This is a genomic window from Luteimonas terrae (assembly GCF_004358165.1).
Classification (GTDB): domain Bacteria; phylum Pseudomonadota; class Gammaproteobacteria; order Xanthomonadales; family Xanthomonadaceae; genus Luteimonas; species Luteimonas terrae.
Map to the genome: position 1 here is coordinate 1 of NZ_SMTG01000007.1, position 56,246 is coordinate 56,246.

Annotated in this window: 50 protein-coding genes (1 of these 50 running past the window's edge); 23 read left to right on the top strand and 27 right to left on the bottom strand. The window is 69.5% G+C overall.

Annotated features, from left to right (window positions below):
- Positions 1-432: 432 nt before the first annotated feature.
- Positions 433-1,230: a rhomboid family intramembrane serine protease gene (locus E2F49_RS14530; RefSeq protein WP_133394556.1), complete on the bottom strand. Its 798-nt coding sequence runs from the start codon at positions 1,228-1,230 to the stop codon at positions 433-435.
- 101 nt (positions 1,231-1,331) lie between these two features.
- On the opposite strand from E2F49_RS14530, the gene E2F49_RS14535 reads away from it, so the two are divergent.
- Positions 1,332-2,534, top strand: coding sequence for a GGDEF domain-containing protein (locus E2F49_RS14535; RefSeq protein ID WP_133394557.1), 1,203 nt, complete (start codon positions 1,332-1,334; stop codon positions 2,532-2,534).
- Positions 2,535-2,578: 44 nt separating this feature from the next.
- On the opposite strand, the gene E2F49_RS14540 is transcribed toward E2F49_RS14535, so the two are convergent.
- Positions 2,579-3,544 carry a TerC family protein gene (locus E2F49_RS14540; RefSeq protein WP_133394558.1) on the bottom strand — a complete coding sequence of 322 codons (966 nt, stop codon included), beginning with the start codon at positions 3,542-3,544 and terminating at the stop codon, positions 2,579-2,581.
- 246 nt (positions 3,545-3,790) lie between these two features.
- Between E2F49_RS14540 and E2F49_RS14545 the strand changes: the two genes are divergently transcribed.
- The 3 genes from E2F49_RS14545 (at position 3,791) to E2F49_RS14555 (ending at position 8,489) form a co-directional block, all read left to right on the top strand.
- Positions 3,791-4,960 carry a class I SAM-dependent rRNA methyltransferase gene (locus E2F49_RS14545; protein WP_133394559.1) on the top strand — a complete coding sequence of 390 codons (1,170 nt, stop codon included), beginning with the start codon at positions 3,791-3,793 and terminating at the stop codon, positions 4,958-4,960.
- A 160-nt stretch (positions 4,961-5,120) separates the two neighbouring features.
- A complete protein-coding gene (locus E2F49_RS14550; protein WP_133394659.1) occupies positions 5,121-7,214 on the top strand; it encodes an SMP-30/gluconolactonase/LRE family protein in 2,094 nt (697 codons plus the stop codon).
- A 126-nt stretch (positions 7,215-7,340) separates the two neighbouring features.
- On the top strand, positions 7,341-8,489 hold the full coding sequence (locus E2F49_RS14555) for an aldo/keto reductase (RefSeq protein ID WP_133394560.1): 1,149 nt from the start codon (positions 7,341-7,343) through the stop codon (positions 8,487-8,489).
- A gap of 240 nt (positions 8,490-8,729) precedes the next feature.
- Here E2F49_RS14555 and E2F49_RS14560 read toward each other — a convergent pair whose 3' ends face one another.
- From E2F49_RS14560 to E2F49_RS14575, 4 genes are read right to left on the bottom strand one after another with little or no spacing between them, the layout of a single operon-like run.
- Positions 8,730-9,869, bottom strand: a complete 1,140-nt coding sequence (locus E2F49_RS14560) for an alpha/beta fold hydrolase (protein WP_133394561.1) — start codon at positions 9,867-9,869, stop codon at positions 8,730-8,732.
- Positions 9,870-9,922: 53 nt separating this feature from the next.
- On the bottom strand, positions 9,923-10,321 hold the full coding sequence (locus E2F49_RS14565) for a VOC family protein (protein WP_133394562.1): 399 nt from the start codon (positions 10,319-10,321) through the stop codon (positions 9,923-9,925).
- Complete coding sequence (locus E2F49_RS14570) at positions 10,318-10,560, bottom strand: DUF1653 domain-containing protein (protein WP_133394563.1); 243 nt, start codon at positions 10,558-10,560, stop codon at positions 10,318-10,320. The genes E2F49_RS14565 and E2F49_RS14570 overlap by 4 nt, the downstream gene beginning before the upstream one ends.
- A 22-nt stretch (positions 10,561-10,582) precedes the next feature.
- Complete coding sequence (locus E2F49_RS14575) at positions 10,583-10,831, bottom strand: hypothetical protein (RefSeq protein ID WP_133394564.1); 249 nt, start codon at positions 10,829-10,831, stop codon at positions 10,583-10,585.
- Between the two features lie 82 nt (positions 10,832-10,913).
- Between E2F49_RS14575 and E2F49_RS14580 the strand changes: the two genes are divergently transcribed.
- Both E2F49_RS14580 and E2F49_RS14585 read left to right on the top strand, forming a co-directional pair.
- Complete coding sequence (locus tag E2F49_RS14580; RefSeq protein WP_133394565.1) at positions 10,914-12,356, top strand: DNA recombination protein RmuC; 1,443 nt, start codon at positions 10,914-10,916, stop codon at positions 12,354-12,356.
- 9 nt (positions 12,357-12,365) lie between these two features.
- Positions 12,366-12,908 (top strand): glutathione peroxidase, encoded by a 543-nt coding sequence (locus E2F49_RS14585; protein WP_133394566.1) that lies wholly within the window; start codon positions 12,366-12,368, stop codon positions 12,906-12,908.
- A gap of 199 nt (positions 12,909-13,107) precedes the next feature.
- Here the strand turns inward: E2F49_RS14585 and E2F49_RS14590 are convergent, their stop codons facing one another.
- From E2F49_RS14590 to E2F49_RS14615, 6 genes are all read right to left on the bottom strand, one after another.
- A complete protein-coding gene (locus tag E2F49_RS14590; RefSeq protein WP_133394567.1) occupies positions 13,108-14,190 on the bottom strand; it encodes an MlaA family lipoprotein in 1,083 nt (360 codons plus the stop codon).
- 41 nt (positions 14,191-14,231) lie between these two features.
- Entirely contained in the window at positions 14,232-14,519 is a 288-nt protein-coding gene (locus E2F49_RS14595) for an STAS domain-containing protein (protein ID WP_133394568.1), read from the bottom strand.
- Positions 14,519-15,181: an MlaC/ttg2D family ABC transporter substrate-binding protein gene (locus tag E2F49_RS14600; protein ID WP_484496909.1), complete on the bottom strand. Its 663-nt coding sequence runs from the start codon at positions 15,179-15,181 to the stop codon at positions 14,519-14,521. The genes E2F49_RS14595 and E2F49_RS14600 overlap by 1 nt, the downstream gene beginning before the upstream one ends.
- A 5-nt stretch (positions 15,182-15,186) precedes the next feature.
- The gene (gene mlaD, locus E2F49_RS14605) at positions 15,187-15,741 is read right to left on the bottom strand and encodes an outer membrane lipid asymmetry maintenance protein MlaD (protein WP_133394569.1); all 555 of its coding nucleotides are present in this window, start codon (positions 15,739-15,741) and stop codon (positions 15,187-15,189) included.
- Between the two features lie 69 nt (positions 15,742-15,810).
- Positions 15,811-16,554, bottom strand: coding sequence for an MlaE family lipid ABC transporter permease subunit (locus tag E2F49_RS14610; RefSeq protein WP_055250457.1), 744 nt, complete (start codon positions 16,552-16,554; stop codon positions 15,811-15,813).
- Positions 16,554-17,348 carry an ABC transporter ATP-binding protein gene (locus tag E2F49_RS14615; RefSeq protein ID WP_133394570.1) on the bottom strand — a complete coding sequence of 265 codons (795 nt, stop codon included), beginning with the start codon at positions 17,346-17,348 and terminating at the stop codon, positions 16,554-16,556. The genes E2F49_RS14610 and E2F49_RS14615 overlap by 1 nt, the downstream gene beginning before the upstream one ends.
- A gap of 268 nt (positions 17,349-17,616) precedes the next feature.
- Here E2F49_RS14615 and E2F49_RS14620 point away from each other — a divergent pair, with 268 nt between their 5' ends.
- The 9 genes from E2F49_RS14620 to E2F49_RS14660 all read left to right on the top strand — a co-directional run bounded on the left by E2F49_RS14620 (position 17,617) and on the right by E2F49_RS14660 (position 32,695).
- Complete coding sequence (locus E2F49_RS14620; RefSeq protein ID WP_133394571.1) at positions 17,617-20,205, top strand: hypothetical protein; 2,589 nt, start codon at positions 17,617-17,619, stop codon at positions 20,203-20,205.
- Between the two features lie 97 nt (positions 20,206-20,302).
- Positions 20,303-23,695: an exodeoxyribonuclease V subunit gamma gene (gene recC / locus E2F49_RS14625; protein WP_133394572.1), complete on the top strand. Its 3,393-nt coding sequence runs from the start codon at positions 20,303-20,305 to the stop codon at positions 23,693-23,695.
- On the top strand, positions 23,692-27,306 hold the full coding sequence (locus E2F49_RS14630) for a UvrD-helicase domain-containing protein (RefSeq protein WP_133394573.1): 3,615 nt from the start codon (positions 23,692-23,694) through the stop codon (positions 27,304-27,306). The genes recC and E2F49_RS14630 overlap by 4 nt, the downstream gene beginning before the upstream one ends.
- Before the next feature lie 289 nt (positions 27,307-27,595).
- On the top strand, positions 27,596-29,542 hold the full coding sequence (gene recD, locus E2F49_RS14635) for an exodeoxyribonuclease V subunit alpha (protein ID WP_133394574.1): 1,947 nt from the start codon (positions 27,596-27,598) through the stop codon (positions 29,540-29,542).
- A 164-nt stretch (positions 29,543-29,706) separates the two neighbouring features.
- On the top strand, positions 29,707-30,426 hold the full coding sequence (locus E2F49_RS14640) for a DUF4329 domain-containing protein (protein ID WP_133394575.1): 720 nt from the start codon (positions 29,707-29,709) through the stop codon (positions 30,424-30,426).
- A gap of 73 nt (positions 30,427-30,499) precedes the next feature.
- Entirely contained in the window at positions 30,500-30,823 is a 324-nt protein-coding gene (locus E2F49_RS14645) for a hypothetical protein (protein WP_133394576.1), read from the top strand.
- A gap of 202 nt (positions 30,824-31,025) precedes the next feature.
- Positions 31,026-31,862 carry a restriction endonuclease gene (locus E2F49_RS14650; protein WP_133394577.1) on the top strand — a complete coding sequence of 279 codons (837 nt, stop codon included), beginning with the start codon at positions 31,026-31,028 and terminating at the stop codon, positions 31,860-31,862.
- A gap of 55 nt (positions 31,863-31,917) precedes the next feature.
- On the top strand, positions 31,918-32,211 hold the full coding sequence (locus E2F49_RS14655; protein ID WP_133394578.1) for an excalibur calcium-binding domain-containing protein: 294 nt from the start codon (positions 31,918-31,920) through the stop codon (positions 32,209-32,211).
- Positions 32,212-32,269: 58 nt separating this feature from the next.
- Positions 32,270-32,695 (top strand): hypothetical protein, encoded by a 426-nt coding sequence (locus E2F49_RS14660; protein ID WP_133394579.1) that lies wholly within the window; start codon positions 32,270-32,272, stop codon positions 32,693-32,695.
- Between the two features lie 45 nt (positions 32,696-32,740).
- Here E2F49_RS14660 and E2F49_RS14665 read toward each other — a convergent pair whose 3' ends face one another.
- The 7 genes from E2F49_RS14665 to tam form a co-directional block, all read right to left on the bottom strand.
- Positions 32,741-35,419, bottom strand: a complete 2,679-nt coding sequence (locus tag E2F49_RS14665; protein WP_165971248.1) for an HsdM family class I SAM-dependent methyltransferase — start codon at positions 35,417-35,419, stop codon at positions 32,741-32,743.
- 140 nt (positions 35,420-35,559) lie between these two features.
- A complete protein-coding gene (locus E2F49_RS14670) occupies positions 35,560-36,285 on the bottom strand; it encodes an ankyrin repeat domain-containing protein (protein ID WP_165971249.1) in 726 nt (241 codons plus the stop codon).
- Positions 36,286-36,381: 96 nt separating this feature from the next.
- A complete protein-coding gene (locus E2F49_RS14675; protein WP_165971250.1) occupies positions 36,382-38,097 on the bottom strand; it encodes a Tle-like phospholipase domain-containing protein in 1,716 nt (571 codons plus the stop codon).
- 530 nt (positions 38,098-38,627) lie between these two features.
- Complete coding sequence (locus tag E2F49_RS14680; protein ID WP_133394583.1) at positions 38,628-39,017, bottom strand: OsmC family protein; 390 nt, start codon at positions 39,015-39,017, stop codon at positions 38,628-38,630.
- Positions 39,018-39,145: 128 nt separating this feature from the next.
- Positions 39,146-40,021, bottom strand: a complete 876-nt coding sequence (locus E2F49_RS14685; protein WP_133394584.1) for a type II toxin-antitoxin system RelE/ParE family toxin — start codon at positions 40,019-40,021, stop codon at positions 39,146-39,148.
- Between the two features lie 214 nt (positions 40,022-40,235).
- A complete protein-coding gene (locus E2F49_RS14690; RefSeq protein ID WP_133394585.1) occupies positions 40,236-40,682 on the bottom strand; it encodes a DUF3597 family protein in 447 nt (148 codons plus the stop codon).
- Positions 40,683-40,773: 91 nt separating this feature from the next.
- Positions 40,774-41,535, bottom strand: a complete 762-nt coding sequence (gene tam, locus E2F49_RS14695) for a trans-aconitate 2-methyltransferase (protein ID WP_133394586.1) — start codon at positions 41,533-41,535, stop codon at positions 40,774-40,776.
- An 81-nt stretch (positions 41,536-41,616) separates the two neighbouring features.
- On the opposite strand from tam, the gene E2F49_RS14700 reads away from it, so the two are divergent.
- Together E2F49_RS14700 and E2F49_RS14705 are read left to right on the top strand one after the other, a co-directional pair.
- Positions 41,617-42,168 carry a YdeI/OmpD-associated family protein gene (locus E2F49_RS14700; RefSeq protein WP_133394587.1) on the top strand — a complete coding sequence of 184 codons (552 nt, stop codon included), beginning with the start codon at positions 41,617-41,619 and terminating at the stop codon, positions 42,166-42,168.
- 204 nt (positions 42,169-42,372) lie between these two features.
- Positions 42,373-42,759 carry a barstar family protein gene (locus tag E2F49_RS14705; protein WP_133394588.1) on the top strand — a complete coding sequence of 129 codons (387 nt, stop codon included), beginning with the start codon at positions 42,373-42,375 and terminating at the stop codon, positions 42,757-42,759.
- Here E2F49_RS14705 and E2F49_RS14710 read toward each other — a convergent pair whose 3' ends face one another.
- From E2F49_RS14710 to E2F49_RS14720, 3 genes are read right to left on the bottom strand one after another with little or no spacing between them, the layout of a single operon-like run.
- Entirely contained in the window at positions 42,760-44,163 is a 1,404-nt protein-coding gene (locus E2F49_RS14710) for a hypothetical protein (protein ID WP_133394589.1), read from the bottom strand.
- Positions 44,164-44,215: 52 nt separating this feature from the next.
- Complete coding sequence (locus E2F49_RS14715; RefSeq protein ID WP_133394590.1) at positions 44,216-44,680, bottom strand: nuclear transport factor 2 family protein; 465 nt, start codon at positions 44,678-44,680, stop codon at positions 44,216-44,218.
- Positions 44,680-45,414, bottom strand: a complete 735-nt coding sequence (locus E2F49_RS14720; protein WP_133394591.1) for an SDR family oxidoreductase — start codon at positions 45,412-45,414, stop codon at positions 44,680-44,682. The genes E2F49_RS14715 and E2F49_RS14720 overlap by 1 nt, the downstream gene beginning before the upstream one ends.
- A gap of 101 nt (positions 45,415-45,515) precedes the next feature.
- On the opposite strand from E2F49_RS14720, the gene E2F49_RS14725 reads away from it, so the two are divergent.
- The gene (locus E2F49_RS14725; protein ID WP_133394592.1) at positions 45,516-46,412 is read left to right on the top strand and encodes a LysR family transcriptional regulator; all 897 of its coding nucleotides are present in this window, start codon (positions 45,516-45,518) and stop codon (positions 46,410-46,412) included.
- A gap of 262 nt (positions 46,413-46,674) precedes the next feature.
- On the opposite strand, the gene E2F49_RS14730 is transcribed toward E2F49_RS14725, so the two are convergent.
- Both E2F49_RS14730 and dbpA read right to left on the bottom strand, forming a co-directional pair.
- Positions 46,675-47,871 (bottom strand): glycosyltransferase, encoded by a 1,197-nt coding sequence (locus E2F49_RS14730; protein ID WP_133394593.1) that lies wholly within the window; start codon positions 47,869-47,871, stop codon positions 46,675-46,677.
- Between the two features lie 30 nt (positions 47,872-47,901).
- Positions 47,902-49,293: an ATP-dependent RNA helicase DbpA gene (gene dbpA / locus E2F49_RS14735; protein WP_133394594.1), complete on the bottom strand. Its 1,392-nt coding sequence runs from the start codon at positions 49,291-49,293 to the stop codon at positions 47,902-47,904.
- A 270-nt stretch (positions 49,294-49,563) separates the two neighbouring features.
- Between dbpA and E2F49_RS16840 the strand changes: the two genes are divergently transcribed.
- Positions 49,564-50,010, top strand: a complete 447-nt coding sequence (locus tag E2F49_RS16840; RefSeq protein ID WP_208004922.1) for an endonuclease domain-containing protein — start codon at positions 49,564-49,566, stop codon at positions 50,008-50,010.
- On the opposite strand, the gene E2F49_RS14745 is transcribed toward E2F49_RS16840, so the two are convergent.
- Together E2F49_RS14745 and E2F49_RS14750 are read right to left on the bottom strand one after the other, a co-directional pair.
- On the bottom strand, positions 50,001-51,182 hold the full coding sequence (locus tag E2F49_RS14745; RefSeq protein ID WP_133394595.1) for a glutathionylspermidine synthase family protein: 1,182 nt from the start codon (positions 51,180-51,182) through the stop codon (positions 50,001-50,003). The genes E2F49_RS16840 and E2F49_RS14745 overlap by 10 nt on opposite strands.
- 1 nt (position 51,183) lies before the next feature.
- Complete coding sequence (locus E2F49_RS14750; RefSeq protein WP_055250515.1) at positions 51,184-51,744, bottom strand: DUF1190 domain-containing protein; 561 nt, start codon at positions 51,742-51,744, stop codon at positions 51,184-51,186.
- Positions 51,745-51,852: 108 nt separating this feature from the next.
- On the opposite strand from E2F49_RS14750, the gene E2F49_RS14755 reads away from it, so the two are divergent.
- The 3 genes from E2F49_RS14755 to folE all read left to right on the top strand — a co-directional run bounded on the left by E2F49_RS14755 (position 51,853) and on the right by folE (position 54,435).
- On the top strand, positions 51,853-53,250 hold the full coding sequence (locus tag E2F49_RS14755; protein ID WP_133394596.1) for a serine hydrolase domain-containing protein: 1,398 nt from the start codon (positions 51,853-51,855) through the stop codon (positions 53,248-53,250).
- A gap of 128 nt (positions 53,251-53,378) precedes the next feature.
- On the top strand, positions 53,379-53,762 hold the full coding sequence (locus tag E2F49_RS14760) for a hypothetical protein (RefSeq protein WP_133394597.1): 384 nt from the start codon (positions 53,379-53,381) through the stop codon (positions 53,760-53,762).
- 61 nt (positions 53,763-53,823) lie between these two features.
- Entirely contained in the window at positions 53,824-54,435 is a 612-nt protein-coding gene (folE, locus tag E2F49_RS14765; protein WP_133394598.1) for a GTP cyclohydrolase I FolE, read from the top strand.
- Positions 54,436-54,453: 18 nt separating this feature from the next.
- On the opposite strand, the gene E2F49_RS14770 is transcribed toward folE, so the two are convergent.
- The gene (locus E2F49_RS14770; RefSeq protein ID WP_279487359.1) at positions 54,454-55,230 is read right to left on the bottom strand and encodes a sulfite exporter TauE/SafE family protein; all 777 of its coding nucleotides are present in this window, start codon (positions 55,228-55,230) and stop codon (positions 54,454-54,456) included.
- Positions 55,231-55,535: 305 nt separating this feature from the next.
- Here E2F49_RS14770 and argS point away from each other — a divergent pair, with 305 nt between their 5' ends.
- Positions 55,536-56,246, top strand: partial view of an arginine--tRNA ligase gene (gene argS, locus E2F49_RS14775; protein WP_243713620.1) — the 5' end (the start) only. The gene runs 990 nt beyond the window's last position; the window shows 711 of its 1,701 coding nt (coding positions 1-711); the start codon lies at positions 55,536-55,538; the stop codon falls past the right edge of the window.

A 56,246-nucleotide genomic window follows, 5' to 3' on the forward strand; every position in this document is an offset into this window, starting at 1 on the left:
GGGCTCAAGGATGCACGGTGCCTGCATACGAGCCCTCCCCCGTTTACGGGGGAGGGTTGGGTGGGGGCGAAGCGTCCGGTGACGGGATGACGACCCCAAGCGAACTGCTTTGCATTTGAAGCCCCCCGCCTTGGAGAACTTGTCCGCCTCCGATCGTTTGCCCCCTCCCAACCCTCCCCCGCGCGCGGGAGAGGGCCCAAGGATGCACGGTGCCTGCTTACGAGCCCTCCCCCGTTTACGGGGGAGGGTTGGGTGGGGGCGAAGCGTCCGGTGACGGGATGACGACCCCAAGCGAACTGCTTTGCATTTGAGGCCCCCCGCCTTGGAGAACTTGTCCGCCTCCGACCGTTTGCCCCGCTCCCGACCCTCCCCCGCGCGCGGGAGAGGGCTCGAAAGCAGGACGGTCGCGGCGCCACGGGTCGGCCGCGGAACTCAACTCTCTTCGCGACTGCCGCCGCGCCGATCCGGAAACCGCAGCACCACGCCGCGGGTGTCGTCGGGCGCGGGCCGTTCCCACAGCACCGGCACGTCGTGCGGTGCGGGCGGCTCGAAGGTCTCGCGCTGTTCGAGGGCGGCGCGGGCGGCCTCCTCTTCCTCGATCTCCCAGCTGTAGCGCTTGCGCGGCGGCATCGGGTCGGCGCGGCGGAACCAGAACGCGGCCAGCACGCCGCCGATCGCGCCACCCATGTGCGACTGCCAGGACACGCCGGGTTCCTGCGGCAGGATCGTCAGCAGCATGCCGCCGTAGAACAGGAAGGCGATCATGCCGGCGGCGATCGACGGCCGGTCGCGGCGCAGCAGGCCCAGCACGAACACCAGGAACATCAGGCCGTGGGTCACGCCGCTGGCGCCGAGATGATGCGAACCGGCATCACCCAGCAGCCATGCGCCCAGGCCCGAGCCCAGCCACATCAGCGGCAGACCGCGCAGCGTGGCGCGCGGATACACCGCCAGCGCCAGCGAGCCGAGCAGCAGCAGCGCACTCGCGTTCGCGATCAGATGGCCCGGCGAGCCGTGCAGCAGCGGCGCGGTCAGCAGGCCGAGCAGCCCGGCGGCGTCCCAGGGCTGCACCGCGAACGGGCGCCAGTCGAGGGCGCCCTGCAGCCCGAACACGATGACCAGCAGCAGCACGAACGCGACGCTGCCCTTGAGCGCGTTCGACAGCCGACGGCGATCGTGCGCGGCCTGGGCGACGGGGTCGGTCGGGGTATCGGGGCTGTCGAGATGCATCCGCTCTGGATGGCGCCGAACATCCGCGATGCAAGTCCCGGTTCGGTCGACGGGACCGGTGCTACGGTGCGCGGCCCCGGTCGCACAGGACCCGCGCTGCCATGGACGCCTGGCAGGTCACATTCGTCACGTTGTTCGTCGGACTGGCGGCCACGCTGGCCGCGATGACGTGGCTGGTGCAGCGCCAGCGCAGCGGCCGGTCGCGCGACGGCCTGCGCGAATGGTGTCTAGGCCTGGGGCTGCAGGTGCTGGCCTGGCCGCTGTTCGCGGTGCCGGTGACCGTTGCGGGCGGCGCGGCGCAGGCGCTCGCATCGGGCCTGCTGCTCGCCGGTCTGGCCGCGATGCTGCGTGCCCTGCTGCGCAGCCTGCAGGCGCGTCCCGCACCGGGCGGTCCGCCGACCGCTGTCGTCTACCTGCCGCCGTTCGCGCTGACCCTTGCGCTGTCGTGGCCGGGCCAGGCGCCCGAGCAGCGCATCGCGCTGTTCTGGGGCGCGGCGCTGCTGACCCTTCTGCTGGGCATGCGCGGTCCCCTGCGCGGCATCGGACGGGGCCGGCCGTGGCCGGAGCGCGCGGTGATCCTGATCTTCGGCGGCGCGGCCGTGGTCTGCCTGCTCCGCCTGTTCGAGCAGCTGGTCGCGCCGCGCAGCGGGCCGGCGTTCGACGCGTCGATCACGGTCGGCCAGCAGCTTGCGCTGGCGTACTTCCTGGTGGCCCCGCTGTTCGCGACCTTCGCCTTCGTGCTGATGCAGTTCGAGCGCCAGCAGCGCTGGCTGGAGGGCCTGGCCGCCGAGGATGCGCTGACCGGCATCCACAACCGGCGCGCCTTCGTCGAACGTGCGCAGCGGCGCCTGTCGCGACCCGACGGCGATGGTCTGGTGGCGCTGCTGATGATCGATGCCGACGGCTTCAAGACCGTCAACGACCGCCACGGCCATGCGGTCGGCGACCGCGTACTGGCCGCCGTCGCGGATGCGATGCGGGCGTCGTTGCGGACCTACGACATCGCCGGCCGTCTGGGCGGCGACGAGTTCTGCATGCTGCTGATGGGCGTGTCGCCCGGCGAGGCGCTGCAGCGCGCCGAAGCGCTGCGACGGGCGGTGGCGACCCATCCGGTGCGGGTCGACGGCGACGTGGTCGCGGTCACGCTGTCGATCGGCATCGCCCACGTGCGCGCAGGCCGCGAGACCGAACTCGATCGCCTGCTCGCGATCGCCGACCGCCGCCTCTACCTGGCCAAGCGCGCGGGCCGCAACCGGGTGATCGACCGCGACGTCGAAGTCGCCATGCCGCCCACGCCGGCCTGAGCGCACCGCGGCCGGTCATCCGGCCACGGTGCGCGCCGGACACGTCAGCCGCCGGTCATCGGCGTCGACTTCGGCGGCCTGGCCAGGCTCAGCGCCACGGTGACGCCCAGGATCACCGCGACCACGCCCAGCGACCACAGCACCGGGATCTTGTAGATGTCGATCATCAGCATCTTCGCGCCGATGAAGGCCAGCACCACCGCCAGACCGTAGGGCAGCAGGTGGAAGCGGTCGGCCATGCCGGCGAGCATGAAGAACATCGCGCGCAGACCCAGCACCGCGAACACGTTGGAGGTCAGCACGATGAAGGGATCGGTGGTGATCGCGAAGATCGCCGGGATGCTGTCGACCGCGAAGATCACGTCGATCACGCCGATCAGCACCAGCACCACGAACAGCGGCGTGTAGGCCCAAGCGCCGCCCTCGCGCACGCGCAGGGCCGAACCGCGGTAGCCGTCGGTGAGCCGCAGGTGCCCGCGCATCCAGCGCAGCACGACGTTGTTCTCCAGATCCGGTTCCTTGCCGGCGGCGAACCACATCTTCACGCCGGTCAGCAGCAGGAACGCACCGAACACGTAGAGCAGCCAGTGGAACTTCGCCAGCAGCGCGGCGCCGACGAAGATCAGCACCGCGCGCAGCACCAGCGCCAGCAGGATGCCGATGATCAGCACGCGCTGGCGCTGCTCCTCGGGCACGCCGAAGAAGGTGAAGAGCAGCAGGAAGACGAAGATGTTGTCGACCGCGAGCGACTTCTCGACCAGATAGCCGGTCAGGAATTCCAGACCCACGCGATTGGCGATCGCGGCGCCCGCGGTCTCGTGCAGGTACCACCACAGGCCGGCGTTGAACAGCAGCGCCAGGGCCACCCAGCCCAGGCTCCACCACAACGCCTCCTTGAACGTCACCTTGTGCGCGCCGCCATGGCGCATCAGCACCAGGTCGACGAGCAATGCGACCACCACCAGACCGCCGAAGCCGGCCCATAACCAGACGTTGCCAATCGTGTCCATCGAAATTCCCGAACATGTGGAGGAGGTCCGCATGGCGCGGGCATCGTCGGGAACCGGGGTTTCGGAACCGGGGACATGCCTTCGCCATTGCGGCGAAGGTCTTGCTCACAGTCCGGGTGGACTGCCGTGGGACCGGAGCATCGCTGCTCGAAATGACGGCCTGCACGCTGGGAGCTACTCCCCTTCGGGGGCGGATTCTGCGGGGCCACCGCGTGACGGGCAAGTGCACGCGGTAAAATCTCAGGGATGAACACACCCAACCCGACCGTACGCCTGAAGAACGCCTGGCGTTCCAGCCATCCGTGGATCTTCCAGCGCCTGGTCGACAAGCCCGCGCAGCGCCCCAAGCCGGGCAGCATCGTCGAGGTCGTCGGGGTCGACGGCGACTGGATCGGCCGCGGCTTCTACAACGGCCATTCGCGCATCGCGGTGCGCATCCTCGAAACGAACCCGGACGTGCCGGTCGATGCCGGCTGGTTCTCGCGCAAGATCGCCGAGGCGGTCTCGCTGCGTCGCGACGTGCTCAAGCTCGATGACGTGTCCGACGCCTGGCGCGTGGTGCACAGCGAGGGCGACGGCATCAGCGGTCTGGTCGTCGACCGCTACGGCGACCTGCTGGTCGTTGAATTCTTCAGCGCCGGCGCGTTCCGTCACCGCGAGTGGATCTACGAAGCGCTGAGCGAGCAGTTCCCCGGTTGCCGCTTCCACAGCTTCGCCGACGAACACGTGCAGAAGCAGGAGAGCTTCGACTACCGCGGCAGCGTGCCCGCCGACCCGGCGATCATCACCGAGTACGGCGTGCGCTTCCGCGCCGACCCGGCCGGCGCGCACAAGACCGGTTTCTTCGCCGACCAGCGCGAGAACCGCGAGTGGCTGAGCCGCCAGGTCGCGGGCAAGCGCATGCTCGACCTGTGCTGCAACACCGGCGGCTTCGGCGTCTACGCCGCCGCGCGCGGTGCCAGCGAAGTCGTCGGCGTGGACATCGACGAGGACGTGATCGAGATCGCCAAGGGCAATGCCAGGCTCAACGATGCGCGCATCCGGTTCGTGCAGGCCGACATCTTTCCGTGGCTGCGCGATGCGGCGAACGCGGGCGATACCTACGATGTCGTCGTGCTCGACCCGGCCAAGATGACCCGCGACCGCGACCAGGTCATCCCGGCGCTGAAGAAGTATCTCGACATGAACAAGCTGGCGCTGGGCGTGGTCAAGCCGGGCGGCCTGTTCGCGACGTTCTCGTGCACGGGCCTGGTCAGCGAGGAGCAGTTCCTCGACATGCTGCGCCGCGCGGCGTTCTACGCGAACCGCACGATCCAGGTGCTGAAGGTCGCCGGCGCGGGCGCGGATCATCCGTTCCTCGCGCATGTGCAGGAATCGCGTTATCTGAAGGCGGTCTTCTGCCGCGTGATCGACTGAGCACCTGTCCAATGTCCTGCTGCGCTTGCCAGCTGGCGCGCGTGCGGTGCTCGGAATGCTCACGTACCGCTCGTGCGCTGCGCTTCCTGCGCTCCGCCACGCGCCACCCGGCTGCGCTCGCGACGGACCTTGAACAGGTTCTACCCGCGTGACGCGCACGATGCGGCCCGGTTTCCGGCGGGCGTTGTGGATCGTCGCGACACTCACGCTCGCGGCACTGGCCGTAAGTGTCTGGTGGGAGTGGCGCACCGTCGAACGGCCGCCGCTCGCGCTGCCGCCAGCGGGACTGCCGGCACGCATCGAGCAGGTGGCCGGCGATGGTCACCGCGGTGTCCGCGACGGCACGCGTGAAACCGCACGTTTCGACGATCCTTTCGGCATCGTCGTCGCAGCCGACGGCACCGCCTTCGTCGCCGAAGGTGCGGCCTCCAACCGCATCCGTCGCCTGCATTCCGACGGCCGTGTCGACACCTTCGCCGGCAGCCTTGAAGGTTTCGTCGATGGCGTCGGCGGTGACGCGCGCTTCCACACGCCCTCGGGCCTGGCGATCGACGCGGCCGGCACGCTGTACGTCGCCGACACCGGCAACCACGCGATCCGCGCGATCGGCGTCGATGGCCGGGTGACAACACTTGCCGGCACCGGCAAGGCCGGCTTCGCCGACGGCCCTGCGCTGCAGGCGCGCTTCCATGCACCGACCGGTGTCGCAGTGGATGCCGCGGGCCGCGTCTACGTGGCCGATGGTTTCAACGACCGCATCCGCGTGATCGAGCAGGGCGTGGTGCGCACGCTCGCTGGCGACGGTCGCCCCGGTCTCGAGGACGGTCCCGGCGCGTCTGCGCGCTTCGATACGCCGGGCGGCGTCGCGGTGGATGCCGACGGCATCGTCTGGGTCGCCGACACCGGCAACAACGCGGTGCGCAGCATCACCGCCGACGGCGTCACGACCACGCTCGCGCCCTATGGCGATCAGGCCGATGCCGCACCTTCGATGCCGGTCTCGATCGCGATCGATGCGCAGCAGCGTCTGTATGTGGGCGAGCTGTCGCGCGGTCGCGTCCTGCAGTTCGAGCCTGACGGCCGCGCGTACGTGCTGACCGGTCGCGACATGGCGCAGCGCCTCGCGCGTCCGGCCGGTCTCGCTTTCGACGCGCACGGCCGGTTGTGGGTCGCCGATGCGGCGGCGCATCGCGTGCAGCGCATCGTGCAGGTGCGGCCGGACCGCGCGAAGCAGAACCTCGACAACGCGATCGTGGGACCCGCGCCCGATGCCGCCTATCCCGACACGCGCGGCCGCTGGCCGCTGGCGCCGCAGGACGGCTGGCACGAAGTCGTCGGCACGCTCGGCGAGGTGCGCGGCAACTTCCGCGGCGAATCGCGCAGCCATCTGCATGCCGGCTTCGACGTGCGCGGCGATGTCGGCAGCACGGTCCTGGCGATCGCCGACGAGAAGGTCGCGAGTTCCTACGCCGCCGCCGGTTTCGGCGACCAGGCCGAGAATCTCTCGATCGACAGCCTCGCCTACATGCACATGCGCGTCGGCCGCACGCCACGCGGCGAGGCGCTCGATCCGCGTTTCCAGCAGGTGCCCGGCGACGATGGACGCACGATGCGGATCCGCATCCCGCGCGGCACGCACATCCGCGCAGGCGAGGCGATCGGCACGATCAACGCGCAGGCACACGTGCACCTGATCCTCGGACCGTCGGGCTACCAGCGCAACGCGGTCGGGCTGGGCTTCCGCAACTTCACCGACACCGTCGTGCCGCGCATCGACGACGTGATGCTGATGGATGCGCTCGACGTGCCGCTGACCGCACGCGAGGACGGTCGCGTGGTCGTGGCGCGCGAGGGCGGCGGCCTGCAGATCGTCGTGGAAGCCTGGGACCAGGTGGACGGCAACCTGCCGCGACGACGCCTGGGCCTGCATACGCTGGGCTGGCAACTGCTCGACGCGAATGGCGCGCCGATGCCCGGTTTCGAGACGCCGCGCTTCACCATCGACTTCGACCGCATGCCGCCGCATCGCGAGGCAGTGCGCGTGGCCTACGCCGGCGACAGCGGCATCACCGTGCACGGCGCCGCGCGTACGCGCTTCCGCTATGCGATCAACAACACCGTGCGCGACGGGCGCCTGGAGCCCGCATTGTGGGATCCGAGGGATCTCGCGCCCGGCGACTACGTGCTGCGCGCCGTGGTGCGCGACGCGAGCGGCAACACCGCGACCCGCGAGTTGCCGCTCCGCGTGCACTGACCACGAAAGCGGCGGTTCACGGCGCCTGGCCCGTGCGGCTGGCAGAGTCCGGAGACGCGCGCATCAACGGGGTCGCCAGCAGGCGGACGGGAGGCGGTGCGCACCAACCCCGCACCGGAGCCTGTCATGCACACACGCCGTACCTTCCTGTCCGCCGCCGCGCTCGGCGCGGCCTCGCTCGCCGCAGCGCCGCTGATCGCCAACGCGCAGACCAGTCCCGGTGACGTGCTGCCGACGCAGGGCACGCGTGGCCGCAGCCCGCTGCCGACGAATCCGGCCGGTGGTCGCAAATACCGGCCGACCGGTCGTGTCGGGCTTGGCGGCGCTCCGCTCGGCAACAACTGGCAGGTGGTCACCGAAGAGGACGCCGCGGCCACGCTCGAAGCCGCTTGGGACGGCGGCATGCGCCTGTTCGACACCTCGCCCTGGTACGGGCTGGGCCGTTCGGAGCGGCGCTTCGGCTACGTGCTCGGCCAGAAGCCGCGCGAGGAATACGTCATCTCGTCCAAGGTCGGCCGCGTGCTGACCGCGACCAGGGAGACGCCCAAGGTCAGCTGGAAAGACCCGCCGCCGTTTGCCTATGCCTACGACTACAGCGCCGCGGGCACGCGCCGCTCGGTCGAGGACAGCCTGCAGCGCCTGGGTATCGATTCGCTCGACATCGTGCTGGTGCACGACCTCTCGCCCGACAATGGCGACATGGGCGAGCGCTGGCTCGAATACTTCGAGCAGGCGCGCACCGGCGCATTCCCGGAACTGACGAAGATGCGCGAGGAAGGCCTGATCAAGGCCTGGGGCATGGGCGTCAACACGCCGGATCCGGCGATGCGCGCGATCGAGGTCGCCGACCCGGACATCTTCCTGCTCGCCTGCCAGTACTCGCTGCTCGACCACGAGCGCGCGCTCGCGCACACCTTCCCGAACCTTGCCACGCGCGGCATCTCGGTGATCGTCGGCTCGCCGCTGCTCGCGGGCTTCCTCGCCGGCCGCGACCGCTACCTCTACGGCGCGCAGCCGGTGCCGCCGGACGCGAAGCAGAAGCGCGCGAAAGCCGAGGAGATTGTGCGGTCGCACGGCGTCGACCTGCGCACGGTCGCACTGCAGTTCGCGAACGCGCCGGAAGTGGTCTCGGCGATCGTGCCGGGTTCGCGCAATGCCGCGCAGGTGGCGGCGAACATCGAGTCGATGTCGGTCGCGATTCCGGCCGGCGTATGGTCGGATCTGCGCGAGGCGAAGATCATCGCCGCGAATGCGCCGGTGCCCGGCGCGGCGTGATTCCGTAGGCGCGATTTGCGCGCAATGCGCATCCGAGCCCTCCCCCGCGCGCGGGGGAGGGTTGGGTGGGGGCAAACTGTCAGACGCGCGCGAACACCAGGATCCAGAGCGCCCGCTTCACAGGACATCAGCAACACCGAAATCGGGTCGTTCGCCCCCATCCCGGCCTTCCCCCGCAGGCGGGGGAAGAAGCGGAGCGACCTGCCTCCGGATCGACGACGGCGTCAGCAAGGACGCGTCTCAACCCGCTGTACGCACCAGCACATCGAAGGCCTCGATCACCTGCTCGGGTGAAAACGCGCAATGCCCCTCGCCTGAAGGCGATACGACGGTGATGTGTCCGGCGCGGCCGGCTGCGGCGGCCATTGCCGGATACACGCTCTGGTAGCGCGGCGGAATCGTCGGATCGACGCGGTTGTAGCGCAGCACCAGCGGTTTCTCGAGTGTGCCGCGCAGATTGCCGGTGTCGGCGAGCCATGCCGTGGCCTTCGGGTCCGCATCGTAGCGGCGCACCGCGGCGTTGAACGCCGCGTCGTCGCCGAAGCCGCTGTAGACGGTGTCGCGATTGCCGACCGGCAGGCCGCCTGCCCGCGCGATGGCCTCGCGTTGCAGCAGCACGTGCAGGCTCAGCGTGCCGGCGAGTGCGTCGGGTGACACCTCCAGTGCGCGCGCTAGCCTCGCGGCCGCGTCGGGATTTCCGGCCATTGCCGTCGCGATGGCCTGCATCACCGCCGGCTGATCGGCGCGCGGGTCGTCGAGCGGCAAGGCAGCGGCATCGGCCAGTCCGTCCCCCGGCAGGCCCGCGTCCGGGAACAGCACGTCGAACGCCGCCAGCGAACGCAGCGTGTCGGCGAACACCCGCGCCGAAGGAATGTTCGCCCCGCACAGCGACAGCGCGCCGTCGTAATGCGCGCCGTGCCGCTCCAGGCTTTCGATCGCGACCAGTCCGCACATCGACATGCCGACCAGCCAGCTGCGCTTGGGCGCATGACGCGCGACGACCTGCGCGCGCAGGCGCTCGCTGTCGTTGATCGCGTCGCCGACCGCCCAGCCCTGCGAGGCATAGGCGCTCTCGGCGACCGCATAGCCGCGGGCGAGGAAGATCGCAGTCGCCGGATCCGCCGGCCACGGATCATCGCGGGGCACACCGCGCGGCTCGTAGCCGTGCAGCAGCACGACCAGTTCGCCGTTCCAGCCGGCGGGAATCTCGAAACGGTAAGGCGCGCCCGCCAGCGTGCCGGTGTCGACACGCGGCGCGGTCGACTGCGGTGTCGGGGACAGGCCAGGCGGTGCCGGCGGCTGCGACGATGTGCTGCTGCAGGCTGCGAGCAGCGCGAAAGAGACTGCGAGTACCGCACCGCGCAACGGAACCTGTCGCATCGTCGAACCTCCCCTGTCTGCGCGCGACTATCGCACGCTGATCGGGGCCCTGCTCAGCCGGCGTCTCGCGCCTCGCCGCGCACTTCCTCCATCAGGCCGACAAGGTTGCCGTCGGGGTCGCGCAGGAAGCCGATCCACAGATCGTGATCGGGAATCCGCGCTGCCAGCGCCGGTGCACGCTCCGACTGCGCGCCTTTGGCCACATACCCCTCGAACACGCGCACGACATCGCGCACGTGGAAGTACAGCACCGAGTTGCGGCCGGGCTCCCCCGCGCCCTGCGGCGTGCTGAGCATGACCCGCACGCCACCGGCATCGAGGAAGGCCAGGCCTGGACCCGCACGGAACAGGAATTCCAGCCCGAGGATGTCGCGGTAGAAGCCGAGTGCGGCGTCGACATCGGACACGGTCACCGCGACCTGGCGCAGCGCGATCGCGGGCACGTCGCTCATCGCACGCCCTCCGTCACCGGCGCGAAGCGCGGCAATGCGCGGCCGTCGACGTCGACGGTCTCGACGAACATCGCGTGCGGGCGCACCCACAACGCGCCCTCGCCGTACAGCGGGCGATAGACCACGAGCGGCTCGAACGTCTCGCTGTGGCGCGCCACGCCGACGACGTCGTAGTCGCGGCCCTTGTAGTGGCGGTAGCGACCCGGCGCGAGCGCGGGCAACGGCGGCAGGTCGGACATCGGGCGCTCCTGTGGCGAGTTTCTATTCAAGGCGATCGGGGTCCGGGCGGGTGGCCTTCGCGACCAGCAGGCCCGCGCACAGCACCAGCAGGCCGGGCAGCGCAATGGCGATGCCGACGACGCGGCCGAGCATGCGCGCGCCGTCGTCGGTCGAGAACAGCAAGAACGCGACCAGCACGCCCAGCCCGGACAGCAACAGCATCCGCCCGGCCAGCGTCAGCGCCCGCGCTGCGGGGTGTGGCCTCGCGTGGTCGGGGCGGTCGCCCTGCATCGTCGTCGCCCTGCACATCGTCGGGGTGCGAGTTTCGCATGCAGGCGCAGCCGGTGAGACCCCGGTCGTTAGAATCTGCGGCATGAATACCCATCTGCTGCTCGTGTTGATCCTGTTGTGCGCCGTTGCGGCGTGTGTCCTGCTCGTCGTGCTGCTATTGCGCCGCCCGGGCACCGGCAGCGAGGCACTGGAGCGTGTGCTGCGCGAGGAACAGCGCGACGGCCGCGGCGAACTGCGCCAGCAGCTGGAGGGCGCTGCCGCGTCGCAGGCGCAGCGCATCGATGCCTTCGGCGCGCAGCTGCAGGCCGTCGCCGCGCGGACCGACCAGCGCCTGGACGAACTGACCACGCGCATCGATGCGCGGCTCGACAGCTTCACCCGCACCACCGACGAGCGCCTGGGCGTGTTGCGCAGCGCGCTGACCGAAGACGCGCGCAAGGCGCGCACCGAGGGCGCAGAGCAGCAGCGTCATGCGGCCGAGGCGCTGGGCAGGCGTCTGGATGACCTGACCCAGCGCAACGAGCAGCGCATCGGCGAGATGCGCACCACGCTCGACCAGCAGCTGCAACGCCTGCAGGCCGACAATGCCGCGAAGCTCGAACAGATGCGCGCGACCGTGGACGAGAAGCTGCAGACCACGCTCAACGCGCGTCTCGATGCGTCGTTCAAGATCGTGTCCGAACGTCTCGAACAGGTGCAGCGCGGTCTGGGCGAAATGCAGCAGCTGGCCACCGGCGTCGGCGATCTCAAGCGCGTGCTGACCAACGTCAAGGACCGCGGCGGCTGGGGCGAAGTGCAGCTGGAGAACATCCTCGAGCAGACACTGACGATAGAGCAGTACGCGCGCAGCGTGCGGGTGAAGCCCGACAGCGCCGAGGCGGTGGACTTCGCGATCCGCCTGCCCGGGCGCAGCGACGACAGCACGGTGGTGTGGCTGCCGGTGGACGCGAAGTTCCCGCGCGAGGACTACGAGCGCCTGATCGACGCCCAGGAGAAGGGCGACGCCGACGCGGTGCGCACGTCGGCTGCGCAGCTGGAACGCGCGATCCGCGTGCAGGCGAAATCCATCTGCGACAAGTACGTCTGCCCGCCGCACACGACCGACTTCGCGGTGATGTTCCTGCCGACCGAAGGCCTGTACGCCGAGGTGATCCGACGCCCGGGTCTGGCCGATCTGCTGCAGCGCGAACATCGCGTGGTGCTGGCCGGCCCGACCACGGTCACCGCCCTGCTCAACAGCCTGCAGATGGGCTTCCGCACGCTGGCGATCGAGAAGCGCTCCAGCGAGGTCTGGCAGGTGCTGGGCGCGGTGAAGACCGAGTTCGGCAAGTTCGCGACCGTGCTGGAGAAGGCCACTTCGCAGCTCGGCACCGTGCAGAACAGCATCAAGGCCGCCGGCGTGCGCACGCGCGCGATCGAGCGCCAGCTGCGCGGCGTGGAGTCGCTGCCGGGACCCGATGCGCAGGCGCTGCTGGGCGATGCGCTCGACGACGTGGCGGGCGACGAGAGCGACGAGACCGCGTGAGCGCACGCCATGACCGCACCGCTGACCGACATTCCGCTCAAGACCATCGACGGCGCGGACGCCACGCTGGCCGACCACGCCGGCAAGGTGCTGCTGATCGTCAACACGGCGTCCAAGTGCGGGCTGACGCCGCAGTACGCAGGCCTCGAAGCGCTGTACCGCGAGAAGCGCGACGCGGGCTTCGAGGTGCTGGGGTTCCCGGCCAACGACTTCGCCGGCCAGGAGCCGGGCAGCGAGGCGGAGATCCAGCAGTTCTGCAGCCTGACTTACGACGTCAGCTTTCCGATGTTCTCGAAGATCGCCGTGACCGGCGATGCGATGCATCCGCTGTACCGGGCGCTGACGACCGCGCAGCCGGAAGCCACCGGCGAAGGCCCGATGCGCGAGAAGCTGCGCACCTATGGCACGCCGAACCCGGCGCCGGGCGTGCTGTGGAATTTCGAGAAGTTCCTGGTCGACCGGCACGGCCACGTGGTCGACCGTTTCGCACCCGATGTCCCGGCGGACGACCCGCGCGTGCGCGCGGCGGTGGAGGCGGCGCTGGCGGGGTGATGGTGTGAGGGATCCAAAGCGTCAGGGTGTTGCGACATCCCCAGGTCCGTCATTCCGGCTTTCGCCGGAATGACGGCTTCAGGGTCATCGGCGCCCCCCCCTGTTCGCCCCATCCCGACCTTCCCCGCGAGCGGGGGGAAAGCGTCAAGCAAAAAGCCCCGCTTTCGCGGGGCTTTTCCATTTCAACAGCCAGCGCGCCTCACGGCGGCGTCGGCGACAGCGGCACCACCGGCATCACGTCGACCGGAACGGTCGGCATGGCGTCGTCCTGGTAGAGGTAGTCCGGCAGGTTCTCTTCTTCCTCGCCGCGCGGGCGACGCACCGACTGGATCTGGTAGGCACGGCGCTGCATCCACGCGTCGCGGATCAGCGCGTACTCGTCGGTGGCGCCTTCGCGCATGCTGTCGACGGCGAACAGACGCGTGCGCAGATCGACCAGCTGCAGGCCCTGCAGGCCGTAGCGCACCGGGTCGTCGCCGACCTGGCGCAGCGGCGACAGCGGCGCGTCGCCGACCAGGCCGAAGCCGTCCCGCAGCGTGCGCGGCCCGAACAGCGGCAGTTCGAGATACCGCGAATTGCGCCAGCCCCACACGCCCATCGTCTGGCCGAAGTCGGCGCTCTGGTCGGGAATCTTCGCGTCGCTGGCCGGATCGAAAATGCCGCCGATGCCCAGCGTGCTGTTGAGCAGGAAGCGGCCCAGCGACTGGCCCGCGGCCTTCGGCCGGCCCTGCAGCAGCGCGTTGAGCGCACTGACCGGCTGGCCGAGGTTGTGGAAGAAGTTGGTCACGCCCAGGCGGATCGGCCGCGGCACCACTTTCGCGTAGGCCTGCGCCAGCGGCTTGGCGAAGCCGCGGTCGACGGCGCTGTTGAACGCGAAGACCTTGCGGTTCAGCGGTTCCCACGGGTCGTAGCTGCGCGGCATCTGCGCCGCTTCGGGCAGCGTGGGGTCATAGACCGGGTCGTAGATCGAATCGCCGTAGAGATCGGCGTAGTCCAGCTCGGCCTGGGTCGGCGTGCCGTCGGCGGGGGTGGCATCGCCGGCGACGCGCGAGGCCTCGTCGAAGGCTTCGATGGCGACGGCGGTGTCGGGCGCCGCCGGCACATCCGCGGCATCGGCCTCGGCGGCCGTCGGCACATCGGCCGTCTGCGGCGCCGGTGCGGTAACTGTATCGGCAACCGGCGACGGCACGCGGTCCTTCGGAGCCCCGGTGCCCGCGCAGGCGGCGAGCGCCACGGACGCGACCAGCGGCAGCAGGAAACGGAAGCGGGCAAGGCTCGACATCGTCGGAGTCCCGTGGGGGGCGGGGATGGATCGCGGAAGGGTCATGCCGACACGAAGGCCAGCGTGGGCGTCAAACGGTAGGCGCGGCACAGCTCGGCCAGTCCCGGCGGCGTGCCGTCGACGGCCAGCGCGCCGTCACCGGCAAGCTCCGCCAGCAAGGCGAGGCCGGCGCTGTCGAGCGCCGACACGTCGGTCAGGTCCAGCCGCGCGACACCCGCGCGGCCGGCCTGCGCCTGCGACCACAGCGCCGGCACGTGCGCGGCGACGACCGCGCCGGCGAACGCCAGCGCATCGCCTTCGCGACGGACCGAAGCGGTGGCCGCGGCCATCACTCGGCAGTCGCCTGGATCTGGCCGCTGCGCAGCTCGCGCGCGACCTGCTGGATCGACTTGCGCTGCAGCTCGGCGTCGAACTGCTGGCGGAAGGTCTGCACGAACGACACGCCTTCCACCGACACGTCGAACACCTTCCAGGTGCCGCCGCTCTGGCGCATCAGGAAGTCGACCGGAATCGGCTCGCCGCCGCTGCGCAGCAGTTCGCTCGACACGCGCACGCCGAGGCCACGCGGCAGCGGCTGCTCGGACTTGATGCGTACGCGCAGCTGGGTGTTGAAGTCCAGCAGCGAGGAGCCGTACTTGCGCATCAGGTTGTCGGCCAGCGCGTCACCGAAGGCCTTGACGTCGGCCTCGGCGGCGCCGCGGCCGTGACGGCCCAGCACCTGGCGCGCGGCGTAGTCGCGGTCGAACATCGCGTTGAATTCGCTGTTGACGAAGGTCGTCAGCGCGCCGCGGTCGCGGGTGAATTCGGCGCGGCGCGATTCGAGCGTCTTGAGCACGCGCTCGGTGTTCGACAGCACCAGCTGGCTGGGCGAACCGGCCTGCGCGGCGGCGGCCGGCGCGGCCGGACGGGCCTGCTGCGCGAGCACGGTGGTGGCGGGGAGCACGAGCGCCGCCGCGAGTGCGATCGGCAGGGCACGACGGATCAGGGGCATGCGGATCATGGGGTGACTCCTTCGTCACTGTGGGGAGCGTCCGGGGACGCGGTGCCGGCCTCGGGCGAGGCAGGCTGTGTGGCGCCGGCATCACCGCCGCCGCCACCGAACATGTACTTGCCGACCATCTGGATCAGATCCACCGCCGGCGACGTGAAGACGAGTTCCTCGCCCGGCTGCAGCACTTCCATGTCGCCACCCGGCACCAGGCCGACGTAGCTCTCGCCCAGCAGACCACCGGTGAGGATGGAGGCCGAAGTGTCGATCGGAATCTCGTTGAAGCGGTCCTCGATCGACAGCGTGACGATGGAATCGAACTTCACCGGGTCCAGATCGATGTCCGTCACCCGGCCGATCGTCACGCCGCCCACCTTGACCGGCGCGTTGGGACGCAGCTGGCCGAGATTGGTGAAGCGTGCGGTGAGGTCGTAGCTGCCGCCGCGGCTGAAGTTGAACTGGCCGTTGGTCGAGGCGATCGCCAGCACCAGCAGCGAGGCGAGCGCCAGCAGCAGGAAGGCGCCAACGGCGAATTCGAGACGGGGACCACGCGCGCTTGTCATGGGTGTCACCTTTGCAGCGGACTGCCGGACGCGGCAGTGAATAAAGGAACCGGATTCAGGTTGCCGCGCTCAGCGGAACAGGAATGCCGACATCACGAAATTGAACATCAGCACCAGCAGCGAGGCATTGACCACCGCGCGCGTCGTCGCGACAGAGGTGCCCTCGATGGTCGGTTCGGCGTGAAAGCCGACATACGAGGCCACCAGCGCCGCCGTGCCGCCGAACACCGCCGACTTCACGAACGCGGTCAGGAAATCGCCGCGGAAATCGACCGCGTCCTGCATCGACTGCCAGAACATGCCGTTGTCGATGCCCAGCACCTGCACCGCCTGGAACCAGCTCGCCGACAGCGCCAGGCTGCAGAAGAACGCGGTCAGCAGCGGCACGCAGATGACGGCGGCCCAGAAACGCGGGGCGACGGCCTTGGCCACCGGGTCGATCGCCATCAGGCCGAGCGCGGTGATCTGGTCGGTCGCGCGCATCAGGCCGAGTTCGGCGGAGATCGAACTGCCGGCGCGGCCGACGAACAGCAGCGCGGTCAGCACCGGCGCCAGTTCGCGGTACAGGCCCAGCCCGATCAGCACGCTGACCTGGTTGCTGGCGCCGTAGGTTTCCAGCGCGCGATAGCCCAGCAGCGTCAGCGACAGCCCGACGAATGCGCCGCCGACGGCGATGATCGGCAGGCTGCGGCCGCCGATCTTGTAGATCTCGCGCAGCAGTTCGGAGAAGAAATCGGCGGTCGGCTTCGAGGCCCGGAACACCGACAGCGAGAACAGCCCGGCGCGGCCGAGCGAGCGGATCGCGGCGCTCATCAGACAGCCTCCGTGCGGGCGAGATCGCCGCGGTCGAATGCGATGGGGCCGTCCGGCTCGCCGCGCAGGAACTGGCGCACCAGCGGATCGTCGCTGGCCTCGAGCGCGGCCGGCGTGCCCTGGAAGACGATGCGGCCGTTCGCGATCACGATGGCGTGGTCGGCGACCGGCAGCGTCTCGTGCACGTGGTGCGTCACGATGATGCTGGTCAGCCCGAGCGAGGCGTTGAGGCGGCCGATCAGGCTCATGATCACGCCCGAGGCGATCGGGTCCAGCCCGGTCAGCGGCTCGTCGTAGATCATCAGCGGCGGATCGAGCGCGAGCGCACGGGCGAGCGCCACGCGACGCGCCATGCCGCCCGACAGCTCGCGCGGATACAGATCACCGGCCGCGCGCAGACCCACGGCCTGCAGCTTCATCGCGACCAGACGCGCGATCACCGGCTTGGGCAACTTCGTGTGCAGGCGCAGCGGCAGCGCGATGTTCTCGCCGGCGGTCAGATCGGTCAGCAGGCCGTTGCCCTGCAGCAGCACGCCGATGCTCTTGCGCAGTTCCAGCAGCTCGCGATTGCGCACCGGCACGCGCTGGCCGAAGACCTCCACCGTGCCTGCGGCCGGCTGCAGCTCGCCGGTCAACGCCGAAAGCAGCGTCGACTTGCCGCTGCCCGACGGTCCCAGCACCGCGGTGATGCTGCCGCGCGGCACCGTCAGGTCGATGCCGGACACGATCGTGCGACCGCCACGATCGAGGCGGACGTCGCGCAACTGCACGGCTGGGGCGGTGGTTTCGGGCATGCGACTCGCGGCGGTGTCGACGGAAAGTTCGCGCGGCGGACGCGCGAAACCCGCAGAGGATGGCGGGAACAAACTGAATCTTAACCCAGTCGGTGTACTGGCGAGTACAGAAATTGTCCCGCTGGCGGGGCGCAGTGTGCCGGTACGACGTGGCTGAAGCGGCGATATCCGCCACGCGCCGACTAGGGCGCACCCCAGCTGTCGCCTCACGGGCGCGCGCGTAGAACAGGCGCGCTGCCGCGACATCCCGCGGGGAGGAACTGCTGCCATGAACATGCCGGTTGAAGCGAGTCGCGACTACACCCCGCCACCGCCGCCTCCGCCGACGCTCGACGTCCTGCGCCAGGCCGACCCGCTGACGACCGGCCCCGCAGTCGACGCGATGACGCCCGAGCAGCAGGCCACGCTGACCGAGGACGTCGCCAACCTCAGCGTCACCGAGCGCACCGATCTGTTGAACGGCCTCGCCGCGCAGCTCGATGCCGGACAGCTGCAGCGACTGGCGCCGGTGTTCGGTGCCGATGACGTCCTGTCCGCGGTACAGACCCGCAGCCCGGCCTCGGTGCGCGAGACCTTCGAGCAGCAGGCCGGCGCCGGTCCGGCGGGAGTCACGGTCGAACCGTCGGGCCGCAGCACGAGCGAACAGGTCGCCGCCGCGGCCACCGACTACGCCGAGCGCGTTGAAGGCCAGGCGATCATGTCCCAGCACGCGCTGGGCGATCTGATGGCCGCCAACGCCGGCGACCCGGCCTACCTCGCCGAACTGGTGCGCCTCGCCAACGAGGACGGCGTGCTGCAACAGGTCGTCAGCCCGATGTACGGCGGGCTCTTCGAGCGCACCGACAGCGGCTATGTGGTGACGAACGCCAACGCCTCCTTCGATGCCGACGCGCGACGCGAGGCCTTCGCGCTGGCGATCGGCGCGGCCGTCGATCGCGGCGTGCTGTCGGAGACCGACATCCGCGCCCTCGGCAACGACCAGGCCGGCTGGGCCGATGTGGCCGGCCGCGCCGGCATCGGCCAGGTCGGCGCGACCGAGACCACCCGCACGACCGCCACCGAACTGGGCAACGTGCTCGACGCGCGCACCGAGGCTGCCGACGACGTCGCCAGACTCGACGAACAGCTCGGCAACCTCCTGGCCCAGGCCGGGCCGATGACCGCAGAGCAGCAGGCGGCCTTCGTGACCGCGTTCCGCACCGATCCGGAGAACGTCGGCACCTATACGCGGCTGACCGAAACGACCGCCGCCCTGGCCGACTACGTCACCCGGAACACCGACGCCGTGCTCGACGCGGCGGTGCGCGATCCCGCCGTGGCCGAGCAGGTCGTCGATGCGATGACCGGTCTGGCGCAGGACGGCCGCGGCGAAGAGGTCATCGCGCTGCTGACCGAGATCAACGCCGGCGGGCCGACCTCGGCGCTGGCCGAAGCCTTCGCCGGGTTCGACCAACTCTCCGGCCCGGTGCTCGAGGACGCGGCGTCCTCGGCGATGGCGCAGCTGCTCGAACGCAACAACGGCGACGTGTCGGCGGCCTCGGCGCAGTTCCAGACCGCATTCCAGAGCCTCGTGCAGGCTTGGCCGGCCAAGGCCGGCATCGACGATTACCGCATCGGCACGCAGCTGCTCGATGCCGCCGCACGCGGCGACGTCAGCGCCATGCAGGGCTATCTCAACCAGTACCAGAACGTCTCGCCGCTCATGCGTGCGGTTGCAGGTGCGGGCGTGGTGCTGGGCGCCGTGGGCGCGGTCAACGCCGGCACCAACGAGGACTACGTCAACATGGTGGCCGGCTTCGCCCAGTCGGGCGAGAACGCGGCCCGTCTGGTCGCCGGCACCATGGGCGGCATGGCCGCCGTCGGCGAGGCCGCGCAGGCCGCCGGCCGCTTTGCGGGCGCGGCCGGATTCGCCGCCAAGCTGGCGCCGGGCCTGGGCCTGATCGCCAACTCGGCTTCGCTGGCCAACAGCTTCAGCCATGCCGCCGACGGCAACGCCGGCTATGCGGTCGCGATGGTCGGCGACGTGATCGGCGTGCTGGGCAGCGCGCTGGAATTCACCCCGGTCGCGCCTGCCGGTTTCATCCTGTCGGGCATCGGCGCGGTGATCTCGGCCGCGGGCTCGTTCGCCGGCGAGGTCATCAACGGCCACGAGCGACGCGAGACCCTCGAGAAGTACCTCACCGCCGCCGGCGTGGACCCGTCGATCGTCGACGGCATGATCAGTGCGTCGAAGCAGCTGTTCGAGATGGCCGACACGCTCGACCTCACGCCCGATCAGGTCCAATCGCTGCTCATGGCCTATCCCGACATCGGCGGCGCCCCGGGCCTGGCCGGCAGGTTCACCGAAGTGGCCGAAGCCTGCGGCATCCGTGGCAGCGACGTGCAGGACTTCGCCGCCGCGCTCGCCGCCGACGATCCCAACTTCGCCTGGGACCTGATGGGCATCTCGTCCTACGCGCCGACCAACCCGGGCGAGGCCGCGACGTTCTATCGCGACTATGTCGGCAACCGCTATCCGGAAGCCGCCTCGCTGGCCGAGTCGGTGTCGCCGGAGCTGTTCGGCGATGCGGCGCAGCAGCGCGAGCAGGCGCTGGCCGACTACAACCGCAGCGGCAGTTCGATGAGCTGGGAAATGGAGATCGGTAATCTGCTGAAGAACAACGACGATCCGGCCTATCGCGCCGAGGTGCTGCGTCTGCTCGCCGAGGGCGGCGACCAGCGCCTGGAGATGTTCGCGCAGATGACCAGCGGCTATGGCGACACGTGGTCGGGCGCGGTGCGCGATTCGGTGGCCGATGCGGTCGAGGCCGGCACGTTGAGCCAGTCGCAGGCCGACATGGTGCTGGGCTACTTCTGACCGCGTCGCGTTGACGGCCACATCCGCGGGCGGCGTCGACTGACGTCGCCCGCGCCGGGTCTCACGCTGCGAGAGCGTGCTCCGGCATCATGGCCCGATGCCTGCAGCCGCGCCCGACTTCCGCATCTATCCGTCCAACGCGCTGGAACTGCTCGCCGGCCTGCTGGCGCACGAGCTGCGGCAGCCCGTGCCGGGGCAGTCGATCCTGGTGCCGGAGACTGTGCTGATTCCGCAGGTCGCGATGCGCCGCTGGCTGCAGGCCACGCTGGCCGCCGAACACGGCGTCGCGGCGAATCTCGAATTCCTCACGCCCGGCGAGTTCGTCGCGCGTGCGCTCAAGGCCAATCCCGGCGACCGGCCGATGCAGCCGCAGGACGAGCTCGATGCCGACAGCCTGCGCTGGCGCCTGTACGACGCGCTGACCGATCCGCAGACGCTCGCCCACCCTGCCCTCGCGCAACTGGCGACGTATCTGCGCGGCGACGATGCGCTCAAGCCCTGGGCGCTGGCCGGCGAACTCGCCGCGGTATTCGAGAAGTACCAGGCCTGGCGCCGCGACTGGCTGCTGCGCTGGGAAGGTGGCGCCGATCCGCAGGATCCGCAGGCGGTGCTGTGGCGCGCGGTCGCGACCGGCAGCGTTTATCGCGCGCGGCGCATCCAGGCCTATCTCGATCGTTTCGAAACGGGCGCGCTGCCGCAGGGTCTGCCGAAGCGCCTGTTCGCGTTCGCCACGCTCAACGTCTCGCCCGACGTGCTGCGCGTGCTGGCCACGCAGGCGCGCGTGGGCACGCTGCATTTCTATCTGCCCACGCCGGCGCAGGGCTACTGGGGCGATCTGCAGACGCTGGGCCCGCGACGCCGCGCACGTGCCGACGACACCGTCGACGACCACGTGTTCGACGGCACCGGCGGCGAGAACCGCCTGCTGCAGGCCTGGGGCGCGGCGGGTCGCGATTTCATGGCGATGCTCGGCAGCTACGAGGTCGTGCACCCGAGCGCCGAGATCGACGTCTACGTCGATCCACTCGCATCCGGTCAGCGCACGCTCGCCGAAGGCGGCCTCGGCGACACGCTGCTGCGACGCCTGCAGAGCGATCTGTTCCAACGTGCGCGCCCTGCCGTGCCTGCGCCGCTGGCCGAGCTGTCGCGCACCGATCCGAGCTTGCAGGTCCACGCCTGCCACACACGCCTGCGCGAACTGCAGGTGCTGCACGACCAGCTGCGTGGCCTGCTGGAAGATCCGCGCTTCGATCCGCCGCTGCAGCCGCGCGAGATCGCGGTGCTGGCGCCGGACATCGATCCCTACATTCCGTATCTGGACGCGGTGTTCGGCGGCGGCGACGCGCCCGGCACGCGCATTCCCTATGCGCTGGCCGACACCAGCCCGCTGGCCGGCGAACCGCTGGCCGAAGTCTTCGTGCGCCTGCTGGGCCTGCCGGTCTCGCGCTTCGGCCTCAACGAGATGCTCGACCTGCTGGCGAGTCCGCCGCTGGCCGAAGCCGCCGGACTCGACGCCGCCGCGTTCGAGCGCCTGCACGGCTGGCTGCAGGCCGCCGGCGCGCGCTGGGGGCTCGATGCCGCGCATCGCGCGCGCCACGGCGCGCCGGGTGACGACGCCTACACCTGGGAATTCGCGCTCGACCGGCTGCTGCTCGGACACGCCAGTGGCAGCGACGCCGACATCGGTGGCGTCGCGCCGTGGCCCGAACTCGAAGGCGGCGCGCTCGATGCACTCGACGCGCTGCTGCGCCTGCTGCGCGAACTGTCGAAGAGCCAGCGCACGCTCGACGAGGCGCTGACGCCCGACGCTTGGCGCGAACGCCTGCTCGGCCTGTTGAAGGCTTTGTTGCCCGAGGCCCCGTCGTCGCAGAAGACCCAGCGCGCGCTCGATCGCCTGCACACGCTGATCGACGATTTCGCCCGACATGCGAAGCGCGCCGGCTTCGACGGCAGCGTGCCCGCCGAAGTCGTGCGCACGCACTTCGCACAGCAGCTCGCCGAGGCAGACACGCGCGCGCCCCTGCTGACCGGTGGCCTGAGCGTCGGCCGCATGGTGCCGATGCGCCTGCTGCCGTTCCGCGTGATCTGCCTGCTGGGCATGAACGATGGCGACTTCCCGCGTCGCGACCCCGCCGCCGGGCTCAACCAGCTCACCGCTGAACTCGGCACCGGCAAGCGCCGCTATGGCGACCGCTCGACGCGCGAAGACGACCGATTTCTGTTCCTGCAGCTGTTCGCCTCGGCGCAGGACGTGTTCTACGTCAGCTACCTCGGCGCCGATGCGCGCGACGGCAGCGTGCGCGAACCCTCGGTACTGGTGACCGAGCTCATCGCGGCCGCCGCCGAATACCACGCCGATCCTGCCGCCGCGGCCAAGGCACTGACCGTGCGCCACGCATTGCAGCCATTCGCGCCGGCCGCATTCGGCGCCGAGGGCGATCCGCGACGTTTCAGCTACCGGGCGCACTGGCAGCCGGCGGCTGGCCGCCTCGGCGGCGACCGTGCCGCATTGGCGCCGTGGTTCGGCGCCGCACTGCCACTGCGCGCGTTGGATGACACCGAAGTGTCGGCCGACGCCTTGCGCCGATTCCTCACCGCACCCGCCGCGCAGTTCCTGCGCCAGCGCCTGGACCTGCGACTGGCCGACGAAGCGGAGATCGGTCACGACGTCGAACCGCTGCTGATGCCCGGCGGTGGACTGGAGAAGGCGGCGCTGCATGCACAGGTGTTCGACGCACTGGTCGCAGGCGACACCGCCGATCTGTACCCGCACCTGCGGGCACGTGCCCTGCTGCCGTCCGGCCCGCTGGGTCGGCGCCAGCTCGACGCTCTGGTCGAGTCGCTGCGTCCGTATGCGGATGCGTTTACCGCGTGGCGAGGCGATGCCGCGCGCGAGACGCGACACATCGACATCGATCTGGATGGCGTGCGCGTGCACGGACGCATCGACGCCGCATATCCGCACGGCATCGCGCATGTGCGCCTGGGTGCACTGAACGGTCCGGCGGTGATCCGCCAGGGCCTCGACTGGTTGCTCGCCAGCGCCGCGGGTCTCGATCTGCCGCTGGTGCAATTCCACGAGACCAAAGACCGCGGCATCGGGCCGTTCGTGCGTCCGCCGCTGTCACCCGCTGCAGCGCGCGATGCCCTGCGTGCATTGCTCGCCCTGCGCCGTGATGGGCTGCAGGCGCCGTTGCCGTTCGGGCCCTACAGCGGCTGGGAATACTTCAGCGAGCCGAATGTCGGCAAGGCCACCAAAGCGGCGACCGCGAAATGGCGCGGCGGCGATCGCCAATGGGGCGAAGGCAGTGGCGATGCCTACCGGCTCGCGTTGCGCGGCCGCGATCCCTTCGCCGACCCGGCGCTGTTCCGGCAGTTCGCCGACATCGCGTTCACCGTGTTCGGTGCGGTCGAAAGCGGCCGCGTGCACATGGGTTTCGAGGACGACCGCAACTTCGACGTGGACGCCGACGCGGAGGCCGAGGCATGAGCGCGGTCGATCCCTTCCTCTCGCTGCCTCTCGACGGCACGCGGCTGATCGAAGCCAGCGCCGGCACCGGCAAGACCTTCACCCTGGCGACGCTGGTCACGCGGCTGGTCGTCGAGCGTGGCCTGCGCATCGGCCAGATTCTTGCGGTGACCTTTACCGAAGCGGCGACGCAGGAACTGCGCAAGCGCATCCGCGAACGTCTGGTGCTGGCCGCAGGTCTGGTCGACGCGCCGGACGAGGCTGATGCCGCGCCGGAAGCGCAGCTGAGCCGCGCCATCATCGCCGCGCATCTGGCGGCCGGTGACGAAACACCGGCGCAACTGCAGCGCCGTCTGCAGCAGGCCGCCGACGAGATCGACCTCGCCGCGATCTTCACCATCCACGGTTTCTGCGCCCGCGTGCTGCGCGAGCACGCGCTCGAGAGCGGCCAGACCTTCGCCCCGCCGGAACTGCTGGCCAGCGACCGCGCACTGCGCGAGGAACTCGCCGCCGACCTGTGGCGCAGCACGGCCGCCGATGGCGACGATGCCCTGCTGCTGGCGGGCTTGTGGAAGGGCGGACCCGACGACATGGCACGCGATCTCGGCGCGCTGATCCGCGAGCCGACGCTGCTGCCGCCGCTTCCTTCCGGCACCGACACCATCGAGCGCACCGAAGCCGCGTTGCAATCCGCCGCGCAGGCCTTGGCAGACGGCTTCCGCGCCCACGGCGATGTCTTCCATGCCGACCTGCTGGCGGCGGTCGAAAGCAAGGTGCTCAACAACGTCAGCTACAAGGCGACGTGGATCGACGCACTCTGGGACGAACTGCGCCAGTGGTGCCAGCGCGCGCAATGGGCGGCGCCGTTGAGCGCGAACCTGTCCAAGCTCACGGGAGAGGCGCTGCAGGCCAAGACCGCCGTCAAACAGGTCGGCAAGACCCCCGGCTCGCCGATCTGCGCACTGATCCCGCCGTATCTCGACGCCGTCACCGCGTACACCGCTGCGCAGGAACGCGCCCGCGTCCGCCTGCTCCACCGCCTCCGCGACGACGCCCGCACACGCCTCGCCCAACGCAAGCAGCAGTTGCGCGTGCAGACCTACGACGATCTGATCGACGGCGTCGCCGATGCCCTGCACGGTGCGCACGCGGATACACTCGTGCAGCGCTTGCGTGCGCAGTACGCCATCGCGCTGGTCGACGAGTTCCAGGACACCGACACGCGCCAGTGGGACATCTTCCGCACCGTGTTCGGCGATTCCGACGCCACGCGTGCGGCCGGGCTCGCACCGGCGCTGTTTCTGATCGGCGATCCCAAGCAGGCGATCTACGGCTTCCGCGGCGGCGACGTGCAGACCTATCTGCTCGCCGCGCGCGACGCCGCCGCTGCGCCACCGCTGGACCGCAACTTCCGCTCGCGCCCGTCGGTGCTGTCGGCGATCGACGCGCTGTACACGCAGGCCGGCGACGCCGCATTCCTGGATCAGAACATCCGCTTCCATCGCGTGCTGCCGGGCACCAAGCGCGCCGACGCCGATTACCAGCGGGGCGGCGCCGATGCGCCCGCAATCACGCTGTGGCAGGCGCCGGCACCGCCGCCGGACGATGCCGGCAAGCGCAAGCCGCACAGCGCGCAGCGCGCGCGGGAACTGGCGACCGAGGCCTGCGTCGCCGCGATCCACGCCGTACTGACCGACGCCCGCAAGGGCACGGCCACGCTCGACGGCACACCGGTGCAGCCCGGCGACATCGCCGTGCTGGTGCGCAAGCACGGCGAGGCCACGCGCATCCAGCAGGCGCTGGCGGCGGTCGGCATTCCAGCGGTCGCGGCCGGCAAGCAGAGCCTGTTCGAAACACCCGAAGCGCACGAGCTGCTGACCCTGCTGCTGGCCCTGCTGCACACCGCCGACGACAGCCGCCTGCGCGCGGCGTTGTCGACGGTGCTGCTGGGTGTCGAGGCGGCCGGCATCGCCGCACTCGACGAGGACGGCGACACCCATCGCGCGTGGCAGGCCCGGGCGCTGGCCTGGCGCGAACGCTGGCAGCGCGGCGGTCCGCTGGCGCTGGTCTCCGACCTGTGCGCCGACAACGCCGAGCGTCTGCTCGGTCTGCTCGACGGCGAGCGCCGCGTCACCAACTACCTGCAGCTCGGCGAACTGCTGCAGCAGGCCGACGCGCGTGCGCTGGGCCTGCACGGCCTGGTCGACTGGCTGGGCCAGCAGATCGCCCAGGCCGACGCCGACGACGAAACCCAGCTGCTGCGTCTGGAATCGGACGCGCGCCGCGTGCAGATCGTCACGCTGCACAAGAGCAAGGGTCTGGAATACCCGCTGGTGTTCCTGCCGTTCGTGGGCATCGGCGGCATGGAGCGCAAGCCCGACCCCGCCTGCGTGGTCGCCGATGCCGAGGGCCGCCGCGCCCTGCACTGGAAGCTGCAGACGGAAACCTCCGGCTGGGGCGCCGCGAGCGAGACCAAGCTGCAGGCCGACCGCGCCGAGGACGCGCGCCTGCTCTACGTCGGCCTGACCCGCGCCGAACACGCGTTGTGGATCGCGACCGGTGATTTCTACAACGCGCACAGGACACCGCTCGCCGCAATGCTGCGCGACCTGCCCGACACCGCCGGCATCGTCCGCGACACACGCGAACCCGGCGCACTGCCGTGGCTGCCGCCGGCCCGCGAAGGCGACACGCCCGCCGCGCGCCGTATCGAACGCCACATCGCGCCCGACTGGTGGGTCTACAGCTTCACCCAGCTGGCCAATGCCGACGGCGGTGGCGAAGACCTGTCGACGCAGGCGACCGTCGCCGCGGCCGGCGGCAACGACGAACCCGAAGGCGACACCGGCACCGAAGCGCCGCAGCCCGTCGACGCCTACGACGCGCGCTTCGCCGGCAACCGCTTCGGCGTGGTGCTGCACGAGGCGCTGGAAGAAGGCGACTTCGCCGCGTGGCAAGGCTGGCAGCCCGGCGATGCCCCACCGGCTGACGAGCGCGCCACGATCGAGACCGCCCTGCGCGGTGGCGGTTACGCGGCCGAGGACATCGAGGCCGGTGTCGACGTGCTGACCGCCCTGATCGGACAGACGCTGACCGTGCGTCTGCCCGAGGGCGTGCGACTGTGCGACGTGCCCGCGGACATGCGCCGCGCCGAGATCGAGTTCCAGTTCGCGCTGCAGCCGACGGCCGTGGATGCATTGATCGCGCTGCTACATGCGCACGGCGTGGTGCAGGGCCGCCACGGCTTCGGTCTGCGCCGCACGCTGGAAGGCCTGATGACCGGCCTGATCGATCTGACCTACACCCATGACGGCCGCTGGTACGTGCTCGACTACAAGTCCAACCGCCTGACCGGCTACGACGCCGCCTCGCTGCAGCGCGCGATGGCGCACAGCGAGTACGACCTGCAGGCGCTGATCTACACGCTGGCCCTGCACCGCTGGCTGCGCTTCCGCCTGGGCGACGCCTACGACTACGCGCGCGACTTCGGCGGCATCCGCTACCTGTTCTGTCGCGGGCTGGACGCGGGGCGCGACGATTCGCCCGGCGTCTTCGCACAGCGCTATGCGCCGGCGTTGATCGAGGCGCTGGATGCGCTGTTCGCGGGTGACGTGACGGGAGTGTCGGCATGAGCGCGCGGTCTTCCGTGTACTTCGCGCACGCGCAGCATCAAAGCCCTCCCCCGCCTGCGGGGGAGGGTTGGGTGGGGGCAAACCGTCGGCCTGCTGAGAAATCCATCACGCACCGAACGGTCAAGCGCGAGCTCTTTTTTTCCGCAACCGGACCGTTCGCCCCCATCCCAACCTTCCCCCGCACGCGGGGGAAGGCGCAGGTCATGCGCGACGGTCAATCCTCAGGCCCACAACGCCATATCGCGCGAAGCGCGGCGCTTGGCGCCGATGAATTTCCGGCGCACACCCCATGACCCTCCTCACTGCCCTCAACCGCGGCAAGCACCTGCGCACCCTCGACGACGCCCTCGCCCAGTCGCTGCGCCGTCTCGACCCGGCCACACCGGACAGCGTCCTCGCCGCCGCCGCCCTCGCCTCGCTTGCCGTTGCTAACGGCCATGCAGGTTTCGATCCCGCGCGTCCGCAGTTGCTGATCGACGCGACACCCACATCGAACCCGGCGCCACCCCTGTCCTGGCCCGACGCCGCCACCTGGTCGCAGCAACTCCGCGACTCCGCGTGGATCGCACACCCCGAAGACCCGCTCGCCGAATCCGCCGAAAACGCACCGCTGGTGTTTGAACAGACCGGCGCCGGATCCGGCCTGCTCTACCTGCGCCGCTACCGCGAGTACGAAGCGCGGCTCGCGCGCGGCCTGCGCCGCATCGCCGCGCAGTCGCTGCCGGGCGATGGCATCGACGCGGTACGCGAGGTCTTCGCCACGCTGTTCCCCGACGCCGCCGACGACCGTCAGGCGCGTGCCGCCGCGCTCGCGCTGCGTCGTGCGCTGCTGCTGGTGACCGGCGGACCAGGCACCGGCAAGACCACCACCATCACCCGCCTGCTGGTGCTGCGCATCGCGCAGGCGCTGCAGGCCGGCCGGCCCTTGCCGCGCATCGCACTCGCCGCGCCCACCGGCCGCGCTGCCGAGCGCATGGCCGAGAGCCTGCGCCGCGCCGCCGATGCAATCGTCGCCGCCGGCGTGGACGCCGCGCTGGTCGATGCCCTGCCCGACACCGCCAGCACCCTGCACCGCCTGCTCGGCACGATTCCCGACAGTCCGCATTTCCGTCACCACGCCGACAACCCGTTGCCGCTCGACGTGCTGGTGGTCGACGAAGCCTCGATGGTCGACCTGCCGCTGATGTGCAAGCTGGTCGACGCCGTCGCCGATGGCACCCAGCTGATCCTGCTCGGCGATGCCGACCAGCTGCCGTCGGTCGAAGCCGGCGACGTGCTGGCCGCGATCCTTGATGCCGCCGGTCCCGGCGATGCGGTGCGCGAGGACGACGCGCGCGCCCTGCAACCGCTGCTCGGCGACGACGTGCCCGTCGATGCCGACACGCGCGGCCTGCGCGGCCATCGCGTACAGCTGCTGCGCGGCTATCGCCAGGACGCGGATTTCGACCTCGCCCCGCTCGCCACGGCCGCACGCACCGGCGATGCCGAGACCACACTCGCGCTGCTGCGCGGCGGCGACCTGCGCGGCGTCATGTTCCACGAAGGCGTGCTCGATCCCTTCGAAGTGCGGCGCGATGCGCTGCTCGCGCACTGGCGCAGCCTCGCCGACGCGCCCGACCCAGCGACCGCACTCGCGCGCGCGCAACGCCTGCGTCTGCTCACCGCCGTGCGCGAAGGCCCGCAGGGCGCGCGCGGGCTCAATGCACGCATCGAGGAACTGCTGTCGGGCCGGCGCACCGGGCCCACGCCGGCGTACTTCCACGGCCGCCTGCTGCAGGTCACCGAGAACAGCTATCGGCACCGCCTGTTCAACGGCGACATCGGCATCTGTCTTCGCGATGCCGACGGCACGCTGATGGCCTGGTTCCCCGGCGACGGCGCCGACGATGTCCGCGCGTTCCATCCCGCCGCCCTGCCCGCGCACGAAAGCGCGTTCGCGATGACCGTGCACAAGGCGCAGGGCAGCGAGTTCGACGAGGTCTGGTTGCAGCTGCCGCGCATCGACAGCCGTGTGCTGTCGCGCGAACTGGTCTACACCGCGATCACGCGCGCCCGCACGCGCCTGCACGTCGCCGGCAACGCCGACGTGCTGCGCGGCGCGCTCGCACGTCATGCGGTGCGGATGTCGGGTCTCGCGTGGCGCCTGCGTGCCGGCGCCGAGGCCGCGCCCCCGCAGCCGGCCGCCGCACCGGTCTCACCCGCACAGGGACAACTGTTCGGCGCACCACCAGGCTGACCGCGGGCCGGCGCACACATTCGATGTGCGCCACTCGACCATCGACGGCGCACCATCGCCGTACTTTTGCTGAACAGTGCGCACGGACTTAGGGTCCGCCCCAGATTGTCACGCGCACGCGGGTTAGCGAGCCTGCATGTGTCCAATACCCGGTGCACATCCCCATGAGCCTCGATTCCGTCATTGGCGCTGCTGCCGCCGCCGTTCGCGATATCGCCGCCGCCCAGCTGACGCCGGCGCGCGACAACCCCCGCTACGAGCAGGTCGTCGACACGCTCGTTTCGCCCGATGCCACCCAGGCCCAGCGCAATCACGCCTACGACCTCGTCGCCGGCATCGAGACCGCCGACAAGGTCTGCTACACCGATGAAGCCCTAACCGAGCGCGCCGCGCAGGTCATCGCCGACGACCGCACTGTGCCGGTCAACGTGGCCGAGGTCGCACCGCTGGTGCCGCCGGGGACCACGCTGGGCCCGTTCGCATCGGGCGATGCCGCCGCGATCGCGATGATGGAGTACTCCAACCCGCTGTCGATCCAGGCCAATCTCGAGAACGGCGGCCTGGTGATGCGCGACAACGCGACCGGTCAGTACTACGTGACCACGCCGATGGGCGGCACGCTGGACGGCTTCGACCCCAGCCAGGTCACGCAGCCCGACGGCATGGAGCTGGTGGGCTGCTATCACGGCCACGCCGACTACTCCAAGGCCGACGGCACCCGCACCGACAAGGCCGGCGACGAGTTCAACAGCGACCAGTTCTCCGCCCAGGACAAGCGCGTGGCCGATGGCGGCTACTGGGGTTCGGTGATCTACGTGTCGACACCGAGCGGAGACTTCCGCAAGTATGATTCGGCGACGCGCCAGGACACCGTCATCAACTGATGGCGCCGCGCGGCCCGACCGGGCTGCACCCGATCGCCGGAGGTCCCCCATGGTCTTCAACAGGATCCTGCTCATGAGCACCCTCGCCTTCGCTTCCCTGACCCAGGCCGCCGCCGCGGCCGACGCGCCGAGCGCCGTCGTGCTCGACGGTGCCCGCGCCGCCGCTCTGGCCGCGGCCGTGCCCGTGTTCCGCGACAAGCAGCCCGATGCCGATCTGGCGAACTTCCAGATCCACGTGCATCCGGTCGAGGACGGCAGCTACCAGGTGGTCTTCGAGCCGCGCCAGGCCGAGGGCGCCGCGCCCACGCTCGGCGGTCGCACCGCGCACGGCCGCGAACTGAACGTGTGGATCAAGGCGGCCGACAACAGCCTCGACCGGATCGCGTTCGCGCGCTGAGGCCCCGCGCAGGCTTTTGCCTGCATCGCATCACCACGACGCCGCCCCCGGGCGGCGTCGTGCGTTCGGGAGCCGCGCCGGCCTGCCTGGATCGATGTGGCCGCGCGGAAGCGCGCCAGCCACGCGCGACACCTGCGCGTCGACCGCTTTCCCCACCCGCGGCATCCGGGCTATCGTCGGCGACAGGGGAAGGGGGATTCGCATGGGACGCGGACGTCGTGGGTTCTTCGACGACTTGATCAAGCTGCCGTGGCCGGTCGCGCTGGTGGTCGGCGTTCTCGGCTATGCCGGCATCCGGCACGGCATTCCGGCGTTCTTCGCGCGACAGGGTGGGCCGTTCGGTCAGGCCTTCGCATCGCATAGCGACGTGTTCGCGCCGCTCGCCTGGATGTTTCTCGCCGCCTGCACGCTGTGCGCGCTGGTCGCCTTCGCCAATGCGCGCAAGCGCCGTCGCCTGCTCGACGCGCAGACCGGACTCGACAGCATCGCCGCGATCGGCTGGCGCGATTTCGAACGCCTCGTCGGTGAAGCGTTCCGGCGTCAGGGCTACAGCGTCGAGGAAACCGGGCTCGGCGGCGCCGACGGCGGCATCGATCTGATCCTGCGCAAGGACGGCCGGCGCACGCTGGTGCAATGCAAGCACTGGCGCCGTCGGCAGGTGCCGGTGAACGTGGTGCGCGAGATGTACGGCCTGCTGGCCCATCACGGCGCGCACGCGGTGCAGATCGCGACGGCGGGCGGATACACACCCGATGCCGCGCGCTTCGCGGCCGGCAAGCCGATCACGCTGATCGACGGCCCGACCCTGCTGGCGATGATCCGCAGCGTGCAGGCCGTGCCCGCCGCGTCCACGCCTTCAAGCCCAGCGCCGCAAACGCCCCGCGTTGAACCCGCCTTCGCCGTGCCGGCCACATCATTGCCCGCGACGGACCCGGGATGTCCGACCTGCGGTGGCGCGATGGTCCAGCGCGTAAACCGCCGCACCCGCGACACCTTCCAGGGCTGCGCCCGGTTCCCCGCGTGCCGGGGCACCCGATGAACAACGCGCCTCCGGCCGCATTCCGCCCTGCTACCGATTCGACGACTGCACTGCCATGCGCACACTGATCATCTGGCTGCTGATCGCCGCTGCGGCCTGGGCCGGCTGGCGCCACTTCTTTGCGCCCGACCCGACGCTCACCGAACCGCTCGCTCCAATTGCTTCACCGACGCCCGCGGCGAACAGGGTGCTGCCGAAGCCCGCGCAGAGCTTCCAATGCGACGGCCGCCAGCACTGCTCGCAGATGCGCTCCTGCGAGGAAGCCACGTTTTTCATCCGCAACTGCCCGAATACCAAGATGGACGGCGACCACGACGGCGTGCCCTGCGAATCGCAGTGGTGCGGCTGAGCGACATGCGGAGTGATCCCGACCCGGCGCCCGCGGCGCCACGCACAAGGACGATGCAATGCGCATTCTGATGATCCTGCTGTTCGCGTGCGGCCTGTACGGCGCGTACCAGTGGTGGCAGGACCGAAGCCCGCCCGGCACGGCGGCGTTCGACACCGCCGGCTTCGTCGCCGTGGAAATGCCCGGCGGCGTGGCCCGCAACACCGTGCTGGTGCTCGCACCGCCCAACTGCCCGTCCGAGCAGGCGCAGCGCACCGAAGCCCTGGTCCGCGAACTCACCCGCGCCGGCATTCCGATCAAGCGCGACAGCGGCTTCGACTTCGATATCGCCAATCCGACCGCCGAGCAGATCGAACGCATCGACCGCACCGTCGCCGTGTTCAAGCGCGGCGCGCCGGCGGTGTTCGTCAATGGGCTGGGGATGTCGAATCCGACGGTGGAGCAGACGATTGCGGCGTATCGGGGGAGCGGCGGGCGGCGCTGACATCACTAGGTAAAGCTACCCTGAAACCGCTAGCCTCGAGTGTTCCTACGCAATCCGAGCAGAAGCACTCCAATCACCCATCTCATGAAGCTTGTCTCTAATTAGATCAAAGCGACGCGTGGCAGCGGCAATGTTCCGTTGGGCTTCGAGATCAAATGATCCATCAGGTTTTTTGGGGATTTCAGCAGTGAGTTGCTCGACCCTGCCTTTGAACAGCTTCGCCTCATACAAGAAGCCGCCTGACGCGATTGCCCTACGAAGCTCAGTCGCCAAGTACTCGGCATCAATGTCATCGCTGAGGATATCAACGGCAATAACATCATCGGTGAGAACGCAGACCTCGCGACGTACAAAAACTTTACCGACGGCCTTAGCGCCATTTGCAATAACGGTAACGATCTCGCGTTCTTCAGACTCCAGCAGAATGGCTGCCTGCTTCAGGTACTCCTCGGATATCGAGCCTTTTGACGCCGCTTTCTCTTTGAAGCAGGAGTAGACAGGAACATCTCCCGGATTCGAACGGATGTCTTCATTACGGATTCGCGTTCCTGATCGAACGGTAAAGTAGGTTGAGTTCGACAACGAAACCGATACCGATGGACCTGAAGTGAGTTCGGCGATCTCTTCCTTGGACGCCTTCAACTCTTCCAAAAGTTCCGCGATGCTGTCCATAGCAGTTTCGATGAACTCTCCCCGGCCGATCGCCGCTGGCTTGACGCCGAGCGACACTAGCTCTTCCTCCGACCAGAAGCGGGCGACGTCCCACCGGTCAAGCTCTGAAAAGTCGGAAGCAGGAACGATCTTTACGACTGGTGACGTCGGCACGAATGCATCGTCGGCGTCCCGCTGAATAAAAGCATCAGCAACTGCTGCCAAGTCATTCGCGTCTGGCGTGGGAATGCGGTACATATCGAGTGACTCGCCGATTGAGCGAACATAGCCGCACAGGACGCTCGGGCGCGGGTCAACTTCGGTGTGACGTCGCTCAAGAACTAGGATGCTGGTCGGCTGGGAGGTATTGAAGAATGTGTTTCTTGGCAGCTCTATTGACGCCAAGATATTGCATTCCTTCAGCAGGCTAATCTTCGGCTTTGGCTCAGTTCGGTTGAGCATTCCCAATGGAACTATGACGAACGCTCGCCCACCCGGCTTCAGTGCGCCGCTGATATAGCGCATGAAAAGCGCCTCGACACCGAGCCCCCACCCTTCGTAGTAGTCCTTGGGAATGATGCTGTTCCGAGTACCGATCAAGGCGGCCAACTCCTTTCGGTAGATGGCGCTGCCTTGCGTCACATACGGAGGATTCGTCAGGATCACGTCGATAGCATCGCGGGGCGGATTCTCAAGTCCACCGAGCGTCTCGTTGCTGTTCATCAGCACAAAGGTGTCAGCCATCGCTTCATTCAGCGCGGGCAACGTGGTTGCCGGATCACGCAGAAGATCTGCTAAGTGGATCAGCATATTGGCCTTAGCGAGGATATGCGTGTTGCTATCCACATCAACGCCTACTGTCCGAACTCGCCTCTTGGGCTTTCCTGAGACAATACGCACGTTCTGTGGCAGCGCTTCTTCGATCAAGAGCGGTTCCAGCACGAAACCGCCGACGCCTGCAGCGGGATCGAGTACGACCGAGTTATCTGCCAGCTTGTTAAGCTGCGCCATCCGAATCATCTGGCGCACAACATTGCGAGGCGTAAAGAACTGTCCAAGCTTCTGCTGGCGAGGTGTGTTCTTCAGGAACGTCTCATACAGCCGGAGTTTGAATTCCGGATCAATCTGACGAAGCGATCCGAACCGCTGAAAGACCTCCAATATCTCTAGAAATGTCCGATTAAAAGAGTCCAGCGGCTCTGTTGAAGAGCGCAAAAACGCGAACCCGTTAATAACGGATGTCTTAGACACCACAGTCTTCAAACCGAAGAGCCGCGCGACAGCGGCGTCACCACTGACTGTGTTGTCTGGGAACAGTGTTTTGATGTGCGGTCGGATACTGCTGACGTAGTACGAGATCGCTGTTTTACCGTGCTGAGCGGCGAACACCGCTGGGTCCTGAGCCAGTTCGTAAAATGAAAGCGCCTTAGGGAGTGCGGAGGGCGGTAGGTTGTCGGAGAGAAATTTGAGGACAAAGAGCTCTACAAATGTCATCAAGCACTGCTTCGGCTCCTCCTTTGTCGCGTGCCAGATGATCTGCCACACGGTTTGAGCGAGCTGCTGCGGATTCTTCGCAACGGCGGCACTTCCACTGAGTAGGTCTTCAAGCACCGCAGGATTGAGAGAACGATGCTCGTCAAAGAAGACAAGCGACCCGCTGTTCAGTGAGCTCGCGACATCGATGTAGCTATAACTATCACCATTCGTGATAGCGGCAACGCGGGTTCCTAATACGGCGGCGTGGCACAGGCTCTGTTCGGCCGCCACCGATAATTCCTTGTCAGTCTTGTACTTTTTGTCTCGCTTATGCTCGGCGACAGCGACCGGAACGAGCGTGCCTTGTCGGCGGTCTGCGAACACGCGGTCGGGCTTCGCCTGGCGAAGCTGCTTGGGGACCTTGTAGCTCTTGAACGGAAAGGGGACGGTAGTCGCAGGCGTACAGTCCAAGCCGGCGGTTCGCAGGTCCGCGATGGACGTGGCACCGATGTTCAGCTCTTCAAACTCACCGAATTTGGTTCCACGCAGGGTGCCGGAGGTGAGGTAGCCGCGTTGTACTAGTTCTTCGTTAGCCATGCCGCAACGATATCGTAACGGCATGCACTTCCCTAACAGCATCGCTCCATGACGAGCATCGATAACGTTGCCATGGATAGAAGTGCATCGAACGGTTTTGGGTTCAAACCGCTGGCTCGTCTAACGGGCCGGAGAGAGCCTCAGTGCGTAGTCGCCCCACCAATCCGCTCCCGGATCCACTCGTAATCCCGCCGCACCGGCGCAGCCAGCACCGAGGGGTCGCCGTCGTAGAGATAGCTCTCGACGGTGGCGCCGGTGTCGTCGGTGGCGCGCGGGTCGGCGCCGGCTTCCATGAAGCGCTTCACGGACGGGATGTCGTTGACCAGCGCGGCCTGGTGCAGCGGGGTGGTGCCGCTGCGGTCGCGGACGTCGAGTTTTGCGCCGGCGGCGAGCAGGCGGTCGATGTTCTTCTGCTCGCGCGAGCGCAGCGCCTCGTAGAGCGCGGTCTGGCCGTTGCGGGTGTTGGGCACGTCGACGGCCACGCCGTGTTCGAGCAGCAGTTCGATCCAGTTGTCGTTCTTGGCCAGCGCGGCTTCGTGCAGGGCGGTGCGGCCCTTGGCGTCGCCGCGCGTGGGGTCGGCGCCGAGGTCGAGCAGCAGACGCACGCCGTCGCGGTCGTTCTCGCGGATCAGCCAGTTGAGGGCGGGCGTGCCGGCCTCGTCGGTGGCGTTGGCATTCGCGCCGGACGCCAGCAGTTCGCGGGCGAGCGTGGCGTCGCCCTTGCGCACGGCGGCGACGAACTGGGCCTGGGCGGGGTTGTCGAACGCACGCGCGTCGGTGGTCATCGAATCGTGTCCTTGCGAGCAGCCGGATGCCGCCAGCATCAAGGCGGCGAGCAGCGCATGCGGAAATGGGCGACGGGTCATGGCGCGCAGCATGCCGCAGCGCGCGTCAACGTGCGCGCGTCGGGCGCGGTGGTGTCGCTGGGGCGATCAGCGCGCGCCGATGCGTGCCGCATGGACTCAGTTGAACGGATTGAAGAAGTCGACGACCTTGCCGGCGCCGTCGGCCACGTTGCTGGCGACATTGCCCGCGAAGTCGCTGGCGCCCTGGGCCACGTCGCCGGCGAAGTCGGCCACGGCCTCGACGCCGTCACCGAGCTTGTCGGTGGCCACGTCGACCACATTGCCGAGGCCGTCGGCCACGTCGCTGACCACGTTGCCGGTGCCCTCGACGAAGCCGGCCACGGCATCGGCCGGAGTTTCGAGACCGCTGATGCGGCCGAGGTCGCGGACGAAGCCGCCGGCGGCGCTGGTGGTGTTCTGCACGGTGTCGCCGACCAGGCGCACGCCGCCATCGACGAGATCGCCGACGGTGCCGAGGCCGGCATCGGCGACGTCACCCAGCAGGCCGTAGGTCGCGGCCACGCCACGGCCCTGGCCGATGTCCTCGACGAACTCGCTGGCGCCGGTGCGCAGTTCGGAGAACGTGTCGCCCAGGTCGCCACCCAGGTCCACGATCTCGCGGATGCCCGAGGACAGGGTGTTGAACTGCAGGTCGCCCACGGCCTCGAGGCCGGCGATCGCGGTGTCGGTGGCGACCGATGTCGTGGCGCCGGCCACCGTGCCGAGCACCTCGCTGCCGTGATCGACCACGGTGCTGGCGCCGTTGAGCAGGCTGCCGACGATCCAGCTCTGCGGCGTCGCGCCCGGCCCGTTGCGCAGCACGTCGCCCGCGGTGTCAAGGCCGGAGGCGACGGAGTCGCCGAGCGTGCCGATGCCGTTGTCGACGAAACCGCCGAGCGTGTCGCCGCGGCTGGGGCCGAGCGCGGGATCGGTGAGCGATGCGTGGTTGAAGGCCTCGACGTACACCGCATCGGGGCCGCCACCGCCGTGCAGATCGCCGAAGCCGGTGCCCGGCGGCGGATCGATGCGCAGCGCATGGCCGACGGCTTCGGGCGGCGAACCGATGATGGGCAGCAGCGGGACATCTTCCTGCGCGCCGGTGAGCTGGTCGCCGTTGACGGCGTAGCGGCGCACCTGGCCGCTGTCGGCGACGCTGTCGCGCACGGCGTTAGGGCTGAAGCCCAAGCTTTCGAGCGTCTCGTTGCTCAGACCCGAGCTGTTGAAGGTGACGGCCGAGGCACCGGTGGCCAGCGAGGCCGCGCTGGCCAGGCCGCCGCCGAGTGAATGGCCGGTCAGCGCGACGTTGCCGTCGCCGAAGACATGCTCGGCGCGCTTGGCCAGTTCGATGGCGCTGCTGTACTGCGCCGAGTCCAGGCCCACGCCCTGCTGGCCGTTGTTGACCCAGTCCATGATCTGGTTCTGCTGGGTGCCAACCTCCGAGCCGCGATAGGCGACCACGTAGCCGCCGTCCTCGTGCTGGTAGATCTCGGCGCTGAAGCCCGAGCGATCGTCGCTGAGCAACGCCGGGTCGATGGGAATGCGGTTGCCGTGCGTGTCGGTGAGGCTGACGCCGTCGGGATGCGGCGTGAGCGCGGTCCAGCCGGCATCGGCGAGCGCCTGCTGGTAGGCCGGGCTGTCGGGCGCGTAGGCGCCATTGGCCATCATCGCGAACAGCTGGTCGCGCGCATCCGGCGTGGTGCCCTGGATGCTGGCACTCAGGTCGTGGTCGCCCGCGCGGTAGTCGTGGGCGACGGGCGGCGGAGGCGGCGCGACGGCCTGCGAGGGGAGGTTGTAGACGCGGCCGGCGTCGGCGAGGGCAATGGCGGGCGCCATGGGGTCCATCCGCAGGGAGTCAGGCGTGACAGTAAATGCGGGGGAATGGGGCGGGTACTCGGGGCGACCCTAGTAAGTGGGTGTGAGTCGGCGGTCTGAAGGGACCCCGGGGTCTAGAGCCCTCCCCCGCGTGCGGGGGAGGGTTGGGTGGGGGCAATCCGCCAAGTGCGCCTTGCAGATGGATCGGGCACGAGATCAGTTCACCGCGATCTGGCCGTTTGCCCCCATCCCAGCCTGTCCGGCCCGGCGCAGCACGCCGGGCGTTCGATCGGCTCGCGCGGCGGTGCCGCGCAAGCGAGCCGGTCTCACCCCCCGCGTGCGGGGGAAGGGGCGGGTCAAACAGGCGTTGCTGAAGAGCCCTCCCCCGCTCGCGGGGGAGGGTTGGGTGGGGGCGAACCGTCAGAAGCGCGTCATGGATGGATCGCGCATGCGGTCAGAGTCACCGCTGCCGGGCTTGCCCCCATCCCAGCCTTCCCCCGCGTGCGGGGGAAGGAGCAGTTCTGCGCGAGCGTCGAGCCGTTCGAGGGGCCTCAGCCCCGCGCGCTGGTGATCGTCGCGCCCTCGCGCATCACCAGCGTCACCGGTGTGCGTTCGACGACGTCGAGCAGGCGCGCCCACTGCGCATCGTCGAGCGGGCCGGTGGCGTGCAGCGTGCGGTGCACCTGCAGGCGGCCGTCGGCATCGCGGCTGGAGGCGAGATCGGCGCTGAACTGGCCGAGGTCCCAGCCTTTCTTCGCGGCGTACATGCGCAGGGTGATCGCGGTGCAGGCGGCGAGCGATGCGAGGTAGAGATCGAACGGCGCCATGCCCGCGTCCTGGCCGCCGAGCGTCGCGGGCTCGTCTGCGCTGAGCGTGTGGCGGCCGCTGGTGATGCGGTGGGCGTGGTCGACGCCTTCGGAGACGATGTGGACCTGGGCCATGGGGGGTCTGCCGGCGGAAGGAGGTCCCATCTTCCGACGTGGCACGCCCCGTGTGCTAACGGACGAGTGCTTCTGCAGCAGTCATGAATTCGCGGTCAAGGCCGCTCCCACAGAACCCGCAGCGCGACTCAGCGATACGGACCGGGTCCGCGCCAGACGACTTCGCCGCGGCGGTAGACGCGGTGGAAGCCGATGACCTCGCGCGCGTCGCCGATCTTCGCCATTTCCGGATCCTCCGGCGCCAGCATGCGGCAGTCGCTGGACTCGCGGCGGATCGCCGTTTCCAGCGGGCAGACCATGTAGTCGCGGGTGCCGGGCAGCGGGATGAAGAGTTCGGTGATGCCCTCGTCGCGCCACTGGCGCAGGCGCTGTTCGCTGGTGGTGTCGTAGACGACCTGATAGCCGCCGGCCTCCATGCTGGGCTGGTCGGACACCGAATCGCGACCACGGCCACGGCCGACGCGCGGGCTGCGATCGGTGCCGGTGGCGATGGGCGCGGTGCTTTCGGGCAGCATGCCCGGCGGCTGGCCATAGACACGGTCGCGACGACGGTCTTCGTTCGGACTGGCGGCGGCCTGCGATTGCACCGGCTGCGGCGGCGTGGGCGTGGGCGTGGCCTGCGGCGCGGGACGTGGCGGCCGGATCTCGGTCAGCGCTTCGGCCGGCACGGTCTCGTCGGGCGGCACCGGGTCGGCCGCTTCCTCGACCCGCGTGGTCTGCACGCGCGAAGGCGCGGGCGCGGCGCGGGCCGGCGTGGTCTGCGGCGGCGGACTGGGGATGGGCGAGGTCACCGGCTGCGGCGGCGTGATGCCGACGTACTGCACGGCCATCGGACTGCCCGACGACGATCCCTGTGGCGGCGTGATGACCATCGGCTGCGACGTCAGCAGCAGGTAGGCGAACAGCACGTGCAGCACCGCGCTGAACAGCGCGGCGATCCAGGGCTGCAGGCGCTCGATCCGGGGTTCTGCCCGGCCGTCCGCGCGACGCGTCGCCTTGCTCATGCCACCGGCGATGCGTCGGAACTGCGGGCCGTCATGCGGAATTCGGGGGTGCGACGTGGGAGCCGCATCGTAACGCGACCGACGGCATGAACACGCACTTCAATGCCCTGCGGTCACGTGGCGGCGACGCGCGCCGGTGCGCGTGGCGCGCCGGGTCCATGTGACGCATGCGGGCGTGCCTTCGAACGCGGCGACGCCCGCATGCACCGATGCCTCAGTCCTTCAGATCGTCCGGCACCTTGCCGCCGTTCTCGGCAAGCTTGCGCATCACCGCCTTGTGCAGGGCGATGTTCTGCTCGGCGCTGCCGTGCGGACCGGCATTGACGCCGAGTTCGGCCGCCAGTTCCTTGCGCGCGTCGAGGTTGGAATCGAGGTCCAGCAGTTTCAGCAGGTCGACGATCGAATGACGCCAGTCGCTGGCGCCGCCCTTCTCTGCCGCGATGCCGGTCAGCACCGCGTCGACATCGACCGGCTCGGCGGCAGGCGCCGGTGCGGGCGTGGCGGCCGGTGCGGGATTGCGGGCGGGCGGCGAAACCTTGGGGTCGTGCTCGCTGCCGGTGAAGATCACCGCGGCCGGCTTGGCCGCCGCCGGTGCGGGGGTCGACGCGGCCGAAGGCTTGCGGCCGAAGATGCGGTCGGAAATCTTGGAGAACAGGCCCATGCGTACGCTCCGGAAGAAGGGAGCGGCGAGTGTGTGGGGGCATCCGCAAAGCGCGAATGAAAGATTCGTGGACCGGGTATGACCTGCGCCGCTACACCTGCGCCACGACGAACAGCCGCGGGAACGGCAGCAGCACGCTACCGTCGTCCTGCGCCGGCATCTCGCGGGCGATCCCCTCGCGATAGGCGGCGAGGAACTCCGGACGCGCTGCCTCGCCCAGCGGCGCCAGATACGGTCCGAGTGCCGAGCCCTTGAACCATTCGACGACGGCGTCGTGGTCCTGCAGCGGATGGAAGTAGGTCGTGCGCCAGACGTCGACGCGGTGGCACAGCGGTTTGAGCAGGGCGTGGTACCAGGCGGCATCGTGGCGATCGGGATGCCGCACGTGTCCGATCGTGGACGCCCAGCGTTCCGAGGCAGCCAGTGCGCGCGCGACACGATGCGGCGGCTGGTCGAGGTTGTCGGGCGTCTGCACGGCCAGGCACCCGCCCGCATCCAGTTGCGACAGCAGATGCGGATACAGCTGCGCGTGATCGGGCAGCCACTGCAGCGAGGCATTGGCGACGATCACGTCGACCGGCTGCGAGGCGCGCCAGGTGCCGATGTCGTCGACCGCGAACGCGTGTTGCGGCAAGCGCTCGCGCGCGGCGCGGATCATGTCGGCGCTGCTGTCGATGCCGAGGATCTCCGCATCCGGATAGCGCGCGGCCAGCACCTGCGTCGAGTTGCCGGGGCCGCAGCCCAGATCCACGGCGAGGCGTGCGGTATCGCGCGGAATCGCCGCGACCAGATCGCGTGCGGGACGCGTGCGCTCGTCCTCGAAGCGGCTGTACTGCGTGGCCGACCAGCCCATGTGCCTCTCCCGACGGAACCGGTGCGATCGTACGCGACGCGGTGTAGCGCCGCCTGCACGCCAGGCGCGTAGGATCGGCGCATGCCCCGCGCCGCCACACTCCGCTGCACGACGACACTGCTGCGCCCCGCCACGCCGGCGCGCGCGACCTGGTGCTTCGTGGTGCTGCCGCAGACCGCGAGCGCGCAGCTGCCCTCGCGCAGCATGACGACGGTCGAGGGCAGCTTCGCCGGTCGGGCCTTCCGGGCGACGCTGGCACCCGACGGACACGGCAGTCACTGGTTCAAGGTCGACAAGGCCCTGCGCGAGGCTGCGGGCGTGGCGGCCGGCGATACGGTCGAGCTGGTGCTGACACCCGTCGCCGAAGAACCGGAACCGACCGTGCCGGCCGATGTGCGCAAGGCGCTGGGCGCGTCTCCCGCCGCCAAGGCGCAGTGGACGACGCTGACGCCGATGCAGCGGCGCGACTGGATCCACTGGATCACCTCGGGCAGGAAGGCCGAGACGCGCGTGAAGCGGTTGGCGACGGCGTGCGACATGCTGGGATCGGGCAAACGGCGCGCGTGCTGTTTCGACCGGTCGGGGATGTACAGCAAGGGGGACATGGGCGCGCCGGAGGCGGCTGAGGACTGACGTTCTTCCTTGCATTCTTCATGCGCGGAGTTCGCGCGAGCTTTCGTCTGCATCGCGAAAATGGGTCCCAGCTTCCGCTGGGACGACGTTACGGGTTAGTCCCAGCATCCCTAGCCGTCATCCCAGCGAAAGCTGGGATCCATTTTGAATTTCGCGTGATGCACGTTTTTTTCCCCACCCATCCCACGAACACGTTCCAACCCCATGACCATCCTCACCCTCGAAGGCACCCGCATCCACGACATCGCCTCGTTCTACGACGAAGTCAATCGCGTCTTCATGGCGGACGAGGACTGGCAACTCGGGCACAGCCTCGATGCATTCGACGATCTGCTCTACGGCGGTTACGGCGCGCTCGACGGCGACGCGCCGGTGACGCTGGTGTGGACCGCGTTCGAACGCGGTCGCGAGGCGCTGGGCGCCGGCACGACGCGCGCCTGGCTGCATTCCAAGCGCGACAGCGGTCGCTACGACAGCGCGCGCATGCAGCGCGAACTCGATGCGCTCGACGCCGGTACCGGGCCGACGTACTTCGACATCGTGCTGGAGATCATCACCGCGCACCCGAACATCGCGCTGCAGCCGCGCTGATCAGTCGCGCTGCACGCGCTCGGCGATCTGCGGCGTGAACCAGAACGGGATGCGGTACTCGCGGCGACGCAGCTTGCCTTTGGACTCGCCTTCGGCGTTCCACACCAGCGCGAGGTTGTGGCGCCCCGGCTGGCGGCCGTCGAGCGGGATGTAGCCCACCAGACCGCGCATGCCGAGGTCGCGCCGCTCCATCGGCACGAAGCCGTCGAGCGGGATCTGCGTACCGTCGATCGACACCGTCCACAGGCGCGCCAGACAGTCGACCGCGAGGCGGCTGGCGGCATCGCCCTCGGCGGTGTTGCGCCCCGCCGCGAGCTCCGGGCACAGGCGGCGCGCCAGCGGGTTGTCGCGCTGCGGCTGGTGCGGAATGAACAGTCGCAGATGTGTTTCGGCGATGCGGTCGGACGGAATCATCGGGTAGCGCAGCAGCGCGTCGTGTTCGTCGCGCATGCTTTCGTAGTGGGCGCCGAGCATGCCGTGGTCGACGGCTTCGCTGGTGACCACGTCGTAGCCGGGCAACAGCGAGAACCGGCTCGAGTTCACCACCTGCAGGCCGCCGATCACCATCGCGCCGACGATCACCAGCCCATAGACCACCAGGAACAGGCGGCCGTTGAGATTGCTCTGCAGCGTGAGCTGCATCGGCCCGATCAGCCGCTGCGGGACCAGCACCGCGTAGATGCGCAGCAACTGCTGCAGGACGCGACGCGGGCCTTCGCTGGAACGGCCGATGGCCTCGCGGCGGGCGATGATCTTCTCGCACACCGCCATCGCCACGGCGCCGGCGATGAACGCGGCATACAGCGCGCCGCCCGCGATCAGCGCGATGCGGTCGGCCATGCCGAACACGGCGCCGACGAGGCTGGAAAGCACGATCAGCACGATCGCGAACACGCCGATGCCGGCCATGGTCAGCGCCATCAGGATGCTCATCGCGAACAGGATCGAGGCGAGGCGGTCGGCGCGCTCGATCGCCTCGCCGATGTCGCCCGTGCGCGCACGCAGATGCTCACGCGAGACCGGGCCCATCGAGGTCAGCCGCGTCCACTGCACGCCGCCGGGGAAGGTCGCCTTCAGACCGATCAGGCCGATCCAGTACCCGCGGATCGCGATGTGCACCAGGAAGGCGGTCGCCAGCGCGTAACTGACGCCCGTGCCGATGGCGAAGCCGAACCACACCGCGTACTCGGCCATGCCTTCGGCGTGGAGCGTGTTGGCCACCCAGGCGTCGAAGAGGCGGCCCGGCACGGTGAACAGACCGAAGACCAGCAGGCCCGAGACCAGCAGTTCGAGTTCGTCGCTGCGCTCGCGCAGGCGCTCGAAGCTGATGCGGCCCGTCGGCGTCACCGGCACCGCCGTGCCATCGACGGGCCGCGACGCGGCGTCGGTCTCGCTGTGCTGCATGTCGGTCTCCCCAGATCCGGAGTCCGAGTGTAGCGGCCTCCGCGTGGCGTTTTCAGCCGTCTTCGAGCAGCCGCGCGAGCGCCCAGGTGTCGAGGAAGGCAGTCGCGCGGACGATGCGTCCGTCCTGCAGCTGCAGATGCCAGGCGTAGTGGTTGCGGTAGGTGCCGCCGGCATGCGTGGTGGCGCGGCCTTCCCACAGCACGACGACGTGATTGCCCTCGGCGACGATGCGCTCGACGGTCGGGACGATCGGCGTCGCCAGACGAGCGGTGATCGGCGCGACGGCGTCGTCGAGAAAGGCCTGGCGCGAGCGGTAGACGCCCGAGACGGGGCTGTCGCCTGCCACCGTCCAGACCACGTCGTCGGCGAGCAGGTCGAACACCGCGCCACGCCCGTCGCGCCAGGCTTCGAACGCGTTCTCGACGACGGTCTTCGCATCGTGGGCGAACGCCGCAGCAGGCAGGCACAGCCCCATCGCCAGCGCGACCGGCGCAAGCCGGCGGATGTCGGCGCGCATCAGTAGGGGCTCGCCACGGGACGGACGATCAGCTCGCTGACGTCGACGTCGGCCGGCTGCTCCATCGCGAAGGCGATCGCGCGGGCGATGGCCTCGGGCGCGATGGTGACGCTGCGGAAGTCACGCATGCCCGCGGCCGAGGCTTCGTGGGTGATGGTGTCGGCGAGTTCGGACGCCGTGGTGCCGGGGCTGACGACGGTCACGCGCAGGTCGTCGTGTTCCTGGCGCAGGCCTTCCGAGAGCGCCCACACGGCGTACTTGGTGGCGCAGTAGACGGCCGAGGTCGGGAACACGCGGTGCGCGCCGATCGAGGCGACGTTGATCACGTGCCCGGAGCCCTGGCGCTGCATCACCGGCAGCACGGCGGCGATGCCGTGCAGCACGCCGCGGATGTTGACGTCGATCATGCGGTTCCATTCGTCGAGCTTCAGCGCCGCGAGCGGCGAGAGCGGCATGACGCCGGCGTTGTTGACGATGGCGTCGATGCGACCGTGCGTCGCGATGGCGTGGTCGACGAAAGCCTGGGTGTTTTCGGCGGACACGACATCCAGCGCACGCGCCTCGGCGCGGCCGCCGGCGGCGGTGATCTCGCCGACGAGGGCGTCGAGGCGGTCGACACGACGGGCGCCGAGCACGACGGTCGCGCCCTTAGCGGCAAGCGTACGGGCGGTGGCGGCACCGATGCCGCTGCTGGCACCGGTGATCAGGACGATGCGGTCGTCGAGGGTCTGCATGGGAATGCTCCATGTGGTGGCGTGGGGAGCTCACGGTAGCCACGGCCCGGCGTCCAGAGAATTCCCTCGCCGCTGGATGCGCTGGTTAGAATCGCTAACCAATGGACCTCGACCTCAATCTGCTGCGGGTCTTCGCCGCAGTCGCCGACAGCGACAACTTCCGCGTTGCCGCCGATCGTCTGGGCGTGACGCGCTCGGCGGTCAGCCAGGGCATCCGCAAGCTGGAAGACCGGCTGGGCGTGGCGCTGGTGACACGGTCCACCCGCAGCGTGCGGCTGACCGAGGCCGGGCATCGCCTGCACGTGCAGATCGCGGACCCGCTGGCGCGGATCGCCGCCGCGCTCGACGACGCGCTCGATGACGGTCCGCCACGCGGCGTGTTGCGGGTCGCGGTGACGTCCATCGCCGAACGCTTCCTGTCGGGCCCGCTGGTCGCGTCCTTCGCGCAGGCCTATCCGCAGGTGGTGCTGGACGTGACCGTGACCGACGACGAATCGGACATCGTCGCGGAGGGCTTCGATGCCGGCGTGCGGCTCGGCGAGGTGATCGAGCAGGACATGATCGCCGTGCCGCTGACCGGCCCCGTGCGACAGGTCGTCGTGGCGACGCCGGCCTACCTCGCCGCGCACGGTACGCCAACGCATCCGCGTGAACTTGTCGATCACCGCTGCATCGGCTGGCGGCCCTCGCCGGGCGTCGCGCCGTACCGCTGGGAGTTCTCGGACGACGGGCGGGATTTCGACGTCGCCGTGCAGCCGCAGGTCACGACCAACGACATGCTGCTGATGGTGCGCACGGCGCTGTCGGGCGGCGGCATCACGATCGGCATCGAGGAGACCTTCGCGCCCTATCTCGCACGCGGCGAACTGGTGGCGGTGCTGGAGGATTGGCTGCCGTCGTTTCCGGGATTCTTCCTGTACTTCCCGGACCGCCGCAATCCGCCGCCGAAGCTGCGGGCGCTGATCGAGCACGTGCGCAGGTTCCGGGATGCGGTGTAGCTGAAGCGGGTGCGGGATCTCGTTGCGCCAACCAGCGACTGGGCGTGTTCGTCGCCCCAGCAAAGGCTGGGGCCCATTTTGATGTTCGTGATCACCGCGAAGTTGGATCCCAGCTTTCGCTGGGATGACGGTCATGAGGTCTCCGGCTGTTCTGAGGCAAGTCGGTGACTCAACCGCGCATCATCCGCAAGAATCAACGCGACACCGGACCCGAACATCGGCTGTCGCCGCGTCGTTGCTTCCACAGGACATACGGCCTGCTTCAGCCGCGCAATAGACGCTCGATCCACGCCACTGCAGTCGAAAGGCCATCTTCTTCCTGCATTGCACGCCCAAGGGCCGCAGCACGTGTCCGCGCCTCGGGTCGTTCGGCGAACGCAATGGCCGCAGCGAGACCGGCGGTCGAGGGCCGCCGTCCGTTCAACACGCGATTGCTGATGCCCAGCGCGCGCAGGCGCCGGGCCCAGAACGGCTGGTCGCCGGCGAACGGCAGGATCACCGACGGAATGCCGGCGCGACACGCGGAGTGCGTGGTGCCCGAGCCGCCGTGATGGATCGCCAGTGCGCATCGCGGCAGCAGCCAGTCGTGCGGCACGCTGCCGATGACGCGGATGTTCGGCGGGAGACCGGCCGTGTCGATGCCGCTCCAGCCCGGATTGAACAGCGTGCGTCGATCGCCGAGCGCGTCGAGCAGTGCACGGCGCACGCGCGGTGCATCGAAGCCGCTCATGCTGCCGAAGCCGGCGTAGACCGGCGGCGTGCCGGCCTCGATCCAGTCGACGAGATCGGCTGGTGGCGACCAGTGCTGCGACAATGTCTGCCACTGCCCGCACGCGATCGCGTCGGTCGGCCAGTCGTCGATGTCGGGCAGCAATGCCGGCGAGATGCCGTAGAGCACCGGATGGTCCATCGGCAGCCTGCGCACCGGCGGCAGGCCGATCGCGACGCGTCCGCGGTTGGTCGTAGCGCGGAACGTGCGCCAGACCATGCGGTTCACGAAGTCGTGCGAGCTGCGGTTGAACAAGCGCGGCAGGCGGATCGGCGACAGCGGCGAGGTGAACGCGGCGGTCGGGCTGATCGGAATCATCATCGCGCCGATCGCCGGCACGCCCAGCGCGTCGGCCACCGACAGGCCGACGAAAGCCGTGAGCCCGGACACGATTGCCGCGTCGCAGCCGGCGCCGAGCGCCAGCGCCTGCTGCATCCATTCGGGCGTGCGCGCCTCGACGATGCGGATCAGTGCGCGCTCGATCTGGCGCATCGCGCGCATGCGCGACAGCGTGCCGCGGATGTCGCCGGCCAGCGCGGTCGCCGGCACGCCGAGTGCGTGCGCCGAGTCGAGCGTGTCGGCATCGCCGAGCAGGTGCACTTCGTGGCCCGCACGCATCAACGCGTGGCCGAGCGCGGCGAGCGGTCGCGCGTCGCCCTCGGTGCCGTAGGTGATGATCAGCAGGCGCATGCGCGGGAGTCTGGCGCAGCGCGCGTGAGGTCAGGTCGTCTTCAGCAGCTGCACGCGGAAACGCCGGCCCTTGATCTTGCCGTCGCGCAGATGGTTGACCGCCTGCTGCGCCTTGCCGCGCGCAATGGCGACGTAGCTGCGCGTGGCGAAGACATCGATCTTGCCGATCGCGTCCTTGTGCAGGCCGGCCTCGCCGGTCAGCGCGCCGACGATGTCGCCCGGGCGCAGCTTGTCGGTGCGGCCGGCATCGATGCGCAGCGTGACCATCGGCGCGATCGGCACGTCGCTGGCCTTGCCGCTGAGCGGCATCAGTTTTTCCCAGCGCACCGGCGCGCCGAAGTGCTGTTCGATCAACGTGGCGCGCGGCAGTTCGCGCGGCGTCACCAGGTTCAGTGCCAGGCCCGCACGGCCCGCGCGACCGGTGCGGCCAATGCGGTGCACGTAGGTGTCCACGTCGTGCGGCAGTTCGAAATTCACCACCGCGGCGAGATCCTCGACGTCGAGACCGCGCGCGGCGACGTCGCTGGCCACCAGCACGTTGCCGCTGCGGTTGGCGAAGCGCACCAGCACCTCGTCGCGGTCGCGCTGCTCCATATCGCCATGCAGCGCCAGCGCGTCGAAGCCGTAATGACCGAGCGAGCCGGCGACCTCGGCCACGTCGGCGCGCGTGTTGCAGAACACGACGGCCGATTCCGGGCGATGGCGCAGCAGCAGTGCGGCCAGCAGCGGTGCACGGCGCGCCGGTTCGACCTCGTGGAAGATCTGCGCGATCTTCGGCGCGGGCGCATCGCCGCCGACGCCGAGCTGCACCGGGTCGCGCAGCATCGCGGTGCCGAGATCGCGGATCTCGTCGGGGAACGTGGCCGAGAACAGCAGGCCCTGTCGCGCAGGCGGCACGCGCTTGACGATGTCGCGGATCGATTCCTCGAAGCCCATGTCGAGCATGCGGTCGGCTTCGTCGAGCACCAGCGTGGTCACGTGGCGCAGATGCAGGGCCTTCTTCTTCGCCAGCTCCTGGATGCGGCCCGGCGTGCCGACGACGACGTGCGGCGGATGCGTCAGCGACGCGAGCTGCGGGCCGAGCGGAATGCCACCGCACAGCACCGAGACCTTGAGGTTCGGGATGCCGATCGCGAGCTTGCGCAATTGCTTGCCGACCTGGTCGGCGAGTTCGCGCGTGGGACACAGCACCAGCGCCTGCGTCTCGATCAGCGCCGTGTCGATCTTCTGCAGCAGGCCGAGCCCGAACGCCGCGGTCTTGCCGCTGCCGGTCGGCGCCTGCGCGATGACGTCGCGGCCCTCGAGGATCGGCGGCAGGGCTTCGGCCTGGATCGGGGTCATCGCGGAATAGCCGAGCGCGTCGACGCCCTGCAGCAGGGCGGGCGGCAGCGCCAGCGTGGAGAAGGCAGCGGAGGTGTTCATGCGCACATGATCGCAGGCCGCGGGCGGCAGCGGCGGATCGGACGGCTTTGGGCGGCTCGGCCGCACGCTTTGAGCCCTCCCCCGCCCGCGAGGGATGCGTGCGATCCGTTTGCGCGGCATGCCGCGCGGATCGACCGCATGCCCGGCGTGCTTCGCCGGGCCGGACGGGTTGGGTGGGGGCAAACCCTACGTTCGCGCGGTGGGAGTTCCACTTGAGCGACATGCGTCACACACACAGCCTGTCGAACCCGGATCTGCGATGGAGTCGATATGCGCGATGGCCAGCGCACTCTGCTCGCAAAACGCCTGCGACGTGCGATGACGCCCGCAGAACAGGTGCTCCGGCGTCACCTGCGTGCCCGGCAACGCTGCAATCTGAAGTTCCGACGCCAGCACCCGATCGGTCCTTTCATCGTCGACTTTGTGAGCCTGGAGCCTGCTCTGGTGATCGAGGTAGGTGGCGGTCAGCACAATGGTTCACAGTCCGATGCAGCGCGCGACCACTACCTGCGTCGGCGTGGATTCGAGGTGCTGCGTTTCTGGAACACCAGGTGCTATCGAATCCGGACGCCGTCTGCCGGGTCGTGGATGCATGGATCGAGGGAGGGGATGTACGCATGGATTGAGTCATGCGTGCGCGGACCGTTTGCCCCCACCCAACCCTCCCCCGCCCGCGGGGGAGGGCTTCAAACGCCAGGCCTCAAGGCTCAGGCATAGAACGTCGCCGGCGCATCCGCTTCGACGATCGCATGCGGCACGAAGCGCGCACTGTCACGGGTGATCCGCGAGTCGTCTTCGCGGATGCCGATGCCGCAGGCGGTGTCGCCGACGATCCAGCTGCCGACCATCGGGTAATGCCCGTCGAAGGCCGGCAGGGGATGCGCGGCCTGGCGGATCGCCGGGCCGGCATACGGACCGTCGCTGTGCAGACGCGCGCCATCGGCCAGATGCAGTTCGATGTTCGCGCCTTCGCGCGAATGCAGCGGCTTGCGCACCCAGCCGGCCGGCAGCTCGCCGCCGGTATCGAACTCCGCGGCCAGCAGGTTCGGGTGCCCGCGATGGCGGTCCCACAGCAGCGGCAGCAGGCCCTTGTTGCTGAGCACGGCCTTCCACGGCGGCTCGATCAGGCGCAGGCCGGATTTGGGCAGCGCGCGGCCGAAGTCGTCGGCGAACAGGTCCTCGAGCGGATACAGCTTGAACAGCGAGCCGATCACCGTGTCGTCGAGATCGGTGTAGCGCCCGTCTTCGGACAGACCGATGTCCTCGAGCGCCATCGCCGCGCCGTGCAGGCCGGCCTGCGCCGCGCAGTCGCGCAGATAGGCGATCGTGCCCTGGTCCTCTTCCGACTCACGCACCGCGGCGAAAACCAAGGGCGGCGGCAGCGAGGCCATCAGTTCGCCGAAACGCTCGACCAGCGCCTCGTGGATCGAATTGAACTGGTCGGCATCGCGCGGCAGGCGACCGCTGGCGCGCTGGTCTTCGAGCCACTGCCACTGGAAGAACGCGGCCTCGAACAGCGAGGTCGGCGTGTCGTAATTGAGTTCGTAGAGCTTGGCCGGGCCTTTCCCGTCGTAGGCGAAGTCGAGCCGGCCGTAGAGATGCGGCTCGCGATTGCGCCAGCTCTCGGCGATCCAGTCGCGGTAATGCGCCGGAATCGCCAGCCGCTCCATCAGCGATTCGCTGCCGACGATCTCGTCGACCAGGCCCATCGCCATGTCGTGCAGTTCGACGCTCGGGTCTTCGAGATCGTGTTCGATCTGCGCCAGCGAGAACGCGTAGTAGCTGCGCTCATCCCAGTAGCGCGCGCCGTCGATGGTGTGGAACCGGAAGCCGCACTCGGCGGCCTGCGCCTGCCAGTCGCCGCGTTCGACGATCGGAACGCGCCGCATCTCAGCCGCCGGTGCTGCGGCCGCTGGCCGAACGTCCGAAGCCGCCGCGATTGGTCGTCACCGCGCGGTCCGGCGTGGCCGAGACCGGCGCCATGCCGGCGCGGCCGGCGCCCGGCGCGCCATTTGGGCGCAGCCAGCCCTGGCGGTTGTCGCGGAACGCCGGGGCGGCCTGCGGCGACTGCTGGGCCAGGCCCGCACGGTTGCCCGACATCATCTGCGACAGGAAGAAACCGGCCATCAGCGGACCGATGAACGAGTGGCCGGTCGACGTCTTCTGCTCCACGCACTGCTCGGCGGGGAACTCGGCCTCGCAGGCCGCGCGGCTGCTGTACTGCGGCGCGGTGTCGGCGGCCTGCAGCTTCGCCTGCTCGAACGCGATGCGGCAGGTCGCGGTGTCACCGACCGCCTGCGCACAGCTTTCGACCGAGGTGTAGAGACCTTCCTGCACCTGCACCGGCGCATCGCGCTGGCAGGCGGTGAACAGCAGGGGCGCGGTGCCCATCAGCAGCAGTGCAGTGGTCCTGGAGCGCTTGAGGCCGCGGGCCTTGCGTGGGTCGGTCATATCCGTGTGCCGTCTTCGTGTGTCCGGGCCGCCCATGATGCCGCGCGTGGGGTGTGCGGCATAGCGCGGCCTCTACACTGGCGTTCAGTCCCCGCTGCCGGATCGCCGATGCGCCTCGCATTGCTGTTGCCCTTGCTGCTCGCCACCACGTCCGCCACCGCGCAGACCGTCATCGAACGTGAGCAGGCCGTCCATGGACGCGCGATCGCCGCCGGCTACAAGGCGCTGACGCTGTGCAGTGCGCTGTTCAATGCCGGGCGCACGCCGGCGCAGGTCGAGGCGCTGGAGCTGGTCGGCATCTATCCCGAGTACGAGGCCGACGTACACGCGCTGGCAGCCGGGATTGATGCAGACGCGCGCACGGTGTCGGTCGCATTCGACGACGCGCTGCCGCCCCGCATCGCCGCGTGGCGTCCGAACCTGGGCTGCGCGCAGTTGCCGATCGGCGCGCCTGCGGAGGCGATCGCCACGTTGCCACGCTTCGATACCGTGTCGCCCGATCTCGATGCCAAGCCATGGCCGCTCGGCGAACGCGACGCGACTGCCGCGGCGCGGGGTGACGCCGCGAAGCTCGAAGCCGCCGTCGCCGCCGCATTCGACACGCCGGCCTACGGCGAAGGCCACGCGACGACCGGCGTGCTGGTGCTGCAGGACGGGCACATCGTTGCCGAGCGATATCGCGACGGCTTTGGCCCCCACACCGCGCAGCGCACCTGGTCAGTGGCCAAGAGCCTGACCGGTGCGCTGATCGGCGTGGCACAGCAGGCCGGCGAACTCGACGCCGCGAAACCCGCGCCGGTGCCCGAGTGGCAGGCGCCGGGCGATCCGCGACGCGCGATCACCGTCGACCAGTTGCTGCGCATGTCCAGCGGCCTGCACAGCGACACCGCCGGCAATCGCACCGACGCGCTGTACTTCGGCGGCGTCACCGTGGCCGAATCGGCGACCGGCTGGCCGCTGGTGCACGCGCCGGGCACGCACTTCCGCTACGCCAACAACGACAGCGTGCTGGCGGTGCATGCGCTGCGTGCCGCGACCGATGACGCCGCCCGCGCCCTGTCGCGCCCCTACACCGACCTGTTCTGGCCGCTGGGCATGACCCGCACCCACGCCGAGACCGACTGGCGCGGCGGTTTCGTACTGTCGAGCCAGGTCTGGTCGACCGCGCGCGATCTCGCCCGCTTCGGCCTGCTGCTTCAACAGGGCGGCGTGTTCGAAGGCCGGCGCCTGCTGCCGGACGGCTGGGTGCGCGCGGCGATCACGCCGTCCGGCCCGCAGCCGGAAGGCGACTTCGGCTACGGCGCCACGCTGTGGCTGATGCAGCGCACCGACGGGGTGCCGGCCGATGCCTTTGCCGCGATGGGCAATCGCGGCCAGTACGTGATCGTGGTGCCCTCGCGCGGCGTGGTGCTGGTGCGGCGCGGTGAGGATCCCACCGGCAAGCGCTTCGATCCGGCCGCGTTCACCGCCGCAGTGCTGGCGAGTCTGGAAGCGACTGCGCGCTGAATCCCGCCCAAGCGGTTGCCGGCGGAACAGGCGTTTTTCACCGGAATCAGACGCTTGCGGCCCTAGCTTCACACCCGGCTTCACGCTTCCCCGCGCTCCCACGGCGCTGGCGTGTCGCCGGACCCGCCATGACCCAGACCGACGCCCCCGACGCCAGCAGCGCCCCTGAAGACCGCACCCCGGCCGATGCCGCGGTGGCCGGACAAGATGCGCTCGAAGCGCGCTTCAAGCCGGGCCTCGAGCAGGCGCCGTACTACTCGGTCGGCCGCAACTGGGACGACTACGCGCCCGCTTACCGTTTCGGCCGCGACAGCCGCCTGCGCCACGACGGCCGCCGGTTCGAGGAGGTGGCGACCCAGCTGGAACAGGAATGGGCCACGGCGCGCGAGCAGTCGCGCCTGGGCTGGGTGGAGGCGCGTGGCGCGATCGAGGACGCGTGGGACGTGCCGCCCGTCGGAGACACCCCCGCGCACACCGGCCCGATCGGGCTGCCGGGCCGCGACGCCGATTGACCGCTACCGATCCGGCGAAGTCGACGCGGTACCATGCGCGTCTTTGCCGCGACGCCCGACCATGACCCAGTCTCCTGATTTCGACGCCCGCCACGGCGTCAGCCGCGACGATGCCGAATCGGCGGTGCGCACGCTGCTGCGCTGGGCCGGCGAGGACCCCGCGCGCGAAGGCCTGCTGGACACGCCGCGCCGCGTGGCCGACGCCTACACCGAATGGTTCAGCGGCTACGCGACCGATGCCGACGCGTATCTGGCGCGCACGTTCGAAGAGGTGGCCGGCTACGACGAGATGATCGTGCTTCGCGACATCGAGTACGAAAGCCACTGCGAACACCACATGGCGCCGATCATCGGCAAGGTCCACGTGGGCTATCTGCCGGCCGGCAAGGTCGTGGGCATCAGCAAGCTGGCGCGCGTGGTCGAGGCCTACGCCAAGCGCTTCCAGGTGCAGGAAAAGATGACCGCGCAGATCGCCGGCTGCATCCAGCGCGCGCTGGCGCCGCTGGGCGTGGGCGTGGTGGTGGAAGGCGCGCACGAGTGCATGACCACCCGCGGCGTGCACAAGCGCGGCGTGAGCATGATCACCTCGACGATGCTGGGCAGCTTCCGCGAGGACGCCCGCACCCGCGCCGAGTTCCTGCAGTTCATCGAAGTGGGCGGCGGCCGCCGCTGAGGCCGTCCGCGCTGGCGCTCAGGTGCCCGTGATCGTGTCCCAGCCCATCTTGGCGATCAGCACAACGACCAGGGTCACGAACAGCTTGCGGATCACCGGTGTACCGCCGCGCAGCGCGAGCCGGGTGCCGGCGAACGCGCCGGCCACGTTCGCCGCCGCCATCGGCACCGCGAACGCCAGCAGCACGTGGCCCGACGGCACGAAGAACGACAGCGCGGCCAGGTTGGTCGCGATGTTGACGATCTTCGATGCGGCCGTGGCACGCAGGAAGTCGAGTCCGAAGAAGCGGATGAACAGGAAGATCAGGAAACTGCCGGTGCCCGGACCGAACAGGCCGTCGTAGAAGCCGATCGCCGCGCCCATCAGCAGGGCCAGACCGAGTTCCCTGCGGCCGACATCGCGAGGGCGGTGCAGCGCGCCGAAGTCCTTCTTGACCAGGGTGTAGGCCAGCATCGCGACCAGCAGCACCAGGATCAGCGGCCGCACCGCATCGCGCGGCAGCAGCGTCACCGCCGTGGCGCCGGCGAACGAGAACACGAAGGCCGTGGCCGCCGCGAACAGCACCGGCGCCCACGGGAAGCGCACGTTGCGCGCATAGCGCCAGCCGGCCGCGGCGGTGCCGAAGAACGAGCTGAACTTGTTGGTGCCCAGCAGCGCCGCCGGCGTGTGCTGCGGCAGCGCGGTGAACAGACCGGGCAGTTGTACGAGGCCCCCGCCGCCGACCGCCGCATCGACCAGGCCGGCCATGAAGGCGATGCAGACCAGCCAGAGCAGTTCGGGAAACAGCGCGTCCACGTGGGATGTCGAGATCGGGGGGCGGCAAGGATACGCGCGAATCCGCACGCCCCAGGCTTGAAGCCCTCCCCCGTGTACGGGGGAGGGTTGGGTGGGGGCGAACCATCAGCGCACGTCATTCAGAACCGGGCGGTAAGCGTCGTTCCGTTCGACTTCGTTCTCGACCGGATCGTTTGCCCCCTCCCAAACCCTCCCCCGCCTCGCGGGGGAGGGCTATCGCCATCGCGCTGCGCCGGGTCCTGCGAACCGAGGCCCACCACCCCGCTCGCGTACAATGGCCGGCCGTTTGTCCGCGATCGAACACCGTGAAATCCCAGCTCCGCGCCCTGATCGAGCCGCTCGTCGAGCAGGCCATCGCCGCCCTGCGTGACGCCGGCACCCTGCCTGCCGACCTGGCGACGCCCGACTTCACCGTCGAACGTCCCAAGGACCGCAGCCATGGTGATGCCTCGACCAATGCCGCGATGCTGCTGGCCAAGCCGGCGAAGTCCAACCCGCGCGCGATCGCGCAGGCGCTGGTCGACGCGCTGCCGGGCAACGATGCGATCGAGCGCGTCGAGATCGCCGGTCCGGGCTTCCTCAATTTCCGCCTGACCGCGCAGGCCTGGCGCGACACCCTCGTCGCCGTGCATGCGCAGGGCGATGCCTTCGGCCGCAATGAGGGCGGCGCCAACCGCACCGCAGGCGTCGAGTACGTATCGGCGAATCCGACCGGTCCGTTGCACGTCGGCCACGGCCGCGCGGCGGTGATCGGCGACTGCATCGCGCGCGTGCTCGACGCGAACGGCTGGCAGGTCAAGCGCGAGTTCTACTACAACGACGCCGGCGTGCAGATCGAGAATCTCGCGCGCTCCACCCAGGCACGCGCCCGCGGCTTCAAGCCCGGTGATGCGCAGTGGCCGGCCGATGCCTACAACGGCGACTACATCGGCGACGTCGCACGCGCCTACCTCGACGGCGCGACGGTCGAGGTCGACGGCCACACCGTCACTGGCGTGCCGGACGCCGAGGATCTC

Coding starts and splice junctions, on each gene's coding strand:
- E2F49_RS14600 (WP_484496909.1), bottom strand. CDS start 15,181: ATGCCCCTGATCCGTCGTGCCCTGCCGATCGCACTCGCGGCGGCGCTC.
- E2F49_RS14615 (WP_133394570.1), bottom strand. CDS start 17,348: ATGCCCGAAACCACCGCCCCAGCCGTGCAGTTGCGCGACGTCCGCCTC.
- E2F49_RS14700 (WP_133394587.1), top strand. CDS start 41,617: ATGCCCCGCGCCGCCACACTCCGCTGCACGACGACACTGCTGCGCCCC.
- E2F49_RS14550 (WP_133394659.1), top strand. CDS start 5,121: ATGCGGCCCGGTTTCCGGCGGGCGTTGTGGATCGTCGCGACACTCACG.
- E2F49_RS14715 (WP_133394590.1), bottom strand. CDS start 44,680: ATGCGCGCCGACATCCGCCGGCTTGCGCCGGTCGCGCTGGCGATGGGG.
- recC (WP_133394572.1), top strand. CDS start 20,303: ATGCCTGCAGCCGCGCCCGACTTCCGCATCTATCCGTCCAACGCGCTG.
- E2F49_RS14725 (WP_133394592.1), top strand. CDS start 45,516: ATGGACCTCGACCTCAATCTGCTGCGGGTCTTCGCCGCAGTCGCCGAC.
- E2F49_RS14655 (WP_133394578.1), top strand. CDS start 31,918: ATGCGCACACTGATCATCTGGCTGCTGATCGCCGCTGCGGCCTGGGCC.
- E2F49_RS14660 (WP_133394579.1), top strand. CDS start 32,270: ATGCGCATTCTGATGATCCTGCTGTTCGCGTGCGGCCTGTACGGCGCG.
- E2F49_RS14645 (WP_133394576.1), top strand. CDS start 30,500: ATGAGCACCCTCGCCTTCGCTTCCCTGACCCAGGCCGCCGCCGCGGCC.
- E2F49_RS14750 (WP_055250515.1), bottom strand. CDS start 51,744: ATGACCGACCCACGCAAGGCCCGCGGCCTCAAGCGCTCCAGGACCACT.
- E2F49_RS14545 (WP_133394559.1), top strand. CDS start 3,791: ATGAACACACCCAACCCGACCGTACGCCTGAAGAACGCCTGGCGTTCC.
- E2F49_RS14630 (WP_133394573.1), top strand. CDS start 23,692: ATGAGCGCGGTCGATCCCTTCCTCTCGCTGCCTCTCGACGGCACGCGG.
- E2F49_RS14680 (WP_133394583.1), bottom strand. CDS start 39,017: ATGGCCCAGGTCCACATCGTCTCCGAAGGCGTCGACCACGCCCACCGC.
- recD (WP_133394574.1), top strand. CDS start 27,596: ATGACCCTCCTCACTGCCCTCAACCGCGGCAAGCACCTGCGCACCCTC.
- E2F49_RS14620 (WP_133394571.1), top strand. CDS start 17,617: ATGAACATGCCGGTTGAAGCGAGTCGCGACTACACCCCGCCACCGCCG.
- E2F49_RS14755 (WP_133394596.1), top strand. CDS start 51,853: ATGCGCCTCGCATTGCTGTTGCCCTTGCTGCTCGCCACCACGTCCGCC.
- E2F49_RS14580 (WP_133394565.1), top strand. CDS start 10,914: ATGAATACCCATCTGCTGCTCGTGTTGATCCTGTTGTGCGCCGTTGCG.
- dbpA (WP_133394594.1), bottom strand. CDS start 49,293: ATGAACACCTCCGCTGCCTTCTCCACGCTGGCGCTGCCGCCCGCCCTG.
- E2F49_RS14585 (WP_133394566.1), top strand. CDS start 12,366: ATGACCGCACCGCTGACCGACATTCCGCTCAAGACCATCGACGGCGCG.
- E2F49_RS14710 (WP_133394589.1), bottom strand. CDS start 44,163: ATGCAGCACAGCGAGACCGACGCCGCGTCGCGGCCCGTCGATGGCACG.
- E2F49_RS14650 (WP_133394577.1), top strand. CDS start 31,026: ATGGGACGCGGACGTCGTGGGTTCTTCGACGACTTGATCAAGCTGCCG.
- E2F49_RS14575 (WP_133394564.1), bottom strand. CDS start 10,831: ATGCAGGGCGACCGCCCCGACCACGCGAGGCCACACCCCGCAGCGCGG.
- E2F49_RS14670 (WP_165971249.1), bottom strand. CDS start 36,285: ATGACCCGTCGCCCATTTCCGCATGCGCTGCTCGCCGCCTTGATGCTG.
- E2F49_RS14560 (WP_133394561.1), bottom strand. CDS start 9,869: ATGCGACAGGTTCCGTTGCGCGGTGCGGTACTCGCAGTCTCTTTCGCG.
- E2F49_RS14535 (WP_133394557.1), top strand. CDS start 1,332: ATGGACGCCTGGCAGGTCACATTCGTCACGTTGTTCGTCGGACTGGCG.
- E2F49_RS14565 (WP_133394562.1), bottom strand. CDS start 10,321: ATGAGCGACGTGCCCGCGATCGCGCTGCGCCAGGTCGCGGTGACCGTG.
- E2F49_RS14690 (WP_133394585.1), bottom strand. CDS start 40,682: ATGGGCCTGTTCTCCAAGATTTCCGACCGCATCTTCGGCCGCAAGCCT.
- E2F49_RS14610 (WP_055250457.1), bottom strand. CDS start 16,554: ATGAGCGCCGCGATCCGCTCGCTCGGCCGCGCCGGGCTGTTCTCGCTG.
- E2F49_RS14530 (WP_133394556.1), bottom strand. CDS start 1,230: ATGCATCTCGACAGCCCCGATACCCCGACCGACCCCGTCGCCCAGGCC.
- E2F49_RS14640 (WP_133394575.1), top strand. CDS start 29,707: ATGAGCCTCGATTCCGTCATTGGCGCTGCTGCCGCCGCCGTTCGCGAT.
- tam (WP_133394586.1), bottom strand. CDS start 41,535: ATGGGCTGGTCGGCCACGCAGTACAGCCGCTTCGAGGACGAGCGCACG.
- E2F49_RS14760 (WP_133394597.1), top strand. CDS start 53,379: ATGACCCAGACCGACGCCCCCGACGCCAGCAGCGCCCCTGAAGACCGC.
- E2F49_RS14675 (WP_165971250.1), bottom strand. CDS start 38,097: ATGGCGCCCGCCATTGCCCTCGCCGACGCCGGCCGCGTCTACAACCTC.
- E2F49_RS14540 (WP_133394558.1), bottom strand. CDS start 3,544: ATGGACACGATTGGCAACGTCTGGTTATGGGCCGGCTTCGGCGGTCTG.
- E2F49_RS14745 (WP_133394595.1), bottom strand. CDS start 51,182: ATGCGGCGCGTTCCGATCGTCGAACGCGGCGACTGGCAGGCGCAGGCC.
- E2F49_RS14720 (WP_133394591.1), bottom strand. CDS start 45,414: ATGCAGACCCTCGACGACCGCATCGTCCTGATCACCGGTGCCAGCAGC.
- folE (WP_133394598.1), top strand. CDS start 53,824: ATGACCCAGTCTCCTGATTTCGACGCCCGCCACGGCGTCAGCCGCGAC.
- mlaD (WP_133394569.1), bottom strand. CDS start 15,741: ATGACAAGCGCGCGTGGTCCCCGTCTCGAATTCGCCGTTGGCGCCTTC.
- E2F49_RS16840 (WP_208004922.1), top strand. CDS start 49,564: ATGCGCGATGGCCAGCGCACTCTGCTCGCAAAACGCCTGCGACGTGCG.
- E2F49_RS14705 (WP_133394588.1), top strand. CDS start 42,373: ATGACCATCCTCACCCTCGAAGGCACCCGCATCCACGACATCGCCTCG.
- E2F49_RS14570 (WP_133394563.1), bottom strand. CDS start 10,560: ATGTCCGACCTGCCGCCGTTGCCCGCGCTCGCGCCGGGTCGCTACCGC.
- E2F49_RS14730 (WP_133394593.1), bottom strand. CDS start 47,871: ATGCGCCTGCTGATCATCACCTACGGCACCGAGGGCGACGCGCGACCG.
- E2F49_RS14665 (WP_165971248.1), bottom strand. CDS start 35,419: ATGGCTAACGAAGAACTAGTACAACGCGGCTACCTCACCTCCGGCACC.
- E2F49_RS14685 (WP_133394584.1), bottom strand. CDS start 40,021: ATGAGCAAGGCGACGCGTCGCGCGGACGGCCGGGCAGAACCCCGGATC.
- E2F49_RS14595 (WP_133394568.1), bottom strand. CDS start 14,519: ATGGCCGCGGCCACCGCTTCGGTCCGTCGCGAAGGCGATGCGCTGGCG.
- E2F49_RS14590 (WP_133394567.1), bottom strand. CDS start 14,190: ATGTCGAGCCTTGCCCGCTTCCGTTTCCTGCTGCCGCTGGTCGCGTCC.
- E2F49_RS14555 (WP_133394560.1), top strand. CDS start 7,341: ATGCACACACGCCGTACCTTCCTGTCCGCCGCCGCGCTCGGCGCGGCC.